This window comes from Colwellia sp. MB3u-45 (assembly GCF_014077005.1).
Taxonomy (GTDB): domain Bacteria; phylum Pseudomonadota; class Gammaproteobacteria; order Enterobacterales; family Alteromonadaceae; genus Cognaticolwellia.
The window spans coordinates 57,672-115,342 of sequence record NZ_JACGVC010000044.1 but is presented as its reverse complement, the minus strand read 5'-3'; the positions used below and the strand labels follow the sequence as shown (position 1 = coordinate 115,342).

The 57,671-nt window shown below is 40.6% G+C and carries 50 protein-coding genes and 1 riboswitch (2 of these 51 cut by a window edge); of the genes, 30 read left to right on the top strand and 20 right to left on the bottom strand.

The genetic code is table 11. The features are described 5' to 3' along the window. Positions 1-2,813 carry the 5' portion of an EAL domain-containing protein gene (locus tag H4J41_RS05810; protein ID WP_182136677.1) on the bottom strand. The gene continues 601 nt to the left of window position 1, outside the view, so 2,813 of the gene's 3,414 nt are visible here — the first part of the coding sequence; it begins with the start codon at positions 2,811-2,813; the stop codon falls past the left edge of the window. A 560-nt stretch (positions 2,814-3,373) separates the two neighbouring features. On the opposite strand from H4J41_RS05810, the gene H4J41_RS05805 reads away from it, so the two are divergent. Then, positions 3,374-4,363 (top strand): trypsin-like peptidase domain-containing protein, encoded by a 990-nt coding sequence (locus tag H4J41_RS05805; RefSeq protein ID WP_259363082.1) that lies wholly within the window; start codon positions 3,374-3,376, stop codon positions 4,361-4,363. Positions 4,364-4,458: 95 nt separating this feature from the next. Here the strand turns inward: H4J41_RS05805 and murA are convergent, their stop codons facing one another. The 7 genes from murA to mlaF form a co-directional block, all read right to left on the bottom strand. Continuing rightward, positions 4,459-5,721, bottom strand: coding sequence for a UDP-N-acetylglucosamine 1-carboxyvinyltransferase (murA, locus tag H4J41_RS05800; protein ID WP_182136678.1), 1,263 nt, complete (start codon positions 5,719-5,721; stop codon positions 4,459-4,461). Between the two features lie 27 nt (positions 5,722-5,748). Further along, positions 5,749-6,006, bottom strand: a complete 258-nt coding sequence (locus H4J41_RS05795) for a BolA family protein (protein WP_182136679.1) — start codon at positions 6,004-6,006, stop codon at positions 5,749-5,751. 24 nt (positions 6,007-6,030) lie between these two features. Beyond that, positions 6,031-6,327 carry a lipid asymmetry maintenance protein MlaB gene (locus H4J41_RS05790; protein WP_182136680.1) on the bottom strand — a complete coding sequence of 99 codons (297 nt, stop codon included), beginning with the start codon at positions 6,325-6,327 and terminating at the stop codon, positions 6,031-6,033. A gap of 62 nt (positions 6,328-6,389) precedes the next feature. Then, positions 6,390-7,034, bottom strand: coding sequence for an ABC transporter substrate-binding protein (locus H4J41_RS05785; RefSeq protein WP_259364538.1), 645 nt, complete (start codon positions 7,032-7,034; stop codon positions 6,390-6,392). A gap of 2 nt (positions 7,035-7,036) precedes the next feature. Then, on the bottom strand, positions 7,037-7,507 hold the full coding sequence (gene mlaD, locus H4J41_RS05780; RefSeq protein ID WP_182136681.1) for an outer membrane lipid asymmetry maintenance protein MlaD: 471 nt from the start codon (positions 7,505-7,507) through the stop codon (positions 7,037-7,039). 59 nt (positions 7,508-7,566) lie between these two features. Next, positions 7,567-8,343, bottom strand: coding sequence for a lipid asymmetry maintenance ABC transporter permease subunit MlaE (mlaE, locus tag H4J41_RS05775; protein WP_182136682.1), 777 nt, complete (start codon positions 8,341-8,343; stop codon positions 7,567-7,569). Next, positions 8,340-9,149 carry a phospholipid ABC transporter ATP-binding protein MlaF gene (mlaF, locus tag H4J41_RS05770; protein ID WP_182136726.1) on the bottom strand — a complete coding sequence of 270 codons (810 nt, stop codon included), beginning with the start codon at positions 9,147-9,149 and terminating at the stop codon, positions 8,340-8,342. The genes mlaE and mlaF overlap by 4 nt, the downstream gene beginning before the upstream one ends. A 366-nt stretch (positions 9,150-9,515) precedes the next feature. On the opposite strand from mlaF, the gene H4J41_RS05765 reads away from it, so the two are divergent. The 12 genes from H4J41_RS05765 (at position 9,516) to mgtE (ending at position 19,222) form a co-directional block, all read left to right on the top strand. Continuing rightward, complete coding sequence (locus H4J41_RS05765; protein ID WP_182136683.1) at positions 9,516-10,496, top strand: calcium/sodium antiporter; 981 nt, start codon at positions 9,516-9,518, stop codon at positions 10,494-10,496. Positions 10,497-10,512: 16 nt separating this feature from the next. Beyond that, on the top strand, positions 10,513-11,478 hold the full coding sequence (locus tag H4J41_RS05760; protein WP_182136684.1) for a KpsF/GutQ family sugar-phosphate isomerase: 966 nt from the start codon (positions 10,513-10,515) through the stop codon (positions 11,476-11,478). A gap of 2 nt (positions 11,479-11,480) precedes the next feature. Continuing rightward, positions 11,481-12,026 (top strand): 3-deoxy-manno-octulosonate-8-phosphatase KdsC, encoded by a 546-nt coding sequence (gene kdsC, locus H4J41_RS05755; RefSeq protein ID WP_182136685.1) that lies wholly within the window; start codon positions 11,481-11,483, stop codon positions 12,024-12,026. Continuing rightward, on the top strand, positions 12,023-12,589 hold the full coding sequence (gene lptC, locus H4J41_RS05750; RefSeq protein WP_182136686.1) for an LPS export ABC transporter periplasmic protein LptC: 567 nt from the start codon (positions 12,023-12,025) through the stop codon (positions 12,587-12,589). Before kdsC ends, lptC begins: the two co-directional genes overlap by 4 nt. Further along, entirely contained in the window at positions 12,555-13,100 is a 546-nt protein-coding gene (gene lptA, locus H4J41_RS05745) for a lipopolysaccharide transport periplasmic protein LptA (protein WP_182136687.1), read from the top strand. The genes lptC and lptA overlap by 35 nt, the downstream gene beginning before the upstream one ends. Then, a complete protein-coding gene (gene lptB, locus H4J41_RS05740; RefSeq protein WP_182136688.1) occupies positions 13,101-13,832 on the top strand; it encodes an LPS export ABC transporter ATP-binding protein in 732 nt (243 codons plus the stop codon). It begins immediately after the preceding gene. Positions 13,833-13,883: 51 nt separating this feature from the next. Continuing rightward, positions 13,884-15,389 (top strand): RNA polymerase factor sigma-54, encoded by a 1,506-nt coding sequence (locus H4J41_RS05735; RefSeq protein ID WP_182136689.1) that lies wholly within the window; start codon positions 13,884-13,886, stop codon positions 15,387-15,389. Positions 15,390-15,425: 36 nt separating this feature from the next. After that, positions 15,426-15,713, top strand: coding sequence for a ribosome hibernation promoting factor (hpf, locus tag H4J41_RS05730; RefSeq protein ID WP_146879615.1), 288 nt, complete (start codon positions 15,426-15,428; stop codon positions 15,711-15,713). Positions 15,714-15,742: 29 nt separating this feature from the next. Further along, a complete protein-coding gene (ptsN, locus tag H4J41_RS05725; RefSeq protein WP_182136690.1) occupies positions 15,743-16,201 on the top strand; it encodes a PTS IIA-like nitrogen regulatory protein PtsN in 459 nt (152 codons plus the stop codon). 6 nt (positions 16,202-16,207) lie between these two features. After that, positions 16,208-17,062, top strand: coding sequence for an RNase adapter RapZ (gene rapZ / locus H4J41_RS05720; RefSeq protein WP_182136691.1), 855 nt, complete (start codon positions 16,208-16,210; stop codon positions 17,060-17,062). Positions 17,063-17,067: 5 nt separating this feature from the next. Beyond that, on the top strand, positions 17,068-17,346 hold the full coding sequence (locus H4J41_RS05715) for an HPr family phosphocarrier protein (protein ID WP_182136692.1): 279 nt from the start codon (positions 17,068-17,070) through the stop codon (positions 17,344-17,346). Positions 17,347-17,860: 514 nt separating this feature from the next. Then, complete coding sequence (gene mgtE, locus H4J41_RS05710; RefSeq protein ID WP_182136693.1) at positions 17,861-19,222, top strand: magnesium transporter; 1,362 nt, start codon at positions 17,861-17,863, stop codon at positions 19,220-19,222. A 112-nt stretch (positions 19,223-19,334) separates the two neighbouring features. Here the strand turns inward: mgtE and pmbA are convergent, their stop codons facing one another. Beyond that, a complete protein-coding gene (gene pmbA, locus H4J41_RS05705; protein WP_182136694.1) occupies positions 19,335-20,690 on the bottom strand; it encodes a metalloprotease PmbA in 1,356 nt (451 codons plus the stop codon). 105 nt (positions 20,691-20,795) lie between these two features. On the opposite strand from pmbA, the gene yjgA reads away from it, so the two are divergent. Next, positions 20,796-21,317, top strand: a complete 522-nt coding sequence (yjgA, locus tag H4J41_RS05700) for a ribosome biogenesis factor YjgA (RefSeq protein ID WP_182136727.1) — start codon at positions 20,796-20,798, stop codon at positions 21,315-21,317. Positions 21,318-21,452: 135 nt separating this feature from the next. Here the strand turns inward: yjgA and H4J41_RS05695 are convergent, their stop codons facing one another. The 4 genes from H4J41_RS05695 to dapA are packed head-to-tail and all read right to left on the bottom strand — an operon-like array spanning position 21,453 to position 25,669. Further along, positions 21,453-22,601: a succinylglutamate desuccinylase/aspartoacylase family protein gene (locus tag H4J41_RS05695; RefSeq protein WP_182136695.1), complete on the bottom strand. Its 1,149-nt coding sequence runs from the start codon at positions 22,599-22,601 to the stop codon at positions 21,453-21,455. A 39-nt stretch (positions 22,602-22,640) separates the two neighbouring features. Beyond that, positions 22,641-23,903, bottom strand: a complete 1,263-nt coding sequence (locus H4J41_RS05690) for a PLP-dependent decarboxylase (protein ID WP_259364537.1) — start codon at positions 23,901-23,903, stop codon at positions 22,641-22,643. A gap of 9 nt (positions 23,904-23,912) precedes the next feature. After that, entirely contained in the window at positions 23,913-24,662 is a 750-nt protein-coding gene (locus H4J41_RS05685) for a 2,3,4,5-tetrahydropyridine-2,6-dicarboxylate N-succinyltransferase (RefSeq protein ID WP_182136696.1), read from the bottom strand. Continuing rightward, a complete protein-coding gene (dapA, locus tag H4J41_RS05680) occupies positions 24,659-25,669 on the bottom strand; it encodes a 4-hydroxy-tetrahydrodipicolinate synthase (RefSeq protein WP_182136697.1) in 1,011 nt (336 codons plus the stop codon). The genes H4J41_RS05685 and dapA overlap by 4 nt, the downstream gene beginning before the upstream one ends. A gap of 80 nt (positions 25,670-25,749) precedes the next feature. Next, a riboswitch (Lysine riboswitch) is annotated at positions 25,750-25,985 on the bottom strand. Positions 25,986-26,466: 481 nt separating this feature from the next. On the opposite strand from dapA, the gene H4J41_RS05675 reads away from it, so the two are divergent. The 3 genes from H4J41_RS05675 (at position 26,467) to arcA (ending at position 30,303) form a co-directional block, all read left to right on the top strand. Next, the gene (locus H4J41_RS05675; RefSeq protein ID WP_182136698.1) at positions 26,467-27,516 is read left to right on the top strand and encodes a methyltransferase; all 1,050 of its coding nucleotides are present in this window, start codon (positions 26,467-26,469) and stop codon (positions 27,514-27,516) included. Between the two features lie 91 nt (positions 27,517-27,607). Next, positions 27,608-29,224: a sensor histidine kinase gene (locus H4J41_RS05670; RefSeq protein WP_182136699.1), complete on the top strand. Its 1,617-nt coding sequence runs from the start codon at positions 27,608-27,610 to the stop codon at positions 29,222-29,224. A 377-nt stretch (positions 29,225-29,601) separates the two neighbouring features. After that, positions 29,602-30,303 carry a two-component system response regulator ArcA gene (gene arcA / locus H4J41_RS05665; protein WP_182136729.1) on the top strand — a complete coding sequence of 234 codons (702 nt, stop codon included), beginning with the start codon at positions 29,602-29,604 and terminating at the stop codon, positions 30,301-30,303. 68 nt (positions 30,304-30,371) lie between these two features. On the opposite strand, the gene H4J41_RS05660 is transcribed toward arcA, so the two are convergent. Next, positions 30,372-30,719 carry an Hpt domain-containing protein gene (locus H4J41_RS05660; RefSeq protein WP_182136700.1) on the bottom strand — a complete coding sequence of 116 codons (348 nt, stop codon included), beginning with the start codon at positions 30,717-30,719 and terminating at the stop codon, positions 30,372-30,374. Positions 30,720-31,084: 365 nt separating this feature from the next. Here H4J41_RS05660 and folE2 point away from each other — a divergent pair, with 365 nt between their 5' ends. The 3 genes from folE2 to H4J41_RS05645 all read left to right on the top strand — a co-directional run bounded on the left by folE2 (position 31,085) and on the right by H4J41_RS05645 (position 38,633). Beyond that, positions 31,085-32,011 carry a GTP cyclohydrolase FolE2 gene (folE2, locus tag H4J41_RS05655; RefSeq protein WP_182136701.1) on the top strand — a complete coding sequence of 309 codons (927 nt, stop codon included), beginning with the start codon at positions 31,085-31,087 and terminating at the stop codon, positions 32,009-32,011. Between the two features lie 685 nt (positions 32,012-32,696). Beyond that, positions 32,697-37,157, top strand: a complete 4,461-nt coding sequence (gene gltB / locus H4J41_RS05650) for a glutamate synthase large subunit (RefSeq protein WP_182136702.1) — start codon at positions 32,697-32,699, stop codon at positions 37,155-37,157. Positions 37,158-37,184: 27 nt separating this feature from the next. Beyond that, positions 37,185-38,633 (top strand): FAD-dependent oxidoreductase, encoded by a 1,449-nt coding sequence (locus tag H4J41_RS05645; protein ID WP_182136703.1) that lies wholly within the window; start codon positions 37,185-37,187, stop codon positions 38,631-38,633. A gap of 365 nt (positions 38,634-38,998) precedes the next feature. Here the strand turns inward: H4J41_RS05645 and H4J41_RS05640 are convergent, their stop codons facing one another. Next, positions 38,999-41,221, bottom strand: coding sequence for a diguanylate cyclase (locus tag H4J41_RS05640; RefSeq protein ID WP_182136704.1), 2,223 nt, complete (start codon positions 41,219-41,221; stop codon positions 38,999-39,001). Positions 41,222-41,477: 256 nt separating this feature from the next. After that, positions 41,478-43,373, bottom strand: a complete 1,896-nt coding sequence (locus H4J41_RS05635; RefSeq protein WP_182136705.1) for a beta-ketoacyl synthase — start codon at positions 43,371-43,373, stop codon at positions 41,478-41,480. 136 nt (positions 43,374-43,509) lie between these two features. Between H4J41_RS05635 and H4J41_RS05630 the strand changes: the two genes are divergently transcribed. Continuing rightward, entirely contained in the window at positions 43,510-44,529 is a 1,020-nt protein-coding gene (locus tag H4J41_RS05630; RefSeq protein WP_182136706.1) for a GlxA family transcriptional regulator, read from the top strand. Positions 44,530-44,692: 163 nt separating this feature from the next. Here H4J41_RS05630 and H4J41_RS05625 read toward each other — a convergent pair whose 3' ends face one another. Continuing rightward, a complete protein-coding gene (locus tag H4J41_RS05625) occupies positions 44,693-45,004 on the bottom strand; it encodes a metalloregulator ArsR/SmtB family transcription factor (RefSeq protein WP_220460996.1) in 312 nt (103 codons plus the stop codon). Between the two features lie 159 nt (positions 45,005-45,163). Between H4J41_RS05625 and H4J41_RS05620 the strand changes: the two genes are divergently transcribed. The 3 genes from H4J41_RS05620 to H4J41_RS05610 all read left to right on the top strand — a co-directional run bounded on the left by H4J41_RS05620 (position 45,164) and on the right by H4J41_RS05610 (position 50,210). After that, positions 45,164-47,767 (top strand): RND family transporter, encoded by a 2,604-nt coding sequence (locus H4J41_RS05620; RefSeq protein ID WP_259364536.1) that lies wholly within the window; start codon positions 45,164-45,166, stop codon positions 47,765-47,767. 10 nt (positions 47,768-47,777) lie between these two features. Then, on the top strand, positions 47,778-48,653 hold the full coding sequence (locus H4J41_RS05615; protein WP_182136707.1) for an outer membrane lipoprotein-sorting protein: 876 nt from the start codon (positions 47,778-47,780) through the stop codon (positions 48,651-48,653). 174 nt (positions 48,654-48,827) lie between these two features. Further along, positions 48,828-50,210 carry a hypothetical protein gene (locus tag H4J41_RS05610; protein ID WP_182136708.1) on the top strand — a complete coding sequence of 461 codons (1,383 nt, stop codon included), beginning with the start codon at positions 48,828-48,830 and terminating at the stop codon, positions 50,208-50,210. Between the two features lie 225 nt (positions 50,211-50,435). On the opposite strand, the gene H4J41_RS05605 is transcribed toward H4J41_RS05610, so the two are convergent. Next, the gene (locus tag H4J41_RS05605; protein WP_182135962.1) at positions 50,436-50,765 is read right to left on the bottom strand and encodes a DUF2956 family protein; all 330 of its coding nucleotides are present in this window, start codon (positions 50,763-50,765) and stop codon (positions 50,436-50,438) included. A gap of 165 nt (positions 50,766-50,930) precedes the next feature. On the opposite strand from H4J41_RS05605, the gene H4J41_RS05600 reads away from it, so the two are divergent. From H4J41_RS05600 to H4J41_RS05575, 6 genes are all read left to right on the top strand, one after another. Beyond that, positions 50,931-51,563, top strand: coding sequence for a dUTP diphosphatase (locus H4J41_RS05600; RefSeq protein WP_182135907.1), 633 nt, complete (start codon positions 50,931-50,933; stop codon positions 51,561-51,563). A 182-nt stretch (positions 51,564-51,745) separates the two neighbouring features. Then, a complete protein-coding gene (locus H4J41_RS05595) occupies positions 51,746-52,411 on the top strand; it encodes a DUF2726 domain-containing protein (protein WP_182135908.1) in 666 nt (221 codons plus the stop codon). Positions 52,412-52,670: 259 nt separating this feature from the next. After that, the gene (gene mtnN, locus H4J41_RS05590; RefSeq protein WP_182135909.1) at positions 52,671-53,381 is read left to right on the top strand and encodes a 5'-methylthioadenosine/S-adenosylhomocysteine nucleosidase; all 711 of its coding nucleotides are present in this window, start codon (positions 52,671-52,673) and stop codon (positions 53,379-53,381) included. After that, the gene (locus H4J41_RS05585) at positions 53,381-54,361 is read left to right on the top strand and encodes a cobalamin biosynthesis protein (RefSeq protein ID WP_182135910.1); all 981 of its coding nucleotides are present in this window, start codon (positions 53,381-53,383) and stop codon (positions 54,359-54,361) included. The genes mtnN and H4J41_RS05585 overlap by 1 nt, the downstream gene beginning before the upstream one ends. A gap of 214 nt (positions 54,362-54,575) precedes the next feature. Beyond that, positions 54,576-54,968 (top strand): rhodanese-like domain-containing protein, encoded by a 393-nt coding sequence (locus tag H4J41_RS05580; RefSeq protein WP_182135911.1) that lies wholly within the window; start codon positions 54,576-54,578, stop codon positions 54,966-54,968. A 20-nt stretch (positions 54,969-54,988) separates the two neighbouring features. Then, on the top strand, positions 54,989-55,621 hold the full coding sequence (locus H4J41_RS05575; protein ID WP_182135912.1) for a trimeric intracellular cation channel family protein: 633 nt from the start codon (positions 54,989-54,991) through the stop codon (positions 55,619-55,621). Between the two features lie 212 nt (positions 55,622-55,833). Here the strand turns inward: H4J41_RS05575 and H4J41_RS05570 are convergent, their stop codons facing one another. Both H4J41_RS05570 and H4J41_RS05565 read right to left on the bottom strand, forming a co-directional pair. Beyond that, a complete protein-coding gene (locus tag H4J41_RS05570; RefSeq protein WP_182135913.1) occupies positions 55,834-57,204 on the bottom strand; it encodes a lyase family protein in 1,371 nt (456 codons plus the stop codon). Positions 57,205-57,326: 122 nt separating this feature from the next. Next, positions 57,327-57,671, bottom strand: the 3' portion of a protein-coding gene (locus H4J41_RS05565; RefSeq protein ID WP_182135914.1) for a PRC-barrel domain containing protein. The gene runs 405 nt beyond the window's last position; 345 of the gene's 750 nt are visible here — the last part of the coding sequence; its start codon lies beyond the right edge, outside the window; its stop codon occupies positions 57,327-57,329.

Genomic DNA, 57,671 nt, shown 5'->3' with positions numbered 1-57,671 from the left:
GTGCCATCGTCTTCTTCTAGACGTATTAATAGCTCATAGTACTTACCCGGTGGGTTTTCATCCAGTGGCAGTATGGCCTGACGATAAAGTACAAAACTGTCATTTTCAAGTGCGGCAGTAATACGCGCCACCCAATGCATTTCTCCATGACGCTTTGATGTTTCTTCATCTTCTTCGGTATACACATGTACGCGATTGCGGCCAGCATCTTTAGCCATATAACAAGCGACATCTGCGGTACTTAAGCTCTGACTGTAGTTTGCTGTATTTTTATCAATAACCACTAAACCTATGCTAAGCCCTAAAGTAAAACTTTTGTCATGCCATATAAAACGAAATTCTTCCACTTGTTGGCGTAACATCTCAGCAGTATTTGTAGCCTGCGCTAGAGTACAATTGAGCAATAGCACACCAAATTCATCGCCCCCTAGTCGCGCTAAAGTATCACTCCCTCTTATGCGAGCTTGTAAGAGTGATGTCAATTGCACTAACAATTCATCACCGGCCAAATGGCCACAAGTATCATTAACTATTTTGAATTGATCTAAATCAATGTAGAGCAAGCTGTGTTGACAATTTTCCACCCTAGCAACCGACACGGCATGTTCAAGTCGTTCTTCAAATTCGATGCGGTTAACCAAGCCGGTTAGCGAGTCATGTTTAGCCCTATGTTCTAACTTTTGCGTAATCAAATGCATTTCAGTAATATCGTACAAAATTAATACGCAACCAATGGCCTGACCGAGTTTATTTTTAATCGAAGTTAAGGTGCATCGTAAAATGTATTTTTGTGCACTAATTAATAAACCCATGGTTGCAGAGCTGTCGCCAGACATCGCCTCATCAATGCAATTTAATAATAATTTTTCCATCGAATGGTGATCAGTAATATCCAATAAAGGCATTACCTGATACAACAGTTGTCCTTGAGCTTTTTTTGATGACCACTGGGTAATAGTTTCAGCTACTGGGTTGAGATTATTAATTTTACCGTTTATGTCCATAGTGATCACGCCCTCACCAATCGACAATAAGGTAACCTGAGACAACTCTTTCTCGCGATATAAAGCGTCTTGCGCTGCGCTGAGTTGTTTATAACGTTGTTGTAACTCTGTACGAGCCCGCAATAATATAAACATGATCCAAAATACACCGATAGCTAAACTAAAGGCTAATAACGACAACACAATAATATCCCAACGCCACAACTGACTTTGGTAGCGATCAAGTCGCAGAGCAATATTATAGCCCGGTGGCGACAATGCTACTGTTTGGCTAAGACGTATATCCTCGTTATCTTTTAGTAAGCTACGATCAACCACCTGGCCATCATGGGTGATCATGCTGACACCAAATTGATGTAAAATTTCATCACTAACCACAGTTTTAAACAAAGCGGGAATTGAATATACCCCGGCGAACAAACCCATAAATTCATTACCACGATAAACCGGCACCCAAACCTCAAAAGACGCAGGCCCCTGAATGGCGACGAATGGGTGAGTGTAAACTGGCAAACGCAACTCTTTTGCTAAGCGAGACGCACGACGAGGCTCTTTAAGGTCAACTTTAAGACCTATGATTTGTTCATTTCCGGTTAAGGGAGCAACGTTGCGAATGATAAATTGCGCATCAATCCAAGTAATATTGATCAACTCTGGATGAGCACTGACATAATGACTCACTCGCTGTTGAAATTTCTGATGGGTTAAGTTATCTGATGTACGCGCCAAATTTAATAGCCCAATATAATCTAGGCTTTCCTTCAAGCGTTGACGAATATCAACTCGAATGGTTTCCGCTTTTTCAAGTAGTTGTTGGCGTTGTGCATTATTGATTGAATAGTAGCTTAACCCTGTGATGACCGCACAAAGCAAAATAAAAGCCCCTGCCAGTGCTGCTGGGCCAGTCCAGGTTAACTTATAGAGCATTTGTCTGAAAAAACATATCAGCAATACAATCGCCATGCAGGCCACTATAACAATATTTGATATTAGCGTTAACGGTTGAGTATCTTGTTTTATCGCCAACTGCCAAACACTATTGGGTAGGTCAATATTAACCATTACGGCTGTTTTGTCTGCCTCGCTAAACAAATCATTATTGCCCCAGAATGCTGGCTGCCATCTATTGTTGATTTGTTTACGTAAAGCTAGGCTTTGCTCATTCCCCAAACTAAGCAGATCTGTCTCTTGTAATAACTCATCCCAGTCTAAGAGCAGAATGCTTAAGCCCCAGCTTTGTGTGCTCTGATTAGCCTTGTTTTTGATATGAACCGGTTGACGAACGATCAAAGCAAGCCCGCCCTGTCGTAAATTTAAGGGCCCTGAAATAGTGGCGGTGTTACTCTGATAAGCCAATAACACGTCCGCTTTCCGATTAACATCGGCGAGGAGATCATGCCCCAAAGCAGCTTTATTATTGGTCAAAGGATAAATATGTGATAACACGCTATTACGTGCTAATTGCAGGCTACGTAAACTTGGATGGCGTTCAAACATACTATGTGCAATGACTTCAAAATCAGATTGATCTATTTCTGGTGATAACTGCACATAAGACTCAAGCTCATCAAGCATAAATAGCCGTGAATCGATGCTGTCTTCAATCTTGTCCGACATGAGCGATAATTTTTGCTTAAGAATATTATTTCGCTCATTAGCCACGTTGGAGATGTAAATATTGCTGAGTAAAAATAATGCGCCAATAATTAAGGCGAGAAAAAATAGAAAGGTTCCTGAAGTACCAAAACCAAAAAACCTCAACACATCAAGTTTTTTCTGGGGTAATTCTTGCTGATTATATGGTTTCAACAGCGGCTCCGTTAGGCGTAAAAATTACAAATAGTATTCTGAATCTCATCAATTTTGTACCTTATATTAAGCCAGAATATCACAAGTTTGGTCTTCTACATCAGCTAATAATGATGATTAAAAATTTTAATTTCAACAGATAGATTAAAAAATTAGAACCTTGGTATCACTCGATGCCGAGTAGGCATTAATCACTTTATCTTTTTATCATAAGCTTTGTTGCTTTTTGCCGTTGACGGTTATTATCTAGCGAACAGGCACTTTGCTCACCGCTAGCAGGATAAAAATACAACTTAATAACGCTGCAAGTGCTCGCTGATATTAAAGCTTTGAACTATTTAGCTAACAAAATCAGTCTTTCAACTCGTTAACCCAGGCTAATCTCTAGCCCATACTCAACGTCAGCTCAGCGATTATCTAAGACAAAAACTTTATAACAACAAAGGCTTTATGTTAATCTATAAAAAATCAGACTAATAAAAATAATCCTGTTGAAAATTATCAATGCCCTAAAGTTTTTCATTCGTTCAGCTAGCTACGGTGTCCTGTTTGCGTTGGTTTTGTTGATACTAGTACCTGAGCTGCGTGAAAAAAACATACTTCCTTGGCAGTTATTTACCAGTGTCGAGAAAATACAAGCGCCTTTGTCTTATGCAAAAGCAGTGCGTTTAGCTGGCCCTGCTGTAGTAAATATTTACTCTGAAGAAATTCAAGTAAACCCAACTTATGGCCGCCAACCGCGCAAAGTAACCCGCTTAGGTAGTGGCGTTATTATGCACGGCCAAGGTTATATTTTAACCAACTACCATGTGGTACAAAGTGCTGATTTAACTGTAGTGGTGTTACAACGAGGCCAAGAGCTTCATGCTGAACTCATTGGTTATGATGTTTTGACCGATCTTGCTGTCTTAAAAGTACAAGCGAACAATTTGCCGGTTATTCCTCAAATGAGCACATTAACACCGCAAGTCGGTGACGTAGTATTAGCCATAGGTAATCCGCTAAATTTAGGACAAACGGTTACTCAAGGCATTGTCAGCGCAACCGGACAAAGTGGTTTAAGCACCAGTTATTTACAATTTTTACAAATGGATGCTGCTATTAATGAGGGCAATTCTGGTGGTGCTCTGATAAATTCTAATGGTGAGTTAGTCGGCATTAATTCAAGAAAATTTACCCAAGCGAATCCTAATCTCAATATTCAGGGCATATTTTTTGCTGTACCTTATCAATTAGCACGTACCATTATGTTAAAAATTATTGAACATGGTCGCGTGGTGCGTGGCTGGCTTGGTGTTGAGGCAAACGATTCTGTGACCAATCTTAAGGGCTTTATTATTGGTGCAGTAACGCCAGAGAGTCCGGCCATGAAAGCTGGATTACAATCAGGTGATGTGGTTTATCAAATAGACGATATTCGATTACAAAATGCCAAACAAGGCTTAGACGTTGTGGCTGAGGCTGCGCCAGGTACCGTATTGAGCTTTATGATCTCTCGCGATAATCAACAATTAACCTTACCTGTGACTATTGTTGAAGTACCAAAGTAAATCCTGCCAGCAATTCACCAAACAACTCACCAGGCAAATAAAAATCCCAGCAAAGTAGCTGGGATTTTTTATCACTCGCTAACCATTAATTAAGCTTAGTTAATGGTGATACGGGTGATATTTGCGCCTAACGCTTGCAGCTTATCTTCAATTTTTTGATAGCCACGATCAATATGATAAATACGGTCTACTTGCGTTTCAGTACTTGCAACGAGTCCGGCGATAACTAAGCTCGCAGAGGCACGTAAATCAGTCGCCATAACTTGCGCACCATTTAACTGCTCCACACCGGTACTTATGGCTATATTGCCTTCAAGACTTATATTTGCCCCCATACGCTGTAGTTCAGGCACATGCATAAAGCGATTTTCAAAAATCGTTTCGGTTGTTGTTGCCGTGCCATCAGCTATCGCATTAAGGGCAACAAATTGTGCTTGCATATCAGTTGGAAATGCCGGATGAGGTGCGGTGCGTATATTAACCGCTTTTGGCCTTGAGGTCATTTCTAGCTCTATCCAGTCATCACCTGTAGTGATATCTGCGCCAGCTTCTCTTAACTTAGCCAGTACCGCATCTAAAGCTTTAGGATCAGTGTTTAAACACTTTACTTTACCTTGAGTGACCGCCGCTGCAACTAAAAATGTACCGGTTTCTATGCGATCTGGCATGACTGAATAACTTGCACCATGCAGTTTTTCAACGCCGGTAATCGTTAAGGTGTCTGTGCCTGCGCCTGAAACTTTAGCACCCATGCCGTTTAAACAATGCGCTAGATCGACAATTTCAGGCTCTCGCGCTGCATTCTCGATAATAGTAATGCCATCAGCCAAAGCTGCAGCCATCATTAGATTTTCAGTACCGGTAACACTGACGGTGTCCATAAAGATAGTCGCACCTTTAAGTCGACCACTATTGCGCGCAATGATATAACCATTTTCAACCGCTATGTCTGCACCCATCAGCTTTAAGCCATGAATATGCAAGTTAACCGGTCGCGCGCCAATGGCACAACCGCCAGGTAAAGACACTTCAGCATGACCAAAACGTGCCAGTAAAGGCCCTAAAACCAAGATAGAAGCGCGCATAGTTTTCACTAACTCATATGACGCGCGACAATGCGCGATGCTACTAGCATCAATCATCAAGCTACTCTCACTAAGCCACTGGCATTTAGCACCTAATTGTGACAAGAGTTTAATCGTCGTTTCTATATCATTAAGTTTCGGAACATTGGAAAAAGTAACCGGAGTTTCTGAGAGCAATGCCGACATTAGAATAGGTAATGCCGCATTTTTTGCGCCTGAAATAGTCACTTCGCCATGTAGTGGTTGCCCACCAATAATTTTAAATGCGTCCAAGAGTATATTCTTTTATGTCGGTGTGAATTAAAGGGGTAGGTTAAACATTTTTTCACGGCGCCAGTCAGACGTTGTGAAGGTTTTAATGGATACCGCGTGAATGACACCTTCGTTAATAATTTTCGCTAAAGGGGCATAAATAGTTTGTTGTTTTTTCACTCGGCTTAGATCACCTAAAAAGTCAGCAATGGCAATTACTTTACATTGTGAACCATCAAATGCTACATGAATCTCGTCTAATTCAACGGCATCGGTAATTAATTTTTCTATCTCTTTTACTTCCACTTTTTGCTCCAAATAGCGTGTAGATTAAGGGGTTTCTATCGGCAATAACGTATCAACTGCACTTAACGTTGCCAGTTTTAATAAATCTTCAGGTAAATTAATCAAACTGATATGACAAGCTTTGCTGGCCGCCAGTTCAATTAATAATAAAATCCATGCTAAGCCTGCGGTGTCAACTTGACTCACCTTAGCCAAGTCAATAATAATTCGTTCATTATTGACTAATTTACGGTACTTTTTATCAAATGCAGGCGTTATTGTAGCACGGGTTAACGCACCACTAAAAATCGCTTTTTGCTCTGCTTGTTGGACTTCTATCATTTTTATCTACTAACAACCTTATAATACGCTACTTTGTCTGTATGCTTGGCAAAAATTAACTTTTATGATTTAAAAACAATACTCTTTGCACTTTTTTCTTTTAGCATTTCAGTGACATGAGCTAGCCCTTTTTGACGGATCAAACCACTTAACTCCGCTTGTTTGCTGTCAAGTAAGCTGACACCTTCTGCTACCATATCATAGGCTTTCCAGTCGCCGGTTTTTTTATGCTTACGCACACGAAAGGAAATATTAATTGGACCGCGACCTGGCTCTATTACACTCGTATCAACAGACACTACGCGATGCTCAGCAAAATCTTCTGCCGGTGCAAATTCGACCTTTTGGTTATCGTACAAGGTAAAAACCTGCGCATAAGCGGTGATAAGATACTCACGAAATGCCGGTACAAACTCAGCTCGGTCAGCCTGATTGGTTTTCTTGAAGTTGCTACCAATCACTTTATAAGCGGCATATTGATAATTTATATACGGCATTAATTCTTCGCGAACGATGGTTTTCAATAAATTAGGCTCTGCACGTATCGCCACTTGTTCATTGGCAAAACGCTTAAAAGTGATCTCGGCAACCGTTTTAATCATTTGATAAGGGTCTTTTTTATCAACATTTCCTGTGGCGCTAACCGATATCGACAAACCTAGCAGTGCTAAACAAAAAAAGCATTTTTTCATCACATTATTTATCATGATTAATCACCACTGCCTTGGCTGAATAAAAATTGACCAATCAGTTCTTCTAATATCAATGCAGGTTTGGTGTCTTCAATATAATCACCTGGTTTTAAGATTTCAACTGAGCTATGAATAAAGCCTGGTAACAAACCTACATATTGTTCACCTAATAAACCCGCCGTTAATATTGACACTGAAGTCGCTTCTGAGAAGTTATTATACTCGGCAAAAATTTCTAACGTCACTAAAGGCGTATAATCTGCACTGTCTAACGAAATTGCACTGACACGGCCGATGACAACACCCCCGACTTTTATTGGCGAGCGAACTTTCAAGCCGCCAATGTTGTCAAATTTGGCATATAACTGATATGTGTTGCCAGTTCCTGTAATACCGCTGTCAGCTACTTTTAGTGCTAGCATTAACAATGCAGCAATACCAATTGCAGCAAAGAGTCCGACCAATAATTCTATTTTTTTCGACACCATGTCTTCCACCAAATTCAAATAATATTTAACTAAATAACCGCTATAAATTTTTACAAAAATTAACTTGTAAACATTATCGCGGTTAATACAAAATCTAATCCTAAAACTAATAGTGACGATTGCACTACGGTTGAAGTGGTTGCTCGGCTAATACCTTCAGAGGTTGGCTCACAAGCATAACCTTTATAAACCGCGATCCAAGTCACCACAAAAGCAAATACTACGCTTTTAATAATGCCATTTAAAACGTCTTTTTCGAAAGACACTTGTGACTGCATTACCGACCAAAACGTACCGCTGTCAACACCTAACCAATCAACACCAACTAAATGAGCGCCTAAAATACCCACCGCAGAGAATATAGCCGCCAACAGTGGCAAACTGATAAAACCAGCCCAAAAGCGCGGGGCAATAACACGACGCAAAGGATCTACTGCCATCATTTCAAGGCTAGAAAGTTGCTCTGTTGCTTTCATCAAACCTATTTCAGCGGTCAGCGCAGACCCAGCTCGACCAGCAAAAAGTAAGGCGGCAACCACTGGACCTAACTCACGTAATAACGACAAGGCGACCATTGGCCCTAAGCTAGCTTCAGCGCCAAAATCAACCAGAATAGTATAGCCCTGTAAAGCCAATACCATGCCGATAAACAAACCCGAAACAACGATGATAACTAAAGATAATACGCCAACGGAGTACAATTGGCTCAACAACAAAGGAAAACCTTTGCGTGGATTCGGAATATGCAAGAGCGCTGATGCTAACATCAACAAAGCTCTACCTAAGCCTGAGACTTGTTCGATAATGCTATGACCCAATATTTGCAGCTGATTCACTTCTCAACACCTCGACCAATTAACTCTTCACTATATGACGCCGCAGGATAATGAAATGGCACTGGGCCATCAGCTTCACCTTTAACAAATTGCTGCACTAAAGGTGAGGTGTGCGCGTAGATTTCTTCCGGCGTACCTTGGCCAATAATTTTTTGCTCGGCAATAATATAAATATAATCTGCAATACTCATCGCTTCTGGAACATCATGAGAAACCACCACAGAGGTTAATCCCAATGCATCACCTAGTTGATGAATGAGCCGGACAATCACGCCCATAGAAATAGGATCTTGGCCAGCAAAGGGCTCATCATAAAGTATCAATTCAGGATCAAGCGCAATTGAGCGAGCTAAGGCTGCTCGACGCGCCATACCACCAGAGAGCTCATTGGGGCGTAAATTTCTTGCTCCACGCAAACCCACCGCTTCTAATTTCATTAGCACCATTTTTTCAATGATGTCTTCTGATAACTGAGTATGCTCGCGTATAGGAAAGGCGATATTGTCGTAAACACTCATGTCGGTAAACAAGGCACCACTTTGAAATAACATACTCATACGTTTACGTATGTCATATAACGCACTACGAGACAATTTAGGAATGTCGTGGCCATCGAAAAGGATCTGCCCAGACTCTGGTTTAATTTGACCACCAATTAAGCGCAATAACGTTGTTTTACCAATACCACTTGGCCCCATTATCGCGGTAACTTTACCTTTAGGAATAGACAAACTAATGCCATCATAAATAACACGCTCGTTACGCTTAAAGGTCATGTTTTTGATATCAACTAAAATTTCAGACATATCGCTTGGAATAACATCACTGTTAATTATTGTTTTATGTAGTAGAATTCTACCGCAGCGCAACACCTCAGTCATTACAAATTCACAACTATTTAGTGCTAAAAGAGTAACCAAAAGTATATAAATGTAACGCAAGTGTAAAGTTAGCGTAATGAATAAGCCTTTTTTTTGGCTTAGTTATTTTATTGTCAATCCACGTGCCAATAATATCAGAAAAAGTTTATAATGCTTTTCGCTCACGTTATGTTAGCAAAATGAGTATTAATTGAGTGTCATCGGTTACCATCAGTGGTTTATAATTCCTCTTTGTCTTTCATCAATTAGCACAAACACTATTTATTTATCTTAGCCAAACAGGAGCTTTGAATGTTCATCCAAATTTTGATCTTATTACTTTCACTAATCACTTTAGTGTGGAGTGCAGACAAATTTGTATTTGGTGCCTCAGCATTAGCACGAAATCTGGGTATTTCTCCCATGATAATTGGCTTAACTATTGTTGCTATGGGCTCTTCAGCACCTGAAATGATGATAGCGGTCACCGCTTCTTTACAGGGTAATGTAGATACTGCCGTCGGCAATGCCATTGGCTCAAATATTACCAACATTGCGTTAGTGTTAGGCTTAACCGCACTGTTTCATCCTTTATCCGTTTCCTCAACGACCATTAAACGTGAAATCCCGCTTATTTTGGTTGTTACGGCTATCGCGACATATATGCTAGCAAACAGCAACTTTAGTTTTAATGAAGGCTTAATACTGATTATTGGTTTTGTACTTTATATCGCCACCTTACTTGTCGTCACGTTAAGGCGTGCAAAACAAAACCCTATCGACGATAAAATGGTCTTAGAAGCAGAACAAGAAGTGCCTGATGGGGTCAGTACCAAACAATCGGTAATCTGGTTAGTGGTCGGTATGATACTACTGCCGCTCAGTGCTAGTTTTCTGGTTGATTCATCAATATTTATCGCCAAAGCTTTTGGTATTAGTGATTTAGTCATCGGCTTAACGGTTATTGCTATTGGTACTAGCTTACCTGAGTTAGCTGCCAGTATTATGAGCATCATTAAAAAAGAAGATGATTTAGCGCTCGGTAATATTATTGGTTCGAATATCTTTAATATTCTTGCGGTTTTATCGTTAGCTGGCTTAATTGCGCCGGGCGATATCGATAATGCCGCCGCGGTGCGTGACGCGCCATTTATGCTGGCAACAACCTTCTTATTATTTATACTTTGTTTTAGTCGAGGTGGAAAGTTTCGCATCACGCGGGCGAAAGGGTTACTATTATTAGCCGTATTTATTGGTTATCAAGTGCTACTTTTTAGTCAAATCAACAGGTAACAAGTGGTTTATAGCAATGAAAAACTTTAAACAATTAGCCCTAAATGTCATTAACATTGAGCAGCAAGCTATTGCACAATTGTCGCAATTTATTGACGACGACTTTGTTCAAGCTTGTGAGTTAATGTTTAATTGTCGGGGCCGCGTCATCGTGATTGGTATGGGTAAGTCGGGGCATATTGGTGGCAAAATTGCCGCAACCTTGGCGAGTACTGGCACACCCGCATTTTTTGTTCACCCGGGTGAAGCAAGCCATGGCGATCTAGGTATGGTGACTGTTGATGACGTGGTACTGACCATTTCTAATTCGGGTGAAACTGGCGAAGTCTTAGCCATTATTCCGGTCCTAAAGCGTATCGGCACAAAACTTATCGCCATGACGGGTAATCCTGACTCTACCCTGGCTAAACTTGCCGATAGCCATGTTTGTGTAAAAGTAGCACAAGAAGCTTGCCCATTAGGCTTGGCACCCACCTCTAGCACCACAGCAACCTTAGTGATGGGCGATGCCCTAGCGGTAGCTTTATTGAATGCGCGCGGCTTTACTGCCGATGACTTTGCCTTATCTCACCCCGGTGGCAGCTTAGGTAAAAGGCTATTATTACGTTTGGCCGATATCATGCACAAAGACGAACGTCTGCCCACAGTAAGCCAAGAAGCTAAAATAAAAGATGCCTTAGTTGAAATGTCACTCAAAGGCTTGGGTATGACCGCTGTTGTTGACGCAAACAATCGCTTAATAGGTCTGTTTACTGATGGTGATTTACGCCGTATTTTAGATGAAGAAATTAATATTCATCAAGATAGCATTACCAGCGTGATGACAAAAAACCCTTTAGTGGCTAAGCAAGATATGCTGGCGGCTGAGGCATTAAAGATCATGGAAGACAAAAAAATTAACGGCTTAATTATTGTTAACGATAATCACCAACCCATTGGCGCGATGAACATGCATGACTTATTAAAATCTGGAGTGCTCTAAAGTTGAACAGTTTATACGGAAAAGTAGCGCAAAGTGTTTGGCAAAAAGCGCAAAAAATCAAACTCTTTGTTTGTGATATAGACGGCGTTTTTTCAGATGGTCGTATTTACTTAGGTAATAATGGTGAAGAATTAAAAGCCTTTCATACTAAAGATGGTTATGGCGTTAAAGCCTTAGGTGCAAGCGGCGTTGATGTAGCGGTGATCACGGGCAGAACCTCAACTATTGTGCAAACCCGGATGAGTGCATTAAATGTTAAGCACATAGTACAAGGTGAAGAAAATAAGCTACCGGCTTTAAAAGCTATGCTCGCCGCATTAAAGTTAGCGCCTGAACAAGTGGCTTACATCGGCGATGATATGCCAGATTTTGACTGCCTTAATTATGTTGGTTTTAGTATTGCGGTCAATGACGCACACCCCGCCATTTTAAAATCTTGTGACTACACCACCTATACCCGAGGTGGTTTCGGCGCCGTGCGCGAGACTTGCGATCTTATTATGCAAAGCCAAAACACCTTAGCTGATGCAACGGGTTCAAGCGTATGAATCGCATATACCTTGTTAGTATAAGCTTATTTTTATTGGCCTTAACCACCTATGGCTTACTTGAATGGTATGGCGCGAAGGAAGAAACCAGCAACATTCTCGATACCGCGAATAACCCTGAATTTATTGCTGAAAACCTTAACAGTGATGTTTATAAAACCACTGGGGCATTATCTTATAATGTAGAAGCAAAACGCATGGAACATTATGCTGAATTAGGGGTCACACACTTTGAATATCCACGCTATACCTTATACCCAAGGAACAACAAACCTACTTGGCAAATCACCGCCAATGAAGGCACCTTGTATAATAACAATCGCGTAAAATTAGCAAATCGCGTACGTTTAATCGCCACTGATAAAGAAAGTTTGATACAGGAAGTGCATGGTAAAAATTTAGAAATGGACTTAAAAACTAATATTATCAGCTCAGAGCAAACTATCTTAATATTAGGTAAAGGATTTACTATGTATGGCTCAGGATTAATTGTAGACTTAAACACAACACAGATGACATTGACCGAACATGTACAAACTATTTATAAAAAAATTAAAAAATAACTTATATTGTCTCACGGCGTTAGCATTATTAGTGCCTGTCGCAAGTGCAGAAAAATTTAACGTAGAACAAGAGATTAAAATATCTTCTTCACGCCAAGCTGCCGATCTCAAAAATAAAATATTCAGTTATATTGATAATGTCATTATTTCTCAAGGCACACTAACCATACATGCCGAGTTAGTACAGGTTATCACCCAAGAAAACAGTGACAGCAAAATTTATATTGCCAAAGGCTCACCAGCGACCTTTGAACAAACGCTTCAAGATGGTAGCCCAATCAATTTGCAAGCCAATGAAATCCGTTATGAGCCGAGTATGAATACCGTCGTTATTTCAGGCAATGCTCTCCTTAGCCAAGAAGGCAGTAAAGTGAGCGGCAGTAAAATCACCTACAATTTTGCCACAGAATATGTCAATGCCGAAAGCCTTGAAAATGCTAAAGTTGAAACCGTATTACAGCCAAAGAACAAAAATGAATTGCCTATAAAATCAAAGGATAAGCAAGAGTAAATGTCAACTTCTACATTATCAGCAACCGGCCTTGCCAAGTCCTATAAAGGCAGAAAAGTGGTTAAAAACGTCAGTATGCACGTTTCCGCTGGACAAATTGTTGGCTTATTAGGGCCAAATGGCGCAGGTAAAACTACCTCTTTTTATATGATTGTTGGCTTGGTAAAGAACGACAGTGGCTCAATTGTCTTAAATGATGAAGATATAACCTTACTGCCGATGCACGAGCGCGCGAGAAAAGGTATCGGTTATTTACCACAAGAAGCCTCTATTTTTCGTAAGTTATCGGTTCATGACAACATCATGGCCATTTTACAAACACGTAAATCACTTAGTGATGTTGAGCGACAAGAAAAACTTGAACATTTATTAGAAGAGTTCAACATAGGCCATATAAAAGATAACTTAGGCATGAGTTTATCTGGCGGTGAGCGCCGACGAGTTGAAATAGCACGGGCATTAGCCGCAGATCCTAAATTTATATTACTGGATGAACCCTTTGCTGGTGTTGACCCGATTTCAGTAGGTGATATAAAAAAAATTATCCTACACTTAAAAGATCGTGGCATAGGTATATTGATCACAGATCACAATGTGCGAGAAACACTTGATGTTTGTGAGCATGCCTACATCGTTAGTCATGGCGAACTTATCGCTGAAGGTAATTCAAAGCAAATTCTTGCAAATCAACATGTAAGAGATGTATACCTTGGCGAACAATTCACGCTATAGTGAATAAAACCAATTGAATTAATGAATTTGAATAGGGAAAAGAAAACGTAAATGCGTCCTACTCTGCAACTCCGTATCGGACAACAGTTAACGATGACCCCGCAATTGCAGCAGGCGATCAAACTGTTGCAATTATCAACTTTGGATCTTCAACTAGAGATTCAAGAAGCACTTGAAAGTAATCCTTTGCTTGAAGTTGACGAAACGCACGATAATAATTCAGAAAGTACCCCTGACCATTTAGAAGCAGGATATTCGGTAACGGTAGGCGAAAACTCAGCAGCATCCTCTGATGGCAGCGAAGACTCCACTCCCTCGATAGACGAAATTAGCTCCTCTGAAGGTTTAGCAAAAACAGACATCCCCGAAGAACTAAACAGCGATAGCACATGGGATGATAACTTCAGTGCTGGTGTTAGTAGTGGCGGTGTTGGCCATGCCTCAGAAGATTATACTTATCAAGGTGAAACGAAAGACTCATTACAAGACCATCTAATTTGGCAGATGGAACTAACGCCCTTTACTGACACTGATAGAACCATTGCCATTGCCATTATTGAAGCCATAGATGAAGCCGGTTATTTAACCGTTTCAGCCGAAGAGATCTTAGAGAGTGTCGGTATTGATGGTGTAGAACTTGATGAGATTGAAGTGGTGTTAAAGCGTATTAACGTATTTGACCCCATTGGTGTTGCCGCCCGTTCAATTCCAGAGTGCTTGCGTATTCAGCTCAATCAATTTGCTAAAGATACCCCTTGGTTAGCGGAAAGCAAAATCGCCGTCAGCGAGTATATTGACTTGCTTGGTAATCGCGATTATCGTCAATTGATGCGTAAATTACGCTTGAAAGAAGAGCAATTACGCGAAGTTATTCGCCTAATACAAAGCTTAGATCCCCGTCCAGGTGACAGCGTCATCAAAAGTGAAGAACAATATGTTATCCCAGACGTGTCTGTTGAAAAGAAAAACGGCCGCTGGACAGTAGAGCTCAATCCTGACACTGCCCCTAAACTATCGGTTAATCAGCAATACGCCGCTATGTCTCGTTCAATGAAGTCATCTACTGATAATCAATTTATTCGCTCTAACTTGCAAGAAGCAAAATGGTTTATTAAAAGCTTAGAAAGCCGTAACGAAACACTTTTAAAGGTTTCAAATTGTATTGTGCAACGCCAACAAGGCTTTTTTGAACACGGACCTGAATCAATGCGCCCTATGGTATTGAACGATATTGCCGAAGCCGTAGATATGCATGAATCAACCATTTCTCGTGTGACCACGCAAAAATATATGCACACACCTAGAGGGATTTTTGAGCTTAAGTACTTTTTTTCTAGCCACGTAAGTACTGAAAACGGCGGCGAATGTTCATCAACGGCTATTCGAGAATTAATTAAAAAGCTAGTGGCTGCCGAAGTACCTGCAAAACCACTCAGCGACAGTAAAATGGCAGATATTTTAGCAGAACAAGGTATACAAGTGGCAAGGCGTACCATTGCCAAATATCGAGAGTCACTTTCTATACCGCCATCAAATCAACGTAAAAGCCTATTGTAGGCAGTTTTATTCAGCCAATAAAGAGGATTGAAATATATGCAAATTAATCTTACTGGACACCATGTCGATGTTACCGATTCATTACGTGATTATGTCAATGGCAAGTTTGAAAAACTAGAGCGTCACTTTGATCATATCAATAATGTACATGTAGTATTAACGGTAGAAAAACAGAATCAGATTGCCGAATCAACGGTGCACTTAAGTGGCACTGAAGTTCATGCTAAGGCACAACATAGTGACATGTATGCATCGATTGATGCATTAATTGACAAGCTAGATCGCCAAATCTTGAAATATAAAGGCAAAATCAACAAACATTAGCGCCATTTCGCTATAGGTCTTAGAAGTTTATGAAGTTGCAAGACATCTTAACCCCGGACTGCACTATTTGTGCAGCACCGGGTGCCAGTAAAAAACGTATATTAGAATATTTAAGTCGCTTGGCCGCCGATAAACTCGACAGCCATGATACTTTTCAGCTTTTAGAAAGCTTAGTTAAGCGTGAAAGATTGGGCTCAACGGGCATAGGTAATGGCATTGCTATACCTCATGGCCGTTTAGAAAATGCTACGCCTACGAAACCTATTGCCGTGGTTATTACCACAGAACAAGCGATTAATTTTGACGCTGTTGATCATCGTCCCGTTGATATTTTTATCGCCTTATTTGTTCCTGAAGAAGAATGCCAGAGCCACTTGAGTACGCTGCAAAGTATCGCAAAAATTTTTCGTAACAAGCAATTTTGCAAGCAAGTGCGTAAATGCCAAAGTAATCAAGAACTGTTTCAGTTAATACAACAAGCGAGTTAAACACGGATGAAATTAATTATTGTAAGTGGCCGTTCAGGCTCAGGGAAAAGTGTTGCACTGCGTGTTTTAGAGGATTTAGGTTATTATTGTGTTGATAATATCCCTGTCAACTTGTTACCCGCACTTACCCATACGGTGATTAATGATTATGAAAATGTTGCCGTAAGTCTCGATGTTCGTAACCTGCCAGCCGATCCTAACGACGTACCCGAAATTATTGAATACCTGCCCAATGCAGTAGAATTGAGCATACTGTATTTAGATGCTGATGATAGTGACCTTATTCGCCGGTTCAGTGAAACGCGACGTTTACATCCGTTGATCAAGCAAAATATTGCGCTAGACCAAGCCATTGCCTTGGAGAAAAAATTACTTGAGCCCATTTCCAGTCGGGCTGACTTATACATCAATACCAGTCAACTAACACCACACCAACTCGCTGACTTAGTTAGAGAGCGAATTCTGGGTAAAACGTCTGGTTCAATGGTGGTTGTGTTTGAATCATTTGGTTTTAAACATGGTGTACCACAAGATGCTGATTATGTTTTTGATGCCCGCTTTTTACCTAACCCATTTTGGGATAAAGAGCTAAAAGGCTACACAGGTTTAGACAAACCGGTACAAGACTTTCTTGCTAGCCAGCCCATTGTGACTAAATTTGTTTGGCAAATTAACAGTTTTATGATGACCTGGTTACCCCACTTAGAACGTAATAATCGCAGTTATATCACCATTGCTATTGGTTGTACGGGTGGCAAGCATCGTTCGGTCTATATTGCCGAATTACTGGCAAATAATATGCGTAAAGAGCGTAAAGATGTGCAGTCTCGCCACCGTGATTTAACCGTTGAAGGCACATAGCTAAGATGAGCAAGCCAACGAGCCGTAATGTACTTATCATCAATAAACTTGGGCTACATGCCCGAGCGGCTTCTAAGCTTGCCCAATTAAGCCAAAAATTTACCGCTAAAGTCATTATTGAATTAGACGAAAACCGAGCAGACGCGAATAGTATTATGGGCCTAATGCTGCTGGCAGGCGCCCAAGGTAAAACCGTCAAGGTTATTGCCTCTGGCCAAGATGCTGAACAAGCCTTAGCAGAAATTTGCCAACTCTTTAGTAACAAATTTCATGAAGCAGAATAGTAACAGAGCACTTCTTCCTTGCTAAGCACGTGCTTAAGTCAATAAAAAAGCTGCTAAAATGGCTAGATTACGGTAAACTCTACGCGGATAATTATTAACGAACCCTAGTGATTAAAATAATATACTAGCCAATTTAGCGCTACATTAAAGCCTTTAGAACAAGCGAAATAACTCAAGCATACCCGTTTTCAACTTTGTCTCCTGAGTCGCACTACCGTCCAAGTCTATCGGCGCTTATGTTTATTTATTTGCTATAACAAAACCTTAATAGTTATCTCTCATAATAGGATCTGTTTAACTTGCTGGGTTAACATTGAACTCGCTTCAGTGGTGTTAGATAAACCCAAAGATAATAGTGTTAGTTTGCAAGTGCTATGGCGTGCTCATACGTCTATGTAGCCAGCCACACATCATGTGTTTGCTGAGCCTACCTACTAAACAAACTGCACTAAAGTAAGTTCAACAACCCCTAATAATTTTCAGTTTTCGTTTTACAACGGCAAAAGGTGAATATATGCCGGAAGGTTCTAAACAAGAATACAATCATCAGCGCCTTCAGCAGGTTAATGATGCCCTCGATAGTGGTATGTTTGTCCATGTTCGCAAGCTATTGCAAGACATGCCCGCTTACGATCTCGCTTTATTATTAGAGTCATCGCCAAGCAAAAGCCGTGTCGCACTTTGGCAGCTTATTGATGCCGATCACCACGGTGATGTACTCGAAGAGTTAAACGAAGAAGTTCGAAAAGGCATTCTGAAAAATATTCATCCAGAAAAACTAGCTGCCGTTGCAGAGGGAATGGATGTTGATGATTTAGCTGAAGTTTTCAGAACACTGCCTGACACAGTTTATCAGGAAGTGCTTAACGCGATGGACTGGCAAGATCGCCATCGTGTTGTAGCTGCACTTTCATTTGAGGAAGACACGGCCGGCGGTATCATGAATACCGATACCATCTCTATTCGTCCTGATGTTACGGTAGATGTGGTGCTACGTTATTTACGACTTCGTGGTGAATTACCTGAAGCAACCGATTCTTTTTATGTCGTTGACAGAGCCGATCATTTCCTTGGTTCAGTGTCTTTATCCGCTATTGTTACTGCCAAAGCAGAAACCATTATCTCAGACCTCATCAATAAAGATATTCAAGCCATTACCGCCGATATGAATGAAAAGGATGTCGCGCAGCTATTTGAGCGCTACGATTGGTTTTCTGCCCCTGTTGTCGATCACGAAGCACGACTACTGGGTCGTATTACCATAGATGATGTTATTGATATTATTCGTGAGGAAGCCGAGCATTCTATGATGAGTATGGCGGGTCTAGATGACGAGGCTGACACCTTTGCTCCGGTCTTAAAAAGTACCCAACGCCGTTCTATTTGGTTAGGCGTGAACTTAATCACCGCTCTTCTGGCTGTCGCAGTGTCGAGCATGTTTGAAGGCATTTTAAATCAACTGGCTATTTTGGCGGTGTTAAACTCTTTAGTGCCTAGCATGGGCGGCGTCGCCGGCAACCAAACTTTAACCTTAGTTATCCGCGCTATGGCCTTAGGCCATGTTGGTGAAAGTAACTCGCGAATTTTACTCTATAAAGAATTGGCCATTGGTTTTTTTAATGGCCTAATTTGGGCGGTGTTGATCGCTTCGGTTGTGGCTATTTGGCAGCAAAACTTAATGCTGGGCGCCATCATTGCCTTTGCGATGTTAATGAATATGACGGCGGCTGGCATTGCCGGTGTTACCGTGCCATTAATGTTGAAAAAAATGAATATAGATCCCGCCTTAGCCGGTAGTGTTATTTTGACAACGGTCACCGATGTCGTGGGTATATTTGCCTTCTTAGGCACAGCGACCTTGCTGCTAGGAAAATAAACCATAGCGATAAGCTTTCAGTTTAAAGCTGTCAGTAAACAACTGAAACTAGTTACCGTTCACTTGTTTTTTCTGACAGCTGACAGCTTTTAACTTCAAACTTCTATTATTTTTAACTGCCCGCTACTTGCATCTGGTTAACAATAATAGAGCCGGTGCGAATACTGCCTCGCATATCGGTATCGTTACCAATAGCGACAATACCAGCAAAAATATCCTGTAATTTACCCGCAATGGTAATTTCATCCACTGGATAAGCTATTTCGCCATTTTCCACCCAAAAACCTGCTGCACCGCGAGAATAGTCACCGGTCACTACATTCACGCCTTGCCCCATCAACTCGGTTACTAACAAACCCGTGCCTAAAGTTTTTAACATTGCATCAAAATCACCGCCTTGGCCTGCGTCGTTCATGCCGAGTTGCCAATTATGAATGCCACCGGCATGACCGGTTGATTTCATGCCTAACTTACGCGCTGAATAGCTAGTTAACAGGTAAGTGGCTAAACTGCCATCCGTAATAATTTCACGATCTAGGGTAGCGACACCTTCGGCGTCAAAAGCACTACTTGCCAAGGCCTTTTTCAAATGAGGGCGTTCACTAATACTTAAAAATTCAGGAAAAACTTGTTGGCCAATGGCGTCCATCAAAAAAGAAGATTGTCGATACAAATTACCGCCACTAATCGCGGCAATAAAATGGCCAAATAGGCTATTAGCCACATCAGCTCGAAACATCACAGGTACTTTAGCGGTCGCTAACTTACGAGCACCTAAGCGTGATAATGTTTCTTTAGCCGCTTGTTGCCCTATGGTGGCTGCACTTTCCATAGCGTCAAATTCACGACTCACGGTATAAGCATAGTCGCGCTGCATGTCTTCACCTTCTTTGGCAATCATCACACAACTTAAATTATGGCGCGTACTCGGATAACCCACTAGCTGACCCTGACTATTGCCGTAAACTTTAAAACCTTCAAAGCTCTCTAATGTGGCGCCATCTGAATTAGTAATACGTTTATCATAGCCAAGCGCGGTGTCTTCACAGGCTTTTGCTAAACTAATCGCTTGCTCTGTGGTTAACGCTTTCGGGTGATATAAATCTAAATCTTCAGGCGTCATCGACAATAAATCTTTATCTGCCATACCTGAGCATTCATCAACAGAGGTATATTTAGCAATATTGACCGCGGCTTCTATGGCTTGTTTTAAAGCTTTTTCAGATAAATCAGCCGTAGAAGCACTACCTTTACGACCGTCTTTGTAAACGGTAATGCCAAGCCCACCATCACTGGTAAATTCAACATTTTCAACCTCGCCTAAACGGGTACTCACGCTAAGACCTTGTTGGCGACTCATCGCAACTTCAGCACCATCGGCTCCGAGTGATTTAGCCATTGTCATGGCGTCATTAACACGTTTTTTCACATGTTCTATTTGCATTTGAATACTATCTGAATCGCTCATAGGTAAATTATTTCTCACATTTTATCGATACATGCAACAGGAATGTTTTTGCTGATACTGCTTTGTTGTATACTATAGGTAATTATCACTTTATTGCTTAACATTATGCCCCACTCTGCCAACGATATCGATGAATTAGAAGAAGAATTACTGAGTAAATCAGAAATAAAACGAGAAATGCATCGACTGCAAGACTTTGGCCTGATCATAGTCAAAATGTCGAAGCATCAACGCAGCAAGCTACCGCTGACTGATGAACTGAAAGCCGCTATGCTGCTAGCAGATAAAATCACCAATAAGCATGAAGCTATGCGTCGTCATGTCCGTCATGTCGCGAAAATACTGTCTGAAATGGATCTTGAGCCGATTAAACAGGCAATGGACGTTATGGCCAATAAACATCAGCAAGAGTCGGTCAAATTTGAAAAGCTCGAAAAATTGCGTGACGACCTGATAGCGGACGGTAATGACACCATTGAAGCCTTGTTAGCCGAATGCGACAGCATGGAAAGGCAAAAGCTGAGACAATTAGTCCGTCAGGCGAAAAAAGAGCACGGTGCTGAAAAAATTGGCAAACATTACCGTGACTTGTTTACTTACTTAAAAGAACACGTAGTTTTTAAGTAAGTAAGGTTTAAGTACCTAAGGCTTAAGTAGCTAGGGTTTAAATCGCTATTAAAAAAAATAGCCCTTATAAGGGTACAAAAAAAGTGCCTTGATTTAAAGCTAAATCAAGGCGCTTTTTCTTGTTAAAACGCACGATTATAAAATACTAAACTTACTAAATACTTTATAAAGTTCAGTACCTTGGTTTACACTTGCCGAAGCAAAATGCAAAATTGGTATGACACTATGATCTAAGGTTATATAGTGTAATGGGTCGCCATCACCATAATTATCCATACGTAGAATACGCGCTAATGGCTCTCCTGCCGCTAAAGGCTGACCAAATTGAGCTAAGTAATCCACCATGCCGCCCATGGGGGAATATAGTGCCTTGTAATCGGCTAACATACAGCTATAACGCGTCATGGTTTTCGGCTGGTAATCTTGGCTATTGATCACACCTTGATACTGCAGATAACTTAAAATACCTAAAGCATCTTCACGGGCAACCTCTAAATCAATCTGCTCTTGTGAGCCCAGCTCAACAGTAAAACTCTCTTTAATAATAACATCTTGGCCTTGATTAGCCTCAGTTTTAGTTATAGGGAAGTCACGGCCAAGGGCAGCAAAGGTCTGCTGTAACTGCCACCAAGGACAGAAAGTGGCTTCATCTAATGCACCGCCAAAGTCGTTAGGAATCAATAAAGTATGTGGGATATCAAAGTACTTTGCACTGGCTATGGCATATTCAGGACAATATAAGTGCTTACTGGAAATCGGCCCAGTGTGCAGATCTAAAACAATATCAGCTTGATGTGCTAGGCGTTGCAGTTGAAAGGCAATACGTTGCCCTGTCGTCAGGCCATAAATATTATGATTTAACTTTTCGGTTATTTGCTCCAGCATTAACGCTTTAAACGCGCGCTCAATTTCAGCGCTAGTCGCGGTTAAATGCGCTTGTGCAAACGGCGCAATAATATCGGCATCAAAATGAAACATCCGGTTCCAATTAACGCCGGTAATGGGATCAAATCGTCCTAAGGTATATTCCCCGTTTTTATGATTACAAGCGACAGGGTTGGCATAAGGCACGAGCGTAATACTGCCATTTAATTCAAGGGTTTTTAATTGCTCTAACAACTGAAAAATAACCGCATTGCCCTGCACTTCTGCGCCATGCATATTAGCCTGGATATAAACATCAGGCCCCTGCTGTTTACCCTTAATACGATAAACCGGCACGGTAAGCGCAGCACCACTGGCCATTTCACCGACATGCATCACTTCTTTACTGATTAAATTCATAAATAATCTCTTACCAATCGAACGACTTTATTGACTAGGTTAACGTAAATACCAAGTTGCAGGCTCTGCTGCACGTACTTGCTCAATTTTGCCTTGCTGTAAAACATATTCAGCGGCAATTTGATGACAAAGAAAAAACGGCATACTTTCAGTAAAGCCATAAGCGCCGGCTAAACCAAAAATTAATTGGTCACCCACTTCAACATCACTGGCTATTGCCAAGGTACCCAATTTATCTAAACTGGTACAAAGCGGGCCATGTAGATCAAAATAACAAGGGCTTGCTGCTGACTCTCTGAGCATGGCGACAGGAAAGGGCTGTTCAGTAATTGCCGGGCGAATTAAATGATTAATGCCACCGGCAAGTACTAATTGTTGCTGCTGAAAGTTTTGTTTACGGTCAACAACCGAAGTCACGTAATAGCCCATGTCAGCAACAGCAAAACGACCTAGCTCTAGCCAGAGTTCGCTAACACCCGCCTGTGCTTTTATTTTGGCTAAGTCGGCAACAATTTTTTTCCAGCTTAGGCCTTGCCCTGTTTGCAGGTAATCGACACCTAGGCCACCGCCTAAATCTAAGACTTCTAACCTCATGCCCAATTGTTCTGCTAGCGATAACAATGGCGTAACCATTTGTGACCAAAGCTCAAACATCCGAGCATTGCTGAGCATATTTCCCCATTGGAAAATATGCAAGCCATTAATATTTAACGCCGGAAAGTGACTAACTTTTATGGTTTGCCACTCTTGGCAAGATAAACCAAAAGGCGTCACTTCATTACCCCCTAAAGGATTTTTCTCACCTTCTTGCCACTGTAATTGTACTCTTAATAATACTTGTGGTTGGCAAGCCAATTCTATTGCTGCTTCATTAAGCCATTGCAACTGGTTCAAACTCTCCACGACAAAAGTGCGCACGCCTTGGCTTAAAAAGGCTTTCATTTGTCGCTTTGATTTGGCCGGACCGGTATTGAGAATGCGATCGGCTTGCACATTTTGTGCTAATACTTGCGTTAGTTCGCCTTGACTCGCCACATCAAAATTAAAACCTTGCTGCGCTAAGGTGCTTATTACACGCGACAAGGGATTAGCCTTAACAGCAAACCAGAGTTTAATCACCTCTTGTTGCATCAACACCGACAAGTGTTGCTCAAGGTAGTCTAAATCGTAAAGAAAAAAACCGTCTTCATCTTGCTCAGCTTCCACACTGCTTTTAAGTGCTTCACTGTGCTGTGCTAGCGGTGCAAGTACCGCAGGTCTAAGCCAGTTTGGCCTAGCTGTCGAATTTAACATGGCAGTCATTTTTTGATCCTAACGCAGTACAGATTCAAGTTCTAAAGCGGCATTACTTTTTGCATCTCGGTATTTAACAATTAATGCGCAAGCCATATTAAGTCCTTGCTGCTGAGCCCAGTCACCCGCAACCGGTCGTGTACCTGGCACCACAACAGCGTTTTCAGGAATATCAGCACCTTTTTCCAGTATCACATTATTGACACAGTCATAAACAGCTACCGAGGCCGACAAAGATACGCCTGGGGCTAAAACCGCACCTTTTTTCACTACAATGCCTTCGACAATAATCACGCCAGCACTTAAAAAGGCGTTATCTTCAATAATCACCGGACTAGCACCAATCGGCTCAAGCACACCACCAATTTGTACCGCGGCAGAAACGTGAACATTTTTGCCTATTTGTGCGCATGAGCCAATCAAAGCATGGCTGTCAATCATAGTGCCACTATCAACATAAGCGCCAACATTAATATAGGCCGGTGGCATAATAATGACGCCTGGCGCCACATAGGCACCACAACGAACCGACGAACCACCCGGCACCATTCTCACCTTATCGGCAACGGTGAACTCGCGTGCGGGTAAGTTATGCTTATCCACAAAGCCACGATAAATACCATCGAACTCAGTATTTTCTCCGGCTTTAAATGCCGCTAAAATGGCTTGTTTAACTGCGGTATTGACTTGCCAAGTGCCATCGCTATTTTGTTCTGCTGCACGAACTTTACCGGTTTCTAAGTCTGTTAATGTTTGTTGCCAAGTCATGATTTTATTGCTCGTAAGTTAGTTAAATCTAAAGAGTGAGGGGTTTGTGCATTTAAAATGTCATCAGTCGTGTGATGCTGAGCTAGTGGGTTGCTGCTGTTACTCGCTAACCATTGCTGAATGTGTTGATGAATGTCGAGTAAACCGTGTTGCGCTGAAAGTTCTGCTTGGCATAAGGGTAGACGAAGTTTTGCCGAGCTAATAGTGTTCAACTCAGCCATTAACACTTTTACCGGTATCGGACTAGACACTTGAAATAATGCTGATATCGCTTTATGCCAAAGCGGAAAAATTCCTTCATGTTGATGAGCTAAGGCCATAGCAACATATTGCCGAGTGGCTTCTGGCCAAACGTTAGCGCAAACCGACACCAAACCTTTAACATTGGCACTCGCAAGGTATGGCATCATGGCGTCTTCACCACTATACAAGTCCAGGTTAGGGCAATGCTCTCTATAGGCCAGCAGTTTATTAAGATCGCCACTGGCTTCTTTCAGTGCCCAACAGTTTTTATGGTTTTGTAATTGTTGTAAGGCCGAAAAGGAAATTTCAACACTGCTGCGTGAAGGCACGTTATAAAGCATACAAGGGACGTTTGCGGCATCGAGTAAACTTTTAAACCAAGCGGTTTGACCTACGGGCCCCGGTTTGGCGTAAATAGGGCTAGTAAGTAAATAAGCCTTTATCGGCAATTTATTGCATTTAGCTATCCAGGCCAGTTGCTCGTTAAGATTATAGCCACCAACAGCAACCATTATTGGCACTTGTAACGTCATCGCACAAACATATTGCACTATACTTAAATGCTCTTGCGCGGTTAACGCTAAACCCTCGCCCGTGCTGCCCAGTAATAAAATGCCATTGTGGGCCGCATTTTGTTGTAGCACTAGCTTACGCAAACTAACATAGTCAATGCCGTCATCATCAAATAATGGCGTGATCAGTGCGGTCCAAACCAAAGGTCGGTCTGTTATCAGGTGATTTTCTATCGGTTTTGTTTGATTCATTGCTCTCGAACTCTTGTCGTTCGGAGAACTTTTAGGCGCTTGTACAGACAAAATTTCTAGGATGAAATTTGGCCTTTACAAAGGCCAGAAGCTCTCCACCTAGTTAGGTGACAGTTGCAAGGATTCAACCTAGTAGCCATCGAACGTATCCGATGGCTATAAAACTTAATGGTTATATATTAACAACTAAGCCTTAACAACCGGCAATTACCTTATCAACAAGGCAATTACCTCGGCGTTAAACCCCCTCATTATTGCTCACTAGAGTTTGATCTCTTCACAATAACTACCTGGTTAACGCTCCTCTTCTGGCCCTTTATTGACGGTGATTAATTTTTTACGATTAATCACACTGGAATAAGGGACAACAATATTAAAACATTTAAATATAAGCACAGTCAATAGACGGCTAGACGTATGCCATAATTTAAATTTAATAGTTTGATTTTACTGCTTTTATTTCTTTTTCTAATCAGTAAATACGATCTTGTCCTCAATAACTAGAGTGCCCATCACTAAAACAAGCTACGCCCGATAAGTTGAACTGGGTCAAAATAGCTCACTCCCTGTGGACTAAAGATGGCGAGATAATTAAATTCGCGTAGACTACGCAGCACTATGACACATTCACTATGGCGGTATTAATGAATACTCGCTCAGTTCGCCCTGTCATTATGATAAGTTTTCTTTAAAGTAACGCCGATATTTGTAGATAACTTGACCCATAAATATCGTCAATAAATAGTACCCATAAATAACCCCCATAAATAATAGTTAGCTTAATTACAGGTATCTTCATGGCAATAAGTAACATTAACCAATTATTAAACCGCAATATTGAGGCACTAGCCGCAACCAGACCTCTTTTGGTTAATATCGCAGACGATGGTTTTATTAACCATTACTTAAGTCAGCATAGCGCTGCGCATATTGATAGTTACCACACTAATTATGCTGAATATAAAACTTGTCAGCAATTGAAAAATACCCGTGTAGACGCACATTTTTGCGTCGAGTATATCGCCAAAACTAAACATGATATGGCGATTATTCATTTTCCAAAAAGTAAGGCTGAATTTAGTTTTACCTTAGCTATGCTCGCTGAGTCAATGACAGACGATGCTGCCATAGTCATTGTTGGGGAAAATAAAGCGGGGGTAAAGTCAGCCGAAAAACTCGGTATTGATTACCTAGAATATTGCCAAAATGTTGACGCGGCAAGACATTGCTTAATGTACATTGGCAAATTAAAACCCTCACTACCTCGCTTTGAACTACAAAAATTTTATAAATACTACCCAATGCAGGTACAAGATAAAGTACTAAAAATTGCCGCTTTACCAGGCGTATTTAGCCAAAATGCACTAGATACGGGTACAGAAGTTTTATTAGCACACTTACCTGAGGTTATTTCAGGTAAAGTGTTAGATTTTGGTTGTGGTGCAGGGGTTATTGCCGCTTATATCGGCACAATTCACCCAAAAACAACATTAACCTTGGTTGATGTCAGTGCGTTAGCCTTGCATTCAGCGCAAACAACACTGTCTTTAAACCAGTTAAGCGGGCAATATATTGCCTCAGATAGCTTATCTACTGTTCAAGAACGCTATGATTTTGTCATTTCCAACCCACCATTTCATCAGGGCGTAAAAACCCATTATGGCGCTACCGAACAATTTTTAGCCGAGATAAAGCAAAACTTAACCAGCAAAGCCTGCATTACCATTGTCGCTAATAGTTTTTTGAAATACTTACCCATCATGGAAAAAGCACTGGGTAAAACTAAAACCTTAGCGATTAAAAAAGGTTTTGCGGTTTATCAGTGTTATCTTAATGGGAAAAAGTAACGAGAAATGTGTGATTGTTCAAAGCCATAATATTTTCTACAAGCACTTTTACAAGCACTTTATAGCCACCATTAATTGAGTTTAATACTGTATGTCAACAATCAAACCTATTTGGTCTCTTCGTCGTATTTGCTTGAGCACCGTCATCAGTGCCATCACATTATTATCACTATTGAGTCTCTCAATCATTACCCAACAATTTAACAACAGTTATCAGCTCAGTGCCACTAGTCAAATAAAGCATTGGGCCACTGTTTTGGCCGATGAAAGTCTGCCCTATTTAGTTAACTCAGAACGATTAGCACTAAAAGATAATTTTTCATTACCCCAGCACATTCCTAATTTAAATTACTTACACCTTTATAAATTCAATAGCGACACTGATAAACTGACTTTTTTTTACAGTTACAAACGTAATGAACAGCGGGCTAGCATTGCGCAAAAATCGCATGACGTTAAAAATTTATTAACACCAAGGTTCAAAGAAAAACACCTTGAGTATATGCAAGCCATTAAAGTTAAAGAAAAAATTATCGGTTATATTTATTTGCAAAGCAGTAGCGAGTACCTCACACAGATAACTGATAAATTATTAATCATCAGCATTATCATTGTTTTTATAGTATTTATTATCGCCATTTTTATTGCGCTCAAACTTGAACGCTATATCAGTGCACCATTCTCTTCTTTGATTAACACGGTACAAGTTGCCGCTCGACAAAAAAACTTTCAACAACAATGCGACACTATGCCATATCGTGAAGCTGACATTTTAGCCCTTAATATTAATATGTTATTTGCTCGCATAGATAAACACATCACACAATTAAATGCTCAGGGGCAGCAGAGTCTTGAGCACTCACAAGCATTAGAAAATAAAATTAACAAACGTACCGACGCCCTGAAAGAATCTAACCAAGAGTTACTCTCTACGTTAGAGAAACTCCATCAATTTCAAAGCCAATTGGTTGAAAGCGAAAAAATGGCCTCACTGGGAGATATGGTTGCCGGCGTTGCACATGAAGTCAACACGCCGATAGGTTTAGGGGTTACGGCCTCAACATTATTAGCCGATAGATTAGATGAAATTAAACAAGCTTTTGATAATAAAACCCTAAAATCGAGCCAATTAAAAAAGTTTTTGCATGACAGTTGTGAAAATGTCGCCATTATCTATCGTAATCTAAAACGTGCCGCTGACTTAATATCCAGCTTTAAAAAAGTCGCCGTAGACCAATCAAGTGAAGACCTACGTACTGTCGACGTTAAGCAGCTTTTAAACGAAGTTTTACTCAATCTTAAACCACAACTGAATGTGTTACCCTACATTATTGATATTGATTGCCCTAATGATTTAACCATTAATAGTAAACCAGGGCCGATTAATCAAATTCTTATTAATTTGATCATGAACTCCATTATTCACGGTTTTGAAGGTAAAGATGAGGGCCGCATTTCAATCACAGTTATGTCACTGAGCAACCAACTTAACATCCTCTATAAAGATGATGGTATTGGCCTTGCTGAATCAATAAAACATAAGGTCTTTGAACCGTTTACCACCACAAAGCGTGGTGAAGGGGGTAGTGGCTTAGGCATGCATTTAGTTTATAATTTAGTGACTCAAGCACTTGGTGGCTCAATAGTACTGAGCAGCGAATTAGCGCATGGCGTTAGCATAGAAATTAACTTTCCTATAAATAAGTAGCCAATTAATTCGCTTTTGGTTAAATTTCAATAGGGTTTATAGTTAACTTGTTGACAATATAGTTTATAGTTAAGTTATTGACAATGTAGTTAAGTTGTTAAGTTGTTAAGTTGTTAACGATTTAGGGCTTTAAACCCGTTAAATGAACATTTATTCGCTAGCACTTAGCATAATCTTACGTCACCATTATTTTAAAGTGATAAAAAGCAGTAATTAGCCTGCTATTGATTGTTTTTTAACGGTCGCTTCTATACCATGTGCCGATTATTTATTAGCCATCAAATAGTCTATAATTGCATGGTCAGGAATAAACACGTATTAATACAAATAAAATTAAAATTTGAAAAAATCAAACCTCACGGAACTGGACAATGAACATGCAAAAACCTCATATATTAATCGTAGAAGACGAAGACGTCACCCGCTTTAATTTAAGAAATTTATTTGAAGCTGAAGGCTATCAGGTCTCCGAAGCAATAGATGGTGATAGCATGGAAAGCGCGCTAACCAACAGCATAATAAATTTAATTATTATGGATATTAATTTACCGGGCAAAAATGGACTATTACTTGCAAGAGAATTAACCCGCCAGAACGACTTAGGCTTAATTTTTCTGACCGGTCGCGACAGTGACATTGATAAAATTCTTGGGCTAGAAATTGGCGCTGACGATTATCTAACTAAACCGTTTAATCCACGTGAACTGACGATTCGTGCGCGCAATATACTCAGCCGCATGTTACCTAGCAATGTAGAAAAAAACGATGCACTTATTAGCTTTAATCAGTGGTCTCTGGATGGTAATGCACGAAAAATGACCACACCAGATAATCGAGAAATATCAATTCCTCGTGGTGAATACCGCGCGCTACGTTTACTTATTGCTAATGCCGGACAAATTGTTACCCGTCAACAATTGATCAAAGAAATGACCGGTCGCGACTTACGCATTAATGATCGAACAGTTGATGTGACCATTCGTCGCTTACGTAAACATTTTGAGTCAGTAGAAAGTTCACCAGAGTTGATCAACACTATTCATGGTGAAGGTTATCGATTTATTGGCCAACTAGATTAATAGCGCTATTAGCAGGGTAAAATGATTAATCTGCTAATATTAACCTGCTAATATAGTGACTTCTCAGGCTATTGCTCAGACAACCACTGTTGAAAAGCAGTAATGGCTTGTTGGTTTAACAAACTCAGTGCTTGCAAGTGCTGAGTCTTTGTTTCACTATCTTCAGCCGATTTTTCTATCAAGATAAGTTTCTGGTGTACTTGACTTAAACCTGTACTGGCTGCAGCCCCTTTCATTTTATGGCATTGCTCCTGCCATGCCTTTTGATCCACATTAACAATGGCATGATTAATCGCCGTTAAATACAATGCAGACTGCTGAATATATAAATCCAACATTTGTTCAATCACCGCTAGGTCTAACGCTTCTAAATAGCCATTAATCAAGATTAAATCTATGTGCCGTGTTGTTACCATGAAGCCTCCTTAGTGACGCCAGCTTTTCACTACGTCGAATTAAAATTTTAATGTTATTTATATGATAGCAAACAACATTTTAACCTGAAGTTATTACTTATACATCCTCTGTTTATAACAGATATTAAATACAACTACCATATACTAGAACAATATCAACATAGCTATGACAAACATTGCTTTTAGGGGGTATTTCGTTCAAAATAGCCGCCTTTTTCCGGACCAATGCATTATATTCCACTTTGTTAACTACTTGTGGAGACTGTCATTATTTTTACGACAGTAATGCTACTTATAATTTTACTAGCTACTGAAGTTACCATAGATAACCCTTTACCTAGTGCACAGCGAACAGCGGAGTCAAAATGCCAACATTAATGCCTGATATAGCAAATCACACCACAGCACAAACTGAGGGGACTTTGGATTGGGTCGGCATGAGTAATATAGAAATGCCTATCATGGTTGCCTCAAAAGGCCAATCAGAACGTATGGTTTCAGCCTACGTAGATGCGTTTGTTAACCTTAAAGAGCCACAAGCGAAAGGCATACATATGTCGCGTTTATATCTGCTCCTTGATGAATTATCAAACTCAAATGTTTTAAACCATCAGAGTTTAGTGACCTTATTAGACGGCTTTATCAGTAGTCACCAAGAGCTAAGCGATAATGCCCAAGTTAAGTTTAGTTTTGACTATCATCTGCGCCGCAAATCACTGATTAGTGGTAAACAAGGCTGGAAAGCTTATCCCGTTACTATTACTGGGCGCTTAAATAAAGGTACGTTGGATATCGAGCTTTCTGTTGACGTGCGTTACTCTTCAACTTGCCCTTGTTCTGCAGCCTTGGCTCGTCAGCTTATTCAGCAAGCTTTTAAAGAAAAATTTATTGGCCAAGCAGATGTGGATTTAACCGACGTACATGAATGGCTTGGTACTACCGAAGGTATTATGGCCACGCCACATAGCCAACGCTCTGTTGCTGAACTTAAAGTTAAACTTAATCGCTCAACCACTGAATTTCCCATTACAGATCTTGTCGACTTAATTGAAAATTCACTAAAAACCCCAGTTCAAGCGGCAGTAAAGCGTGAAGACGAACAAGAGTTTGCCCGTTTAAATGGTCAAAACTTAATGTTTTGTGAAGATGCGGCTCGTCGTTTACAACACACCATGAATGCCTCTGAGCAATTTGATGATTTTTGGCTACGTATTAATCATTTAGAATCGTTACATGCCCATGACGCCGTGAGTGTGACGACTAAAGGTATTGTCGATGGCTATAAAGCTTAACTTAAAGCTTAACTTAAAGCTTAACCCAACCAATTAAGCTTTAAATCAATCATCCCTAGTTATTTTTAAAATGGCTAGGGATTTTTGTTTCTACCGCTATAAAAGCAACAAGCGTTTTCTAATTGAACACTAGGCTGGCTATAGCCGAATTGAAGTATAAGTATAAATAACGCTGCAGTGGCTTGTTTTAACCAGTAGAAATGATCAGAAAATTAGTGAACTTGCTATTAGGGCGCTATTAATTCTCAATGCCCAAGTGCTTATCACCCCCGCCTACTAACCAGTGTTTATAATAACGGCTACAACCATGACTAAAATACTCAGCGCTAATGATAACGCTGAATAAATAGTGCATACAAAACACGACAAATATTAACGTCTTAAAAAATTAGAATGTAATAAAATTACAAAAAATAAGGTGATAATAATAATATTAGCTAAACACCGTGCATAAACTACCAAATAGGATGAAAAAAACCTAAATATCAGGCTACCTGCTTTTATCTGAAAATAAGGATGTAAAATAATAACGAGCATTTACTCTATTCAGATTGACGTTTTAATTTTAAATGTTTAATGTGACAAGTCCTTCGCGACGAATTCGGGATTATTTATGCACTTAAAGTATAATTTTATTCTATTCTCACCCAACCGAATTGCCGAGGTCTTTATTTAGGAGAAAATAATGCAACTTTACGACCATTCATATCAAAAAGACAATTGTGGCTTTGGGCTTATTGCCCATCAGCATGGCGAAACAAGTCATAAGCTCGTAAAGACTGCCATTCAAGCCTTAGACCGAATGCAACATCGTGGCGGTATCGCTGCCGATGGTAAAACCGGTGACGGTTGCGGTTTATTAATGCAAAAGCCTGACAGTTTTTTCCGCGCAGTTGCCGAAGAAAATAACTGGCCATTAGGCCGAAAGTACGCAGTAGGCATGATTTTTCTTAATCCAGATCCTATTAAAGCCAGCGCGAGTAAAAAAATTCTAGAAGAAGAATTAGCACGCGAAACCCTGACCTTAGTTGGCTGGAGAATCGTCCCCACCGATACCAGCACCTTAGGTGAAATTGCCAAAGGTAATTTACCGGCTATAGAACAAGTTTTTGTTGATGCGCCATCAGGCTGGCGAAACCGAGATCTTGAACGCCGGTTATATATGGCAAGACGACGGGCAGAAAAACGCATCAGTGATGAACGTTTCTATGTCGCCAGTTTGTCGTGCTTAGTCACCATTTACAAAGGCTTAATGATGCCGGTAGATTTGCCCAATTTTTATTTGGATCTCGCCGATATCCGTATGCAAACTGCTATTTGCCTATTTCATCAGCGCTTCTCTACTAATACTTCCCCCGAGTGGCACTTGGCACAACCTTTTCGTTATTTAGCACACAACGGTGAAATTAATACCATTAAAGGCAACCGTCAATGGAGTCGCGCGCGCACCCACGGTTTTAGATCGCCCTTATTACCCGACTTACAAGATGCCGCGCCCTTTGTTAATGAAAGCGGCTCTGACTCTTCATCATTAGACAACATGCTTGAGTTATTTATGGCGGGCGGCATGGATCTTTACCGCGGTATGCGATTATTAATGCCACCTGCTTGGCAAAGCAACCCGTTAATGGATGATGATTTAAAAGCTTTTTATGAATTTAACTCTATGCATATGGAGCCTTGGGACGGACCCGCAGGTGTTGTGGTCACCAATGGCCGGCATGTAGCCTGTAATTTAGACCGTAATGGTTTACGACCTGCACGATATGTTATTACTCGTGATGGTTTTATTACCTTAGCTTCTGAAGTCGGTATTTGGGATTACGGCGAAGATGAAGTGGTTGAAAAAGGCCGCGTAGGCCCGGGCGAAATGTTAGCCATTGATACCTATACAGGGAAAATTTTCAACTCTAATGCAATTGACAATGAGCTAAAAGTTCGCCATCCCTATCGTCAATGGTTAGACAATAACATTCGTCGCTTAGTCCCTTTTGATACATTAGCAGCGAACTTGATTGGTCAACGGATATTTAGTGATCAAGAAATCGCTCAATATCATAAAATGTTTAACTACAGCTACGAAGAAATACATCAGGTCGTCAAAGCATTAGCTGATAACGGTCAAGAAGCTACTGGCTCGATGGGCGATGACACCCCAATGGCAGTATTATCGAGTCAGTCGCGCTCGCTTTATGATTATTTCCGCCAACAATTTGCTCAGGTCACTAATCCACCTATTGACCCTTTGCGTGAACGCTACGTAATGTCGTTAGGCACTTGTATTGGCCGTGAGCATAATGTTTTTAATGAAACTACTGGCCATGCTGATCGTATTCTATTTGCGACACCGGTATTAATGTATACCGGCTTAAAACAATTACGCGAGCTAGACCCTGAACATTACCGCTCAGACACTTTAACCTTAAACTATGATCAAGCAGAGGGCTTAGAAGCCGCTATCATTCGATTATGTGATGAAGCCGAAACATTAGTCAGAGATAAAAACACCGTAATCTTAGTGTTATCAGATCGCCATATAGATAAAGGTATGTTGCCCATTCCTGCCGCAATGGCGGTGGGTGCAGTGCAAAAACGTTTAGTCGATACGCAATTACGTTGTGATTCCAACATTATTGTCGAAACCGCGTCAGTGCGTGACTCACATCAGTTTGCCGTGCTGCTTGGCTTAGGGGCAACGGCGATTTACCCTTTCTTAGCTTATGAGACTATTGAACAACTGGTTGAACAAAAGCAACTTAACCTCACGGCCCGCGAAGCCATCGTAAATTACCGTGAAGGCATTAATAAAGGCCTATTAAAGATATTATCAAAAATGGGTATTTCTACCATTGCCAGCTACCGTTGTGCCGGACTATTTGAGGTTATTGGTCTTAATAGTAAGATTATGGCACTTTGTTTCCCTGATTTACCTAGCCGTATTCAGGGCGCTGACTTTACCGACATTGAACAAGACAATATAAACCTAGCTCGCAAAGCCTTTATGCCACATCAAAAAATGAGTCATGGCGGTTTACTAAAATATGTCCACGGCGGTGAATACCATGCCTATAACCCTGATGTAGTGAGCACGCTACAAGCGGCGGTACGCAGCGGCAACTATAGTGATTACAGAATATTTGCTGACCACGTTAACCAACGTCCACCCGCAGCATTACGTGATTTATTAGCCCTAAAAGATGATCAAACCGCCATTGATATCTCCGAAGTTGAAGCAGAGTCTGAACTGTTTAAACGCTTTGATAGTGCCGCAATGTCAATTGGTGCCTTAAGTCCTGAAGCACATGAAGCGCTAGCGATTGCGATGAATCGCCTAGGTGGTTTCTCAAATTCTGGTGAAGGCGGTGAAGACGAACGTCGCTACGGCACAGTCAAAAACTCGCGTATTAAGCAAATTGCCTCTGGGCGCTTTGGCGTTACACCGTATTATCTGGTGAATGCTGATGTGCTGCAAATCAAAGTGGCACAAGGTGCAAAACCAGGTGAAGGTGGCCAATTGCCCGGTGATAAAGTTACACCGTTAATTGCAAAGTTGCGTTTTTCAGTGCCTGGAGTAACCTTAATATCACCGCCGCCACATCACGATATTTATTCGATTGAAGATCTCGCACAACTGATTTTCGACTTAAAGCAAGTCAATCCTAAAGCGATTATTTCCGTAAAACTGGTTTCAGGTCCAGGTGTTGGCACTATCGCCTCGGGCGTTGCCAAAGCCTTTGCTGACTTTATTACTATTTCTGGTAATGACGGCGGCACAGGTGCCAGCCCATTAACCTCGGTTAAATATGCCGGTTGCCCGTGGGAGCTTGGCTTAGCTGAAGCGCACCAATCACTGGTCACAAACGGTTTACGCCACAAAGTGCGTTTACAAGTTGATGGTGGTCTAAAAACTGGCTTGGATATTGTTAAAGCCGCTATTTTAGGTGCCGAAAGCTTCGGTTTTGGCACCGCGCCTATGGTGACTTTAGGCTGTAAATTTCTGCGTATTTGTCATTTAAATAATTGTGCCACGGGTGTAGCAACACAAGATGAAGTGCTACGAGAACAATTCTTTAAAGGTTTACCTGAGCAAGTGATGAATTATTTTAAATTTATTGCGCAAGATGTGCGTGAAATTTTAGCCAGTTTAGGCGTTGAAAGCTTAACCGCTATTATTGGTCGTACCGATTTATTCGTGCCCTTGGCCGGTATTACCGCCAAGCAACAAAAACTAGATTTACGTCCCATTATTGCCCCGGTTGTCGCCGGTGATGATACCACCTTATATCAAACGGCTAGCAATGAACCCTTTGACAAAGGCGTGTTAAATCAGCGTTTACTCGCGCTTGCCTCACATGCTATTGCCCACAGTAGTGGCGGTGAATATCGTTTAACGATTCAAAACACCGATCGTTCTGTCGGTGCTTCATTATCGGGTGAAATTGCCTCTAAACATGGTGACCAAGGTATGGCAGCTGACCCGATTAAAATATTTTTCAATGGCACTGCCGGTCAAAGCTTTGGTGTCTGGAATGCTGGCGGCTTAGAAATGACCCTAACAGGTGATGCCAATGATTATGTCGGTAAAGGTATGGCCGGTGGCAAATTAACAATCAAACCGCCCAAAGGCGTAGAATATTTAAGTCATAAAACTATGATTATGGGCAATACCTGTTTATACGGAGCAACCGGCGGTAAGCTATATGGTTGTGGCCGTGCAGGTGAGCGCTTTGCGGTGCGAAATTCTGGCTGTCATGCCGTTATTGAAGGTACCGGTGATCATGGCTGTGAATATATGACCGGCGGCATAGTGACCATTTTAGGTCAAGTGGGCGTTAATTTTGGTGCCGGTATGACTGGCGGCTTCGCTTATGTTTTAGATGAGCAAGACGACCTAGCCATACGCCTGAATAATGAATCAATTGAAATGTTAGCGATAGATGAGCTTAATATTCACCAAGAACATCTACGTGGCATTATCAACCAACACCTAGATGAAACCAGCAGTTTAAGAGCAGAAGAAATTTTAACTCATTTTGCCACTTACGCACCGCTATTTAAGCTGGTTAAGCCAAAGGCCGTTGATGTTAAAACCCTATTGGGACATCGTAGCCGTTCATCTGCAGAACTTCGTGTTCAAGCACAATAATAAATACACGCGTGGAGCAGCTATTTCATGAGTAAAAATATTTATCAATTTATCGATGTTAAACGCATCGAACCGCCTAAAAAAGCGATAGCAGAGCGTAAAATAAATTTTGTAGAAATTTATCAACCCATGAGTAACGAGCAAAGTGCCGGCCAAGCGGATCGCTGCTTAGATTGCGGTAACCCTTATTGTGAATGGAAGTGTCCTGTGCACAATTATATCCCGCAATGGTTAGAGCTAGTGACCGATGGCAAAATTATGGAGGCTGCAGACCTTTGTCATGAAACCAACAGTTTGCCTGAAATGTGTGGTCGTGTTTGCCCACAAGACAGACTTTGTGAGTCAGCCTGTACGCTCAATGATGAATTTGGCGCCGTGACTATTGGTAATATTGAAAAATACATTACCGATACCGCTATAGCTCAAGGTTGGAAACCTGATTTATCTCAAGTCGTAGCGACCGGTAAGCGTGTGGCCATTATTGGCGCTGGTCCTGCTGGCATAGCTTGTGCAGATGTCTTAACTAGAAACGGTGTTCAAGCGGTTGTTTTTGACAAACATCAGCAAATTGGTGGCTTACTCACTTTTGGTATTCCGGCCTTTAAATTAGAAAAAGAAGTTATTCAAACCCGCCGAGAAATTCTTGAAGGTATGGGTATTGAGTTTCGTTTAAATATCAATGTTGGTGTCGATATCAGCTTTAATGATATCAGTGATGAATTTGACGCGGTGTTTTTAGCCCTTGGTACCTACACTGACATGACAGGTGGTTTTGAACATGAAACGGCGCCAGGTGTCTACAAGGCACTAGATTTTTTAACCGCGAACACACAAAAATTAATGAAACTTTCTCAAGAGGATGGCAACGTTAACGCCAAACCTTATGTGAACTTTTCAGCTAAAAAAGTGCTTGTGCTTGGCGGTGGTGATACCGCAATGGATTGTGTCCGTAGTTCAATTCGCCAAGGCGCAAGCGAGGTAACTTGTGCCTATCGTCGTGACGAAGCTAATATGCCAGGCTCACCACGTGAAGTAAAAAATGCCAAAGAAGAAGGCGTAGATTTTCAGTTTAATATTCAACCAATTGATATTGCAACTGATGATAACGGTAATGCTTGCGGCGTTAAATTTATCAAAACACAACTTGGTGCGCCAGATGTTAAAGGTCGTAGAAACCCTGAAGTTATTGCCGACTCTGAATTCATAATGCCTGCTGATGCCGTGGTTATTGCTTTTGGTTTTATGCCAAGCCCACCACAATGGATGAAAGATGCGGGTGTTGAAGTTGATGCAAAAGGACGAGTCATTGCGACGGATAATAGCAGTTTTGCATTGCAAACCACTAAGGAAAATATCTTTGCGGGTGGTGATATGGTGCTAGGCTCAGATCTTGTTGTCACCGCTATAGATCAAGGCCGAAAAGCTGCTATGGGCGTGCTAGATTTTGTGTTAACCGCCCAAGAAAAAGAAGCATAGTATTGCTTAAAACAATTAGCCTAATAACAAGCGGGCTAACAACAATCAGACTAATATGTTGCTCACTTAACTAAGCTGAATTTGTTTGACATAAATCACTTTAAAATATCGCCTGGCGGTATTTTAAAGTGAAATTTATCAGCAAGCACCTCGACGCATAATAACCATAACTTCAAGCTTACGACTTATCTTTTAATAAAAATTTGAACGCTATAATTACGCTCAAATGACGAGCGTTTTTTTGTTATCAAACCCAGCAGACTCAGACTACACAACGAGCTTTTTATTCTGCCGTATTTATTGCGCAGAAAAAGTCTCATTATTGTTATTGACATAATTTATGTTCATATTAGTCATAACTAAGCTTAGTTATGACTAATATGAACTAACTGATTTATCGATGATTGATTACGACCATTGTCTTTTGCTTGATAGAGTTGTTCATCAGCAAGCGTGATCCAATCAGTAATTTTTTCAGAATATGTCGCATTAGCCGTCACCACGCCAATAGATATAGTGACACTTATCAACTCCCCAGTGTCATGTTCAAATTGATGCTGGGCTATTTCTTGACGTAATTCTTCAAGCTTTTCTAGCATAATACCTTGCTCATCATGTTGCGCAACAATAATAAATTCTTCACCGCCAAAGCGTGCCACAATATCACTGCGGCGAGGAAACTTATTACTCATGACTTCAGCAACATATTTTAAACAGCGATCACCCATTAAATGACCATATTCATCGTTAAGCTTTTTAAAGTGATCAAGATCTAGCATAGCCACTAACATAGTGGCATTATTTCGCGCCAGTATCGCTTGTAACTCACTAAATTTATTGTTCAGATAACGACGATTATATAAACCGGTTAAACTATCTTTATTGGCTAATTTTTTTAGGGCCGTATTCGCTTCATTTAATGCTTGGGTACGTTTTTCTACTATATCTTCTAAAATAAATTGCTGCTTAAGTAAACGCTCTTTCGACTGCTGTAATTCCTCGTACAAGATTAAAAAATCAGTAGGCGCCACATAAGGCATAGTTTTGTAACCGCTTTTACCTCCACCGTGGGCAAGCTCTTTTAAAGCGAAGGCTAATGGTCTACTCAAAGCGCGAGCAAATTGGTTTGCTAAGACAATCACCAAAATAAAAATAACGAATAACGAGATAAAAATAGTCAAATATTGTTGCTCTACTAAAGCTAAAATTTGCCTATGCTCAATTAAAATAAATATTTTCCAGCCATTATTAAGTACCGATTGACGGTGCAAATAACGCTGTTTATTGGCACCATAAGTGTCAATCGTCAGTAGTTGATGTTTGGCATTCGCTTGATCCAAAGAAAAATTAAATTTCGACAATGTCGCCAGCGCTAAATCCGCATCAGCATAAATAACATTGTCATTTTCATCCGTTAATACCAGATCAATTTCTCGATCATTGGCAGCATAACGATTAACCTGCTTAAACAAATTAAGATTTAGCGAACCTTCAACAATACCAACAGGTTTATTTTTCTTGTTAGTATTATCGTTAGCATAAATTGGCGCACTAATAGCAATAATAGGGTCGGCACCAAAACCTCGACCCAAAAAAACCGAAGAAACATAAAGCGATTGCTGAAAAAAGGCTTGGGAAAAATACGAGCGGTCAGCAACACTAAAGCCACTTTGGGGCAGGTTTTCCATTAAAGCACGCGGTGAAGAAGTCACTAAGTTGCCATCTTGATTGGCAATCAGCATGGTCAAAAAACCAGGATAAATTTCATGTACTTTAGTCAAGGCATCATCATAATTATTGGGCTCAATAACCGATAAGCTATTCGCTACTTGGGCTATTGCTTTCTTATGATCATCAACATAACTTTCAATAATACGCACCACGTACTGACTGCTAATATCAAGCTTATCTTGAAATTGTTGATCTTGAATATTGGTTAAACTTCGACTTAAAAACAAACAAACGCCGACCACAAAAAAAGCCGACATGACCCATAAAATATACTGCAAGTATTGTTTGAGATTTTTCACTAGCGGTGGTTGTTGTGACTTTATCCAACCTCTCAGTTTATCACCAAATACAAAAATCAAGATAACAGCTAAAGCAGTATAAAAAATTCCGTTGATACTTTGTTTAAACAAAGAAAATATTAAATATTCTGGCGCATTAGTCGTAGTGAATTCAATTAACAATGCGGTCAGTGGCATACCAATAACCAACCAATACAAAAAATCTGCTGTCGGTAAATACCAACCACGACTACGCAAATAAGAGACAAAAAGCGCTTCGCAGCCAAAAGTTACAAAACCAAAGGGATGACCCCAAATAATTAACAATGGCGCGACACAAATCAAAGCACATAATAGGGTCAATGCGGGACGAAGATAGGCGGCGGCAATAATAAATGCAAGGTTACCAAGCACTAAAAAAATACTATAGGCGAGCTCTATTGGGTAACTATTGAGTAAAGCGCCAGTTAAACCTAAAACTAAGGCGAATAAGATCGGGCCGATTTGACTAGGTTTAGGTTCAACAATGTCATGGTCATTGTCAAGCTTTAGAGCAATTTCAATAGGCGCTATAGCCATATATAATGTACCATTCCAATGGTGATTAAATTACTATGATGTGAACTCTATAGTGACGAAAGCTGCGAAAGTGATTAAAAGTTACTAAAAACATCTCCTCAAAGCAAAATATTTTTATCAACCATAGAATATTAGCCACTTCATACAAATATAAATATAAATATAAATATAACAATTATTGATAGTGCATTAAATACAAAAGCCCTGTCAATATCATTGCAGGGCTTTTGGCAAAGTTTCTAGCTTTTTATGAAGATTAAACCATATCGGCAAACGGGTTCTTTGCGGGTAACACTATTTTATTAGTAAAACCGCTGACACTAATATCTTCATCCGTAATAGTAAGATCATCATCCATTAACGTACCATCGCCAAAACGGTAAATAATTTGAAAGTCGCCACTATCGGCTTGCGCTTGATATTTAACTCTTGCTTGTTCTACCACAGTGGCTTTATCACGGTAAGTTTGCATCGCAGCAGCGCCGTGGCGTTTTTCCATCATCGCCAAGGTTACCGTTGGAGAAAACAAAGTCGCTGTGGCGTTGTTGCCACCAAAACCTTTTGAGTTAATAAAGGCGACGTCCATATCTTGACAATGCCAATGCTCAGTAGCAATATTTAAACGCTCGTTATAAACATCATCGGCCACTTTATCAATGGTGGTAATACCCGGCATAATATTGTGAGCAAATATGCCTAGCGCCATAGCTACCTGATCGCCACTGGCTGGGCCAATAGTATGACCAACAAAGGCTTTAGGTGCTGCTATCGGCCAATTATTAATATCAAAACTTTTGGCAATACGATCATAAATTAACGATTCAGTAACACGGTTTTGTGGGGTACTCGAGCCATGCGCTAAAATAAAGCTACGTTGTTGAACTGACTCCGCACCAATGATCGACTTAGCCAAGGAAACTGACTTTGCCATAGTGATATAATTACCGGGGCCTGGTGCTGTAATCGATTTTTTAATACCGTCGGCGTTAGTAAAAACATCCGCCACTGAACCCAAAACATGCATACCAAGCTCTAGCGCTAAGGCATCATCCACTAAAACAATAAACTGCGCAGCTTCACCAATGGTAAAGCCACAGTTTTCCCCAAACGGGCGGCTAGTGCGACGATGATCGGCAACGCCATTACCATCAATTTTTTTCAAGCCTTCTTCATTGGCCAGTGCACTCATGTTGCCAAAACCTTCAACAACTTCAGGCGTAATAGCACAGTCATTACTACCGACAATTGCCAAGCGAATACGCCCTGCTTGAATATCTTGTACTGCCGCTTTTAAGTTATATAAAAAAGTGGCACATGCGCCAGTAGAGGTAAAAGTTGTTCCAACACTGCCAGTAACATAAGCGTTGATAAAGTCAGTCGACATGGTGTTTAAACCAAGGGCTAAATTTTTTGTTGAAACACGCTCACCTTTTTGGCGATTTTGCATCATTCCACCCAAGCCTTCAGCTTGAGTTTGACCAAATACCGATGCTGAATATGTCCCAATTTCATCTGGGCAAATTTTATCAACAATTTCACTCCAACTATAACCGGTAGAATGAATAGCATCGGCGGCGCCAAAAATAGTCGCTTGTAAACCACGTGGCTGATAACGGCTGTTATATAAACTGGCGGGTTTAAAACCTGTTGGAAATTGGCCCGCTGCTTTAATGGGGTTATCACGAGTTGAGTCATGTTTGACTTCAATTTCACCGGCAATATCAACACGAACACGTTTATCTGCTAGTTCAGTAATTTGCCATGTACGCGGTAATGGCTTAGGTAAATCACGAGCACGGGTTTCAAAGCTAATACCCTTTTCGCCAGTGTCCATCGTCAATTTTTGCTGCCATGGCGTCGCATCAGGATCAAAATGTTCATTTTCAATTTTGCGAATTAATGTACCCGCTAAAATTTCTTCACCGAAACGTTTTTCAACCTCAGATTTATCAACTACCTTACCTTCGGCATCAAGCAAGTGTCCGTCTTGACTGGTCAGTAAATTCATTAATGTTGCTAAACCAACAAAAGTTTCTTGGCGAGCTTCAGCATTTAATTTATCAATAACAATGCGGCGAAAGCCCTGATGAAACGATGTTCTACCTGCGGCATTAATACCGCCCATGCCAACTATAATAGGTAACGCAGTCATGAAAAAATCTCTTTAAATTCAAATATTAATATTTATGTTGATCAGTGTAAGAGTTAGCGAAAATAAATAACATTCATTTATAGCCATAAAACATGTCAAAATAGCCAAACAAGTAGAATAAAGAGTGATGAGGTTAATGAAGACAAAATTTAAACGCCGTAAAGACAATACCATCAAGATTGCCTTGTTGCTTTATGATCAAATGCTAGCAACCAGTGTCAGCCTGCCAGTTGAAATGTTACGTGCGGGCGAAGCGGTGGCTTTGCAAGCAAACCGCCATGCACCGCGTTTGTCTATTCAAATGGTTGCTGAAAGCATTAAACCGATATCAACTCGCGCTTTAATTAAACTACTGCCTGATATTGACATTGATCATGCTCAACGGCCTGATTTTGCCTTTATTCCTAGTTTGTGGCGCAATCCCAGACCGACCATTGCTCAACAACCAAAAATGTTGCAGTGGTTAACTGAGATTTGGGGCAAAGGCTCAACCTTAATTGGCGGTGGTACCGGTGTTTGCTTAATGGCTGAGGCCGGTATTTTAGATTATCACCCAGCAACCACCCATTGGCACTATGTGGAGCAATTTAAACGTGATTATCCAAAAGTAGATTTGAAGCCAGATTTTTTTATCACCCAATCGGAACGCACTTATTGTGCGGCCAGTGTCAATGCCTTAGCTGATATTGTTGTGCATATTATTTTTCAGATTTACGGCCAAAATGCCGCACAACAAGTAGAGCGAAACTTTTCCCATGAAATTAGAAAGCCTTACGAAGAACAGCGTTATTTAGAAGGTGCGGTAGATCGCCACCCTGATGAATTAATCAGCCAAATTCAATTTTGGTTAAAAACCAACTTAAATACTGAGTTAAGCTTAAATGACATCGCGCAGCAGTTCGGCATCAGTCAGCGTTCATTTACTCGCCGATTTAAATACGCCACCGGCATTAATGCGACACAATATTGGCAACAATTAAAAATACAAAGCGCGAAGGAATTATTAGCCGCGAGTAATTTATCCATTCAAGAAGTGGCTTTTCAAGTCGGTTATCAAGACCAAGCAAACTTTACTCGCCTGTTTAAGCAAAGGCTCAATATAACGCCGAAGGCTTACCGGGCGATGGTGAGAAGAAAATTATTTAGTAACGACTAGCACTAAGATAGGACATTTTTTATTGTCCTATCTTAGTGCCTGATTTTTAGGGCTTGAGGGCTAGAGCTTAAGTTTTAGTGCTTAAGCTTTCGCGTGTGATTTTTAGTACTGAGTTTAAATACTGGGCTTAAATACTGAGCTTAAATACTGAGCTTATTAAAATTTATGCGCAAAATTCACTATGTAACAAGTTAATTAGTTTCACCACTGAAAGGTTGGCGATACTGTAAAATATGGTTTGTGATTCGCGTCGCGTTTTAACTAAATTATCTTGACGTAATCTAGCTAAATGTTGCGATAAGCTTGATTGGCTCAAATCGACAAAATTATTCAGTTCATTCACCGACATTTCCTTTTCGCCCAAATGACATAAAATCAACAGCCGATGTTCATTACTCATTGCTTTCAATAAGTCCGCAGCTTGCGAAGCATTATTACGCATTTCTTTTATATCAATTGCGGCTAACTCGGCCATTTATTACTCGCTATTCATTATCGCAAAAAAATCATTTTATCGCGTAAAGTTATTTATAGTTGGATATTACATTAGATACTGCTAATATAAAAGTACATTACATTTTTCTAATATACCTTAACGTTATAATGAATGTTATAACGTAGACGAGGAAGCATTTTGAACTACCAACGCGTATTAAACTTTGCCATTGCAAAGCCAAAAGTTATCTATAGCTTACTATTGCTGATCACACTATTGAGTGTGGCTATGCTACCCCAAATAGCTATTGATACCGATCCTGAAAATATGCTCAGCCAAGATGCACCGGCGCGGGTATTTCACAATCAAATAAAAACTGACTTTCTGATGCGCGATATGATTGTCGTTGGTTTAGTCAGTAAAAATACTGTCTTTACGCCTGAAATCTTAAGCGTTGTTGAGCAATTAACTAACCAAATCCTGCAACTTGATGGCGTAATTAAACAAGACCTACTATCGCTCAATGTGGTCGACAATATTCGCCAGTTAACTAATGAGCAAGGTGTTAACCAAGGTATTTTATTTGAATACCTGATGAAACAAGCGCCAACTACACTTAAAGCAAGCCAAGACATTCAGCAAGCAGTTAAACGTTTACCCATGCTGAACAACACCTTAGTCTCTGGCGACAACAAAGCGGTCGCCATTTATGTGCCCATTATCGCCAAAGATCAAAGCTACATTATTGCTGAACAAATTCGTCACTTAGCCGCTAATATCAGCGCCCTTGAGCAAGATGATTTAGCCATTCACATCACAGGTTTACCCGTGGCTGAAGACCAATTTGGCTACGAAATGTTTGTTCAGATGGGTGTCGCGGCGCCATTAGCGGGTTTAGCGATATTTTTATTACTGTGGTTTTTCTTTCGCAATTTTGCCTTGATCATTGCCCCTATGGTGGTGGCTATGGCAACAGTATTAATTATCATGGGCAGCTTAATTGGCTTAGGTTTTACCGTTCATATTATGTCTTCGATGATCGCAATATTTTTGATGCCAATTGCCGTGGTTGATTCTGTGCACATTTTATCAGAATTTGCCGATCGTTTTAAAGCTGGTGATGACGGGTCAAAAACCATTAAAAAAGTGATGGGGCATTTATATAAACCCATGCTATTTACCTCAATTACCTCTGCCGTTGGCTTTTATTCCTTGATGTTAACCCCTATTCCACCGGTAAAAGTTTTTGGCGCCTTTATCGGTACTGGCATTTTATTAGCCTTTGTTTTAACCATTACCTATATCCCTGCCTATATCGCCCGCATGAAGCCTGAAACCTTAGCCAAATTACAGCGCGCTATCGCACTGATGGAGCAAAAAGGTCAATTAGCCACCAGCCTAGAGAAATTAGGCGCTTTTTCAGTTAAACGAGGCAAACTTATTTTGATCGCTTTTATCGCTTTATTTGCGGTCAGCCTAGTTGGTGTGAACCGCATTATCATTAATGACAATCCAGTGAATTGGTTTAAAGCGGATCATGAAATTCGTATCGCTGATAAAGTCCTTAATCAACACTTTGCTGGGACCTATGATGCATGGATAGTGTTTAGTAATAACCAACCTCCACCACAAACCGCCCTTAATAGCTTTAGGGAAATACTTGACGGTGCTAATGAGAGCGAAGCAAAAACCACTATTGCAGAACGTTATAAACAGTGGGTAAAGCATAATAGCCGTGAGAAAGTCAGTTTTTTCACGCAAGATTTATTAATACAGCTTGATGACTTTCGCTTTAGCGCAAGCGCGCTAGAGCAACCTTGGCTTGAACAACTTTATAAGATCAGCGCGCAAGCGAACAATGCCCAAAAAATATTTACCGACCCTGAGATGCTTAATTGGCTCGCCACATTACAAAGCGCTATTGTCAATGCAGGCGATGTTGGCAAGGTTAATAGTTTGACCGATATCATTAGTACCGTTAACCGTGAATTAAACTCAGGTGACGATAAAGACTTTGCTATTCCTAGTAGCAGTAATGGTGTCGCACAAACCTTATTGCAATTTCAATCGTCTCATCGCCCACAAGATCTATCACACTTTGTTAGCCAAGATTATCAACGGACACTTTTATGGCTACAAATGAGCAGTGGCGATAATCAGCATATGGCTAGCGTGGTGAGTTGGTTAGACGACTACATAGTTACCAATCCACCGCCTATCGACGTTCAGCATCAATGGGCCGGTAAGTCATACCTCAATGTTGTTTGGCAAGACGCCATGGTCAGCGGCATGATCGATAGCCTGCTGTCATCATTTGTTGTGGTATTTTTTATTATGGTGCTACTCTTTAGATCGATAAAATATGGCATATTAGCCATGCTACCCCTAACCTTTACCATCACCATGATCTACGGATTAGTGGGCTGGTTTGGCAAAGCTTATGATATGCCTATCGCGGTGCTTTCAGCATTAACACTGGGCTTATCTATTGATTTCGCCATTCATTTTCTTCAGCGTGTGCGCGAACTTGAAATTGAAAAGCAAAGCCTAAGTTTGGCATTACAAGCTATGTTTCAAGAACCTAGCCGCGCTATCGCCCGCAATGCCATTGTTATTGCTATTGGTTTTACGCCACTATTATTATCGCCACTGATGCCCTATATCACGGTGGGCTTTTTCTTAGCCAGCATCATGATTTTATCCGCCTTAGTCACCTTAGTATTACTACCGGCGATACTGACACTATTAGCTCGGCGTAATAAGGCTAAGACTACAACTACAAAAAATTTAGCACAATCATAAGGACACCCTGATGAGCATTAACCTAAGTAATCATCTAATAAAAGCAGCAAAAGTTAGTGGCCAAATCGCCTTGTCGTTTAGCTTATTGTTAGCAACTAACTTTACCTTACAGGCCGCAGAACCTAAGACGCTAGCCAATGAAAGTGCTACGACAAAGGTCACAACAAAACCAGTGCGCGATATTATCGATCAAGCCAACCTTGCTTCATATTATGCCGGTGACGATGGCAGCGCTGAAGCACGGATGATTATTGTTGATGAAAACGGTAACCGCCAAATGCGCCAATTCACCATTTTACGCAAAGATGAAAAAGATCTGGGTGATCAAAATATGTTGGTGTTTTTTTCCCAGCCAAGCAATGTCAAAGACACAGTATTTCGCGTCGAAAAACAACTTGAATCTGATGACAATCGCTGGTTATTTTTACCGGCACTCGATCTAGTAAAACGTATTTCTGCTGGCGATAAACGCACGTCTTTTGTTGGTTCACATTTTTATTATGAAGATGTTTCTGGCCGCAATCCTAAAGAAGACAACTTTACCTTAGTCAGCGAAGATAAAGACAGCTACCTGATTAACGCGGTAGCAAAAGATCGACAAAGTGTCGAGTTTAGTCGCTACACAGTGAAAATTGATAAAGCTAATTTTTTACCGATTGAGACTATCTATTTCGACCAAAGCAATCAAGCAGCACGCAAAATGACGGTACTGCAAGTCAAAGACATTGACGGTATCGCCACCGTGATGAAATCACGTATTACCAACCTAAGCAATAATAGCTATACCGAAATGCAATTTCGACACGTTAAATATAACCTGGGCTTACCTGACAATATTTTTAGTGAGCGTAGCATGCGCACGCCACCTAAAGCTTGGTTAGAATAATAGCTAAACTATTTACCTAACACCATCATGCCTATGCCATTCGCACAGGTAATATGGTTAGTCAGATTTTAGCCCGAAAAGTTGACGGCATAAAGGTGAACGGCCGCTATTCATTATCTCCTTAGAGGCAAATAATAAGGCGCTAAAGACAAAACGATTAATTTAAAGAAGGTGATGACCATTAATAATAGTTTATTAAGCAAAAGGTTTTTATGCCATACGCTGCTACCTTGTCTGCTAATTTTAGCTAATACCTCTGCTATGGCTAATAATGAAAATATAACCAAGGTGCAGCAGACAACTGACTCTAGTGATGAATGGGCAGAGTCCTGGGTCAAAGCGCCACCTCCGTCACCATGGCAGTTAACCGGTTTTGTTGAGGCTGGCTATGGACAGTTTTTACAAAGTAATATGGTCGAAAATAGCGCGTCACTGAATGAGATTAGCGCCAGAGTCAATCTCGATTATAGCCATGAACTTTTCGAGGCCAGTGGTAAACTTGACAGCTACTATGATGCTGTATTGGCCAAAACCATTTTTCACACCCGAGAACTGAGCATTAGCGCTAGCCCGTTTAGTTTTGTTGATATAAAAGCGGGTAGGCAAGTACTGACTTGGGGCACTGGCGACTATCTGTTTCTCAATGATTTATTTGCTAAAGATTGGCAGTCTTTTTTTTCTGGCCGAGCCGATGAATACTTAAAAGCGCCATCGAACAGTGTTAGAAGTAACTGGTTTTTTAACCAAGTTAATTTCAGCTTAGTATGGACACCAGAATTCACCCCTGATAACTATATTACTGGCGAACGTTTCTCATTTTATTTGCCACAAGCACAGCAAATAGTCGCGCCAGAACAAGGTTTTTCCGTCAATAGAACCAATAAAGCACAATGGTCTGCTCGCTTAAAAACCCGTATTAATGATGTTGAGTTTTCACTTTATGGTTATCAAGGCTTTTGGCCAACACCTGTGGGCAGTAAAACCTTAGTAGAAAACCTAGGGGGGAATCCCTCTTCAAGCCAAAGCCAAAACCAAGCTTATTTTCCAAGGCTAAATTCATGGGGCGTTAGTGCTTTAGCGCCGTTTAAAGGCGGCATCGTCAACTTTGAATACGCTACGTATAATAGCATTGAAGATCAGCACGGAGATAAGGATCTGATCGCCAATGGCCAACACAGATTGTTAATAGGTTATGAGCGCGAGCTAGCGAAAAATTTCACCGCCGGCCTGCAATATTACCTAGAGCGCACTAAGCATTATCAAGCTTTAGTTGATAATAGCCTAGTGCCTGAGCAATTAGTGGCTGAAAATCGCCACTTATTAACCCTGCGTTTAAGCTATCGCGCGCAACGACAAACACTGCTTTATTCACTCTTTACTTTTTATTCGCCTAGCGATAAAGACGGTTATGTTAAACCTGCCGTTAATTATCAATATAATGACCAATGGTTATTCAGTGCTGGCGCTAATGTATTTTTTGGCCGACATGAGTATTCTTTTTTTGGCCAACATCAAGATAATAGCAATGCTTGGTTACGCGTGCGTTATCAGTATTAATACCAATCTCACTAATTATCTGATCATTTTTACTGGTTAAAATAACCCACTACTGCGTTATTTATTTAATAATTAGAACAACTAGTTATTAAATAAATGCCTTATATTTGGCCATTTTTCCTGCGTATAAAGTAGACCACCTAATTAATGAAATTGGTTTAACCTAGCAAAGCCGGTAATGTAAGCAGATGATATGACTAAAACACTCATCTGCTGGTCACTGGTTTACAGCAAAAGAAAGTAAGCCCAGCTCACCAATAACAGTAACCAAGGTAAAGCCGATAGTGCTCTAGCGCTGTTAGCTGAGCTTTCTGGTTTAATGCTTTCGGTAGCTATTGTCTCTGTTGATTCATTCGCTTTCGCTGCAACTGTTTTTTTACGTTGCTTGTCGCGCTCGCGGCCCTTAACTTTTTGTTGCTTCTTATATTCACTGATGCCTTTTTCAATGCCCTGAGCAATCAATTTTGTTTGCTCTTTGGTTTGTGCTTTTTTTTGCATGCCTTTAGCAACACGTAACGCTTCATTTTGTACTTCGTTGGACACTTTTGTTGTCACTTGAGCTGTCAAAGTTAGACTCCTTAATTATTTTTAATCATTATCTAATGATTGTATAATGCCATTATTAACACAATACTTTAACCACAAAGCGTATTAGTTTATGGTTGCTGCGGTAAACTATCGGCAACTAATTTGATTAATACCTATAATATAGAGACAAGCATGAGCGATTCACTTAGCACCGCAAAAAACCAAATTACACAAATGTTATCAATGCAAGATGCGATGAATTCACGGGTTAGCGAAACCTGGCGAGATAACAATTATGAATGGTATCGTGCCATTTGGGTTGAATGTGCAGAAATGCTAGATCACCATGGTTGGAAGTGGTGGAAACACCAAGAAATTGACATTGCACAAGTACAATTAGAACTGGTTGATATTTTTCATTTTGGCTTAAGTTTACGCTTAATGACTGGCGACTCAATTGAAGACATTAGCCAGACCTTAGCCACTGAATTAGGCCAAAACAGTGGCGAGCAAGATTTCAAAATTGCTTTAGAAGCCTTGGCATCGAAAGCCCTTAGTGATAAAGCCTTTGATGCCTTAGCATTGGCGGACTGCATGCGCTTAATGTCGATGGATTTAAACGAGCTGTTTCGTCAATATGTGGGTAAAAACACCTTGAATTTCTTCCGTCAAGATCACGGTTATAAAGAAGGTAGCTATATTAAAATTTGGCCTGGTGGTGAAGATAACGAAGTGTTAGCAAACTTAGTTAATACTCTAGACGCCAGTGCGGTTGATTTCCAGCAACAACTTTATGTCGCATTAGAAGCTAAGTACCCAAAGTAGTACAAGTAATATAAGTGAAGAAATTAAAATAAAACATTGTAAATCAGTGAGTTGCTTGCCACTTTAACTGTAGTTAATTTTATTAATGCACTACTCAGCAGATAACACCATCTCTGGCTCATTTTTTGCTTTATCTAGCTAACTAAGATAAACGTCAAAAAATTGAACTGCCGGAGATGTATATGGAACTCATTCTATTTGCCATGATCAGCCTAATTGTTATTGTTGGTGTGCTTGTTAGCCGCTTAAACGATAATAGTTTCCCCTTTCCTTTCGATCGTAAAACTGCCCTGTTTACGCCCGCAGAAAAAAACTTTCAAAACCTGGTTGAGCAAGCAATGGGCTCAAGGTATCGCATTATTAATCGCGTTAAACTTGCCGATATTGTTAGCATTCGCAATGGCGTATCAAATCGAGCAGGCCAAACAGCAACAAATAATGCTAATAGCAAATATTTAGATTTTGTTATTTGTGAACGCGATAGCATGAAATTACTCGGCGTCATTGATTTAGTTGACACCCAAGGTAAAGGCTACAAGATTAAAAAAGACTGGTTTGTTAGCGGTACACTTGAAGCCGCAGCCATTCCACATATTCGTATAAAAGTGAAAGCCAATTACACTATCGATGAAATTCGCAGCTGTATTAATAGCCGGATATTAGGTAATAATGCACCTACACAGGCACCAAAAGTGAAAGGTCGAATTATTCCTGCGCCTTTAGTGAAAGCGCGTCCAAAACCATCCGGTGTATTCACCTCTTCAGCCGCGCAAGCAATGTTGGCAAAAGATACGCCCGCCATGGCTAGACAGGTTTCTTCTGCTCAAGTTGCGGCATTACCTCACTAAGTTTATTTATTGCCTGGGTATGTGGTGCTAAATAAAACTCAAGCAGACATTGTTGTCTGCTTTTTTGTTGATAACTACCGGCTCCACTTAAAGCGCTGATTTCAGCGTTAAACGAAGAAATCAGCTGAAGGCGCAAGACTTGATAAGCGCTATACTATTTTCAAATATTGTTAAAAGATTTTATGCGCAAGTCGCGCTATAATCCGCCCATAAACCTTGGCGAAATCTGTTCGCTAAAATCTTTACAGGATAAAAGTTAATGAAAGCAGGCATTATCGGCGCAATGGAGCCAGAAGTTGCAATTTTAAAAGCAAAGTTAGTCAATGGCCAAACATCCACGCATGCTGGATACACATTTTATCAAGGGCAGTTAAATGGCTCTGACGTAGTTATTGTGCAATCAGGTATTGGCAAAGTGGCGGCCGCCTTAGCAACCGCGATACTTATTGATAAATTTCAGCCCGATTACGTGGTTAATACCGGCTCTGCTGGTGGTTTTGACCAAGCACTTAAAGTGGGTGATATTGTCATCAGCTCAGAGCTGCGTTACCACGATGTTGACGTGACCGCTTTCGGTTATGAAATAGGTCAATTACCGGCTAACCCGCCGGCCTATATTCCCCACCCTGAACTTGTTGCCGCGGCAAAAGTGGGTATAAGCTCACTTGATAATGTGAAAACTTTGGTTGGCTTAATCACCACAGGTGATACCTTTATGACTAAAGATGAAGACATTGCCAAAGCTAGGGCTAATTTCCCCACTATGGCCGCAGTGGAAATGGAAGGAGCTGCTATTGCACATACCTGCCATCAGTTTAATATTCCTTTTGTGGTGATTCGCTCAATGTCTGATATTGCCGGCAAAGAGTCGCCAAGCTCGTTTGAAGCTTACCTAGAAACCGCATCGATTAATTCTTCTAAGTTAGTCATTAGCATGTTAGATGCGTTAAAAGGTACAACACTAAACTAATGGCAAACCTGAGTAATATACTAACCAGCTCAGAGCTGTATTCTGCCGCTATAACGCTATTATTGCTCATAGCGTTAAAAGCATTGATCAGTCAGTTTGTTACTCAGCAACCGTTAGCTTTTTTCAATTTTTACTGTCAGCGCCTTGCCGACAAAGTGAATCAACAAAGTAGTAGTCCACGCCAACAAAAAATTTCAGGCTTAATCGCTATTTTAGTAACTTTAGTGCCATTAATGACGATTTTATCGCTATTTGAAATGTTTATTGAAGTGCCTTGGCTTTGGCAGGCGTTATTACTTTACTTTGCATTAGGCAGCTTCGGGTTAACTAAAACCTGCAAAGGGGTGGCACGAGAGTTAGTTGCCAATAACCATTACCAAGCAAAACAAAAAATAGCGCCCTATTTATTACGTGATACCCAGCAACTATCGCCGTTAGGCGTGAGTAAAGCCTGTATTGAGATGCAAGTGCTACGTAGCTCACAATTACTGGTTTGCGTTGGCTTTTATTATCTGCTGTTTGGTCCATTGGCGGCATTAACTTTTCGTTTATTACTTGAAATGCATTATGCTTGGAATATAAAACTTGTTCGTTTTTCGCACTTTGGCGCGGCAGTAAATTATATTGTTACACTACTGCAATGGTTACCGTCACGCTTATTTTCCTTGCTGCTTTTACTTGGCACAGTTGGCCAAAACACCTTGCTGTATTGGCGTTTAATCCGGGGCAAGTTTTTCCAAACCAACAACGCCATATTATTGCATGTACTGGCTTTAAGTTTAGAAATAAAATTGAGCGGTGTCGCTATGTATAATGGTGATAAAGTCCGTAAAGCCAGTTTTAATGACCACGCAAGACAACCGCAAGCCACTGACATTATTCATGCCAGCAAACGGATAAATTACGCATTATACATGTTTATTTTATTACTGATGCTATTGGCCATTATTTCTTATTCTGTTGCTGGTCCGGGTAAGTAAGTGTTTCAATTTCAAGTCTAATACCGAGTCATTCAAGCTCAGATGACATGATAGCAATGGCTATAACAGCTGTTCACCATGTTAACTATTAAATGGCGATTAAAAGCCTTTGCTATCACCGCAATTTTGCTAAACTATCAAGCTTAAAACACAAGTCAGCTTAAAATACGTCACTTTAAGTAGAGGCTAGATTTTTACTAGATCATAGGAATTTATGATGAAATTTATCACCACAACATTAGCTGTTTTATTGAGCGCATTCTCGCTTTTTACTTTTGCTGAGCAAACCACCACTATTTCACAGCAAGCATTGTTAACCTTAATGGCAACGCCTGCGAATAAAACCGTGATATTAGATGTGCGTACGGCTGAAGAGTTTGCCGAAGGCCATATTGAAGGCGCGATCAATATCAGCCATAAGCAAATTAATGCAAATCTTAATAAAATTATCGCCTTGAAAGATCAAACTGTCGTGGTGCATTGTAAATCAGGCCGTCGTGCACTAAGTGCTGAAAATGACTTACGGGCTGCCGGTTTTAGTGATCTTCGCCATCTCGATGGTGATATGAATGCTTGGCAAGCTGCAGATTTACCTCTAATAAAATAACCAAATAAGTACTTTAACAAATGTCAGAATTACTCTATCGGCTTGATCTATTCGGCATTATTGTTTTTGCCTTTTCAGGGGCATTAATGGCCGGGCGCTATAAACTTGACCCCTTTGGTGTGGTGGTGCTGTCTGCGGTGACCGCGATTGGCGGTGGCACCATTCGCGATGTGATTTTACAAACACCCGTATTTTGGGTCGAAAATCCGGTTTATCTTTATGTGATTTTGGCTACTGCGCTACTGACTATTATTTTTATTCGTTGCCCAAAACGCATTCCCAAACGACTTTTATTGGTTTCAGACGCCTTTGGTTTAGCCTTATTTGCTGTATTAGGCACCGAAAAAGCACTCAGCCTAGGTGCAGCAGTTCCTGTCGCTATTGTTATGGGCACAATGTCAGCCGTCGCTGGCGGCATGATACGCGACGTTTTGTGTAATGTAATTCCGATGATTTTAAGAAAAGAAATTTATGCTACCGCCGCTATCTTAGGGGGTACATTATATACCTTATTGCTATATGTTGACTTACCCCAGCATATCGCTATTATTGGCTCAATAATGGGCGCATTGTCGTTGCGTTTAGCGGCTATTTATTGGCGCGTGACCTTACCGGCTTTTGATATAATTGAGCAAGAAGACAGTAAGAAATAGCGCTAATTATCGCTAGTGAACTAAGTTAACAACGAGCTTAGTTCACCTAAAAAATTTACACTCAGCATTAACCCCTAGACCTAAGTTAAACCCTATCAACCTAAGTTAAATCCTAAGACCTAAGTTAAAAATCAGCCTGTAGCATGCTATTAATCGGCTATGGGAAATAAACCTTGTCGCCTAATTTTTTCGCCTAACCCTTATATTCAATTTTATCCGCCTGTTAGCCGTTTAGGATCGAGTAATGCAATAAGCTCGGTTTCACTAATATCGGTTAGCTCTAGCGCAACATCTAATACGGTTCTTTTTTCTTGATGCGCTTTTTTGGCTATTTCAGCGCTTTTGTCATAACCAATCAAATTTGTTAATGCCGTTGCCAGTATTGGGTTTCTGACCAAGTTTTCATTGATCATTATATGGTTGACTTGCATGTCTTTGATCACTTTATCAGCCAGTGCACTGCTGCTTGAACTCAATAGCTGAATACTTTGCAGTAAAGTATGGCCAATTAACGGCAACATGGTGTTGAGTTGAAAATTGCCCGATTGTCCTGCCAAGGTAATGGTGGTGTCATTACCAATTACCTGAGTGCAAGCCATGAGTACCGCTTCAGGGATCACAGGGTTAACTTTGCCAGGCATAATACTGCTGCCTTTTTGTAGTTCAGGTAGCTGTAATTCATTTAAGCCATTTAATGGCCCACTGCTCAGCCAACGAATGTCATTACTGACTTTACTCAAACTAACCGCCGTAGTTTTGAGCATACCACTGATCTGCACTGCTGTATCTTGAGCACTGATGGCTCGAAAATAATTATCCGCTGGGCTCAGTGTTAACCCAGTTCTTTCGCTTAATACCCGTGTTACAATCGCAGCAAACTCAGGATGTGTGTTTACACCTGTACCGATAGCCGTGCCACCAATAGCCAGTTTGCATAAGCTAGGTAAGCTATTTTTAAGCTGGTCATTTGCATAACTAATTTGGCTGCTCCAGCCACTTATTTCCTGAGCGAAACTCAATGGCATAGCGTCCATTAAATGCGTTCTGCCGGTTTTAATCGTGTTGTGATGTTCACTTGCTTTTGCATCCAAGGTATCGCTCAAATGTTGTAGTGAGGGTAACAATTCATCAGAGATAAGCTTTGCTGCACTTAAGTGGATACATGACGGGATAACGTCATTAGAGCTTTGCCCCATGTTCACGTCATCGTTTGGGTGAAGAGTAATTTTTTGCTGACTATGTCGCTTGACTAACGAGGCAATAACTTCATTCACGTTCATGTTAGTGCTGGTGCCCGAGCCGGTTTGAAATACATCAATGGGAAACTGATTAAGGTGAAAGCCGTCAGCCACTTCTTTGGCAGCCACTTGAATAGCAGCAGATTTATCGGCATCAAGCAGCCCTAACTCTTGATTAGCTTGTGCACAGGCGCTTTTTATTGTCGCTAGTGCCCAAAGAAAGGCCCGCGGCATTTTTAGCTCGCTAATGGTAAAATTAGTCAGGGCTTTGGCCGTTTCACTGCCATATAATATATCGGTTATCTCGCCACTCTTAGAGGTTTTATTGTCGTCATTTTTTTGCATTTAGTTATCCTTTAATTACTTGAGAATAGTAGCTTGAGAATAGTAGCTTGAAAATTTTTCGTCGACTGACTTTATGCCTATGTAATAATAGGCATATTATTGTGAGAATATAGTTAATCTGACTACTTATTGAACATGAGTTTATTTTTAACTTCTGCTAGATACTCAACATCATTCAATTTGTCTTCGTTGTATTCTGGACATGCTTGTATCTGCTCAAAATTAAGATTACAGGTAACCGATTTTTCTTGCCAATTTAACTTATCTAAATGCTTTGGAGAGATCAGTACTTTTTTGCCGCCAGGTAGCCAATCACGGGTATCAACCACAATGTAAAGCAGAGACCAACTATCGGTGTCACAAATGAAGTCTTTGATATAGCCTTTTTTGCCATCTAAAGCATCTATACCGTAATGCGTAATCTCATTGGTTGAACGAAGATGATTGCTAGTTTTAGTATCTTCACT

Coding starts and splice junctions, on each gene's coding strand:
- H4J41_RS05790 (WP_182136680.1), bottom strand. CDS start 6,327: ATGATAGAAGTCCAACAAGCAGAGCAAAAAGCGATTTTTAGTGGTGCG.
- H4J41_RS05785 (WP_259364538.1), bottom strand. CDS start 7,034: ATGATAAATAATGTGATGAAAAAATGCTTTTTTTGTTTAGCACTGCTA.
- mlaD (WP_182136681.1), bottom strand. CDS start 7,507: ATGGTGTCGAAAAAAATAGAATTATTGGTCGGACTCTTTGCTGCAATT.
- mlaF (WP_182136726.1), bottom strand. CDS start 9,149: ATGTCTGAAATTTTAGTTGATATCAAAAACATGACCTTTAAGCGTAAC.
- H4J41_RS05765 (WP_182136683.1), top strand. CDS start 9,516: ATGTTCATCCAAATTTTGATCTTATTACTTTCACTAATCACTTTAGTG.
- H4J41_RS05760 (WP_182136684.1), top strand. CDS start 10,513: ATGAAAAACTTTAAACAATTAGCCCTAAATGTCATTAACATTGAGCAG.
- lptC (WP_182136686.1), top strand. CDS start 12,023: ATGAATCGCATATACCTTGTTAGTATAAGCTTATTTTTATTGGCCTTA.
- lptA (WP_182136687.1), top strand. CDS start 12,555: ATGTACAAACTATTTATAAAAAAATTAAAAAATAACTTATATTGTCTC.
- lptB (WP_182136688.1), top strand. CDS start 13,101: ATGTCAACTTCTACATTATCAGCAACCGGCCTTGCCAAGTCCTATAAA.
- H4J41_RS05735 (WP_182136689.1), top strand. CDS start 13,884: ATGCGTCCTACTCTGCAACTCCGTATCGGACAACAGTTAACGATGACC.
- hpf (WP_146879615.1), top strand. CDS start 15,426: ATGCAAATTAATCTTACTGGACACCATGTCGATGTTACCGATTCATTA.
- ptsN (WP_182136690.1), top strand. CDS start 15,743: ATGAAGTTGCAAGACATCTTAACCCCGGACTGCACTATTTGTGCAGCA.
- rapZ (WP_182136691.1), top strand. CDS start 16,208: ATGAAATTAATTATTGTAAGTGGCCGTTCAGGCTCAGGGAAAAGTGTT.
- H4J41_RS05715 (WP_182136692.1), top strand. CDS start 17,068: ATGAGCAAGCCAACGAGCCGTAATGTACTTATCATCAATAAACTTGGG.
- mgtE (WP_182136693.1), top strand. CDS start 17,861: ATGCCGGAAGGTTCTAAACAAGAATACAATCATCAGCGCCTTCAGCAG.
- pmbA (WP_182136694.1), bottom strand. CDS start 20,690: ATGAGCGATTCAGATAGTATTCAAATGCAAATAGAACATGTGAAAAAA.
- yjgA (WP_182136727.1), top strand. CDS start 20,796: ATGCCCCACTCTGCCAACGATATCGATGAATTAGAAGAAGAATTACTG.
- H4J41_RS05695 (WP_182136695.1), bottom strand. CDS start 22,601: ATGAATTTAATCAGTAAAGAAGTGATGCATGTCGGTGAAATGGCCAGT.
- H4J41_RS05690 (WP_259364537.1), bottom strand. CDS start 23,903: ATGACTGCCATGTTAAATTCGACAGCTAGGCCAAACTGGCTTAGACCT.
- H4J41_RS05685 (WP_182136696.1), bottom strand. CDS start 24,662: ATGACTTGGCAACAAACATTAACAGACTTAGAAACCGGTAAAGTTCGT.
- dapA (WP_182136697.1), bottom strand. CDS start 25,669: ATGAATCAAACAAAACCGATAGAAAATCACCTGATAACAGACCGACCT.
- H4J41_RS05675 (WP_182136698.1), top strand. CDS start 26,467: ATGGCAATAAGTAACATTAACCAATTATTAAACCGCAATATTGAGGCA.
- H4J41_RS05670 (WP_182136699.1), top strand. CDS start 27,608: ATGTCAACAATCAAACCTATTTGGTCTCTTCGTCGTATTTGCTTGAGC.
- arcA (WP_182136729.1), top strand. CDS start 29,602: ATGCAAAAACCTCATATATTAATCGTAGAAGACGAAGACGTCACCCGC.
- H4J41_RS05660 (WP_182136700.1), bottom strand. CDS start 30,719: ATGGTAACAACACGGCACATAGATTTAATCTTGATTAATGGCTATTTA.
- folE2 (WP_182136701.1), top strand. CDS start 31,085: ATGCCAACATTAATGCCTGATATAGCAAATCACACCACAGCACAAACT.
- gltB (WP_182136702.1), top strand. CDS start 32,697: ATGCAACTTTACGACCATTCATATCAAAAAGACAATTGTGGCTTTGGG.
- H4J41_RS05645 (WP_182136703.1), top strand. CDS start 37,185: ATGAGTAAAAATATTTATCAATTTATCGATGTTAAACGCATCGAACCG.
- H4J41_RS05640 (WP_182136704.1), bottom strand. CDS start 41,221: ATGGCTATAGCGCCTATTGAAATTGCTCTAAAGCTTGACAATGACCAT.
- H4J41_RS05635 (WP_182136705.1), bottom strand. CDS start 43,373: ATGACTGCGTTACCTATTATAGTTGGCATGGGCGGTATTAATGCCGCA.
- H4J41_RS05630 (WP_182136706.1), top strand. CDS start 43,510: ATGAAGACAAAATTTAAACGCCGTAAAGACAATACCATCAAGATTGCC.
- H4J41_RS05625 (WP_220460996.1), bottom strand. CDS start 45,004: ATGGCCGAGTTAGCCGCAATTGATATAAAAGAAATGCGTAATAATGCT.
- H4J41_RS05615 (WP_182136707.1), top strand. CDS start 47,778: ATGAGCATTAACCTAAGTAATCATCTAATAAAAGCAGCAAAAGTTAGT.
- H4J41_RS05610 (WP_182136708.1), top strand. CDS start 48,828: ATGACCATTAATAATAGTTTATTAAGCAAAAGGTTTTTATGCCATACG.
- H4J41_RS05600 (WP_182135907.1), top strand. CDS start 50,931: ATGAGCGATTCACTTAGCACCGCAAAAAACCAAATTACACAAATGTTA.
- H4J41_RS05595 (WP_182135908.1), top strand. CDS start 51,746: ATGGAACTCATTCTATTTGCCATGATCAGCCTAATTGTTATTGTTGGT.
- mtnN (WP_182135909.1), top strand. CDS start 52,671: ATGAAAGCAGGCATTATCGGCGCAATGGAGCCAGAAGTTGCAATTTTA.
- H4J41_RS05585 (WP_182135910.1), top strand. CDS start 53,381: ATGGCAAACCTGAGTAATATACTAACCAGCTCAGAGCTGTATTCTGCC.
- H4J41_RS05580 (WP_182135911.1), top strand. CDS start 54,576: ATGATGAAATTTATCACCACAACATTAGCTGTTTTATTGAGCGCATTC.
- H4J41_RS05575 (WP_182135912.1), top strand. CDS start 54,989: ATGTCAGAATTACTCTATCGGCTTGATCTATTCGGCATTATTGTTTTT.
- H4J41_RS05570 (WP_182135913.1), bottom strand. CDS start 57,204: ATGCAAAAAAATGACGACAATAAAACCTCTAAGAGTGGCGAGATAACC.